Genomic DNA, 56,165 nt, shown 5'->3' with positions numbered 1-56,165 from the left:
GCTTCGTCGCTTCGCACGGTAAGGATTACGAGAAGCGCGCGACTTTGCGCGATCTCATTCGCGAGCAGACCGATCTGAAGAACGCGATCATCTTCTGCAATCGCAAGAAGGACGTGTCCGACCTCTTCCGTTCGTTGGACCGCCACGGCTTCTCCGCCGGCGCGCTGCACGGCGACATGGATCAGCGCTCGCGCATGGCCATGCTGCAGAACTTCAAGGACGGCAATCTGCAGCTGCTCGTCGCCTCTGACGTTGCAGCACGCGGCCTCGACATCCCCGATGTCAGCCACGTCTTCAATTTCGATGTTCCGATTCACTCGGAAGACTATGTCCACCGCATCGGCCGCACCGGACGTGCCGGCCGTTCGGGCGCTGCCTTCACCATCGTGACGAAGCGCGACACCAAGCATGTCGACGCGATCGAAAAGCTCATTGGCGAAGATGTTCAGTGGCTTAACGGCGACCTCTCGTCGCTGCCGCCGGCCGACGAGAGCACGGACGACAATCGTTCTTCCCGCCGCCGCGACCAGAAGAACAAGGGCCGCGATCGAGATCGCAGCCGCGGAGGCCGGAGCGCCTCGAGTCATAAATCTGATATCGACGTCGAGGATAATGGCGTCGTGGCGATCGAAGCAGCACCAGCAAAGGCCGAGAGCGTGAGAAACGAGCGCAAGTCTGAGAACAATAACAAGTCCAACAACGGTTCTCGCAACAACAACCGGCCCTTCCCCGCTGCCAACGACGATCATCGCGAACGCCGCAACCGCTACCGTGACCACGATGACGGCCCGACGCCAGTCGGTTTTGGCGACGATATTCCGGCTTTCATGCTGATCGTTGCCAACGCCAAGGCCTGATCGCTCCCATCCAGCAGCACACCTCGGGATGTACGCATGGGCAAGCCCGGCATCGATTTCCCAGGTTTAGGAACCGGTCTCGCAATATTGCGGGACGGGAAACTGTTGCTGTATCGGCGCCTCAAGGCGCCGGAGGCCGGTTTCTGGAGCATCGTCGGCGGTAAGGTCGACCATATGGAGCCAGCCGCAAAAGCCGCTATCCGCGAGGCGGAAGAAGAAAGCGGCCTCTCGATCGGCAAGATCGACTATCTCTGCACCGAAGAAGTGATCGTAGAGGCAGATCGCCAGCACTGGATCTCCCTGATCTATGTATGCAAGGACTTCTCCGGCGAGCCTCGGCTGATGGAGCCGGACAAGCTCTCCGATTTCGGCTGGTTCGGCCGCGAAGACCTGCCCTTGCAACTTTCCGAATTCGCCAAGGCAACCATCTCGCATCTGAGCGAAGAAGACTTTCGCTAAGGCGCGGATCACCCGATCCCAGGCACTCGCTGCCAGCCCTCTAACTCTATGATTTTCATAGGCGATTACCGCGACGCCACCCTTGCGCCTGCGCGGCAAGATCCCTCGATTGCTATTTCCTGCACCAGCGAGCCGCGCAGCTGAACTTGCGTTTCCCGGCGTCACATATGCTTCACCGTTCCCGGATAGGCAGTGCGAAACTTGGAGATTGTCAATGGACCAGACCGCACAACCAAATCGCCCCAAAATCGCCGAGACCGTCATCCACCCATCGGCCAGCATCAAAGATTCGAGCATAGGCAAATGCTGCGAGATCCTGGCGGATACATCGCTACATGCGGTTGAACTCGGTGATTATTCCTATCTGGGGCAACGCTGCATGGTCGGGGATGCAACGATCGGAAAGTTCTGCGCCATCGCGGCGGAAGTGCGGATCGGCGCGCCCAATCACCCGATGGATCGCCCGTCGATGCACCGCTTCACTTACTGCCCGGAATATTACTCCGCCGAAGCCATGCGCGACCATGCCTTTTTCGATGAGCGCAAGCAGGATCGCGCCATCATCGGCAACGACGTGTGGATCGGTCACGGGGTCATTGTTCTTCCGGGCGTAACCGTCGGAGACGGTGCCGTTCTCGCTGCCGGAGCGGTCGTCACCAAGAACGTCGAGCCATATACCATTGTCGGCGGTGTTCCGGCGAAGTTCATTCGCGAGCGGTTCTCGCGAGCCATTGCGGAGAGACTGACATCCATCGCCTGGTGGAACTGGCCATTCGAAACTATCATGGCGCGGCTCGCAGACTTTCAGTCAAGCGACATCGAAGCCTTTTGCGAACGTTGGGCATAAAACAGCACCGGTAAAAATGCGCGGCGGATTTGCTTCCTAGATTGCATCGTAGCAGAGAGGTAAAGCATTTCCGCAACGTCATTGAAGGCAGAAATGCTCCAGTACATTTGCTCAACCGCTTCTTTGAAAGAGCTGCCGCTGGATCAGCCGGCGTCACGGCCATTCATCCCAACGCAGCGCTGCCTATCTATTTATCCGCGCGCAATGCCGCCTCATAGGCGAGCCTCACCCAACGCGACATCACATCCGGATCGTCGAAGGCGTCCTCGGGAATAGACCAATAGGGCATATTGACGGCCTTGCCCTTCTTGCTCTCAAAGGCCCAGCGTCGCGCGCCGGCAGCTTCGAATTCGGAAGCACTAGCGTCGTCGGCCTTCAGTAGAATTTCATCGTCCACTTCCAGCGCCAATATCCGGCCCATATGATAGATGCCCTTGCCGCCGAACATCCGCTTGATGGTCACAGGCCCGAGCGACTGAAACATTTCCTCGATATCTGTATTGTCCATTCCCTATCCCTTCAGCACTCCTCCGGCTGCGACCACAGCTTCGGGCGTATCGACATCGAGATGTGCCGCATCGCCGATGTCAACGTCAATCACCGATAACCCCGATGTTTCGATAATATGCCGGGCGCCGACATCACCCTCGAGCCGCATGACGGCATTCAACACAGATCTGGGCAGAATGACGGGATTGCCGCGCTTGCCGCTCGATACCGCCCGTACGATCGCCTGGCCGTTCGTCCTGCGAAATGCCGTGATCAGTGTCCTCAGATCGTCGCTGGTGATGCCCGGCATGTCCGCGAGCATGACAAGCACACCGTCCGCCCGCTGAGCAGCTTGCGTGCCGACACCTGCAACCAGGGAACTCGCCATGCCGGATGCGTAATCCGGATTATACACCCGCGTGATATCGAGGCCTTCGAGTGCCCGCTCGATGTCGTCCCGACGATGTCCCGTCACGGTGACCACAGCAGAGGCTCCACCGGCCATCGCGGTCGACGCCGATCGGCGAACCAGCGAAATGCCGTCGAACTCGGCCAGAAGCTTGTGAGCACCGCCCTCGCCCATGCGGCTGGCCCTGCCGGCAGCCAACAGGACAATAGCAACCTCGATCGCTGCCACTGGCTTTGCGGCGATATCGCGTGGCCGTGGCCGCGACTGAATTTCCATGAGCAGCCCTCCCACGCCCAAGCCGCTTATATCTCGCGAGGTCGGTTGTTCGCCGGCTAATATGCGATCAAGAACCCAGTCAAAGCCGTTTTCCTTTGGGCTGCGCGCGCATCCGGGTGCCCCGACGATGTGCACGTTGCCTACTCTTCCGAGCACCAGCAGATTGCCAGGATCGACGGGCATTCCGACCTGCACAACCTCACCCCCCGCAAGCCGGATGGCAGCCGGGATGACGTCGTCGGCATCGATGACGGCAGACGCGCCAAAAACGATCACCAGCTTCGGCAAGCGATCCGTCGCTTTGAGTGCACGAGTGATCGCGTCTGCAACCACACCGTCCCGATGAGCGACGCGTTCTTCCCGCTGAAGGATGCTGCCTGCCGCTTGCAGCCGCTGCGAGAGGATGCGGGCCGTCTTGTCCATGACTGTTGTCTTCAAGGACGGCAGCTCCGTCGCCACGAGCGACACCGCATGTGGCTGGAACGGCTTGACCTCGAAGACGGTGGTGCGTCGTAGGATCTCGACGCCTGCCGCCACCTTGCTTCCCGAGACAGCCAGCGGAATGATCTTGAAGGTGGCAACCATGTCGCCCGAACGGACCGGCACATGATCGGCCAGACAGGCAAGGGTGATTGCGGGATCCACGCTGTTCAGCCCGTCGACGGCCGCTCGGTCTGCAACGAAGAGCCCGTCGACAGTGCTGTGAACGTTGACGCGCCCCGTTGCCGCCTCCGAGAAAGTCAGGTGATCTGGAGCAATTGCTCGCGCCAGTTGTTCGGCGGCCTCGTCCTCCATGAGATCGCCCGGCTCGATACGAGCGGCGATGACGCGGTTGATGCCGTCAGTCGCCAGACGTTCGATATCTCCCCGATCAAGCTTGTGCCCCTTGGCGAAACTACCGTCGGACAGCCGGACGGAATGCGCGAGAACAGCACCTTCGGCTTCCACCGTCGGAAACTCTCCAAAGATCATGATCTGCCACCTTTCGGCAACGACACATCGCGCCCACGCAGCGAAGCGATGATCTCAGCCAGGATGGCGACGGCAATCTCCGCCGGACTGGCGGCGCCAATGGCAAGACCGATAGGCGCACGGATGCGGGCCAAATCCGCTTCCGTCAATCCCTCACGCCTCAAGCGCTCCATGCGCCCGGCATGCGTCTTGCGGCTGCCAAGGGCGCCGACATAAAAACAGCCGGCCCTCAGCGCCTGCGCGATCGGCTCATCATCGATCTTCGGATCGTGGGTGACGGCGACCAGCGCCATGTAACCGTCGAGCGGACGCTCCTTCAGCGCATCTACGGGCCAGTCGGCGACAAGATCAATGCCTTCGAAGCGTTCCGGCGTCGCAAAGGCGGTGCGCGGATCGATGATCGTGATGTCGAAGCCTGCAAGTGCTGCCATGCGAGCCAGGACCTGGCTGATATGGACAGCGCCGATAACGACGATGCGCGGCGGCGGCAGGTGCACATTCAGGAACAGGCTCTGTCCTTCAATCTCTACCGCCGACGACTTGCCTGAGCGGAATGCCGAAGCCGCTACCTCCGCGAGAGCACCATCGAGCACATCGCCTTCGACAATAAGTCTGTCCGAGCCGCCGTCGAGATCCGTCACAAGGATCGCGGCCTGCCGTTTGCGGCGCATTTCATTCAGTCGCGCCAGTATCTGACGATCCATCAGCCCAGCCTTTCCACATAGACGCGGATGCGGCCGCCACAGGAAAGGCCGACACGCCAGGCCGTCTCATCGGCAACGCCGAATTCCAGCATGCGGGACTTGCCGGTTTCGATGACGTCAAGCGCCTCTGTAATCACGGCGCCTTCAACGCAGCCGCCGGAAACAGAACCGTGAAAATTGCCCTCGCCGTCGATCACCAGATGGCTGCCCGACGGGCGCGGCGCCGAGCCCCAGGTATCGACGACCGTCGCCATGGCCACGTTGCGGCCTGCCGACACCCATTCCTCCGCAATGACAAGCGGATCCAGACTTTCGGATATATCTGACATCGAAGCCTCATGACTTGCCGAGAAACCGGCGCGGATCGTAAGCGCCCGCGCGGCCGGCGGTGAGAGCCGATACGAGATCGGCCAGAGATAATAGATTGTGAACGGGACGGAATTCGTCAACATGCGGCAGCATCGCTTTTACGCCGCGAGCCCGCGCCTCGAAGCCTTCGAAGCGCAGCAGCGGATTGAGCCAGATCAGCCGCCGGCAGGAGCGATGAAGGCGATCCATCTCCTCGGCAAGCAGTTCCACTCCCTCGCGCTCCAGCCCATCGGTGATCAAAAGCACGATCGCGCCCTGCCCCAGCACCCGGCGCGCCCATAGCCGATTGAATTCCTTCAGCGTCTCGCCGATCCTCGTTCCTCCCGACCAGTCGCGCACCGCTGCGGCGCATTCGTCAAGCGCCTGGTCCGGATCCTTGTGGCGCATGGCCCTGGTGACATTGGTAAGGCGCGTACCGAACAGGAAGGTATGAACGCGCCGGCGCCGCTCGGTCAGCACATGGAGGAAATGCAGAAAGATGCGTGTGTACTGGCTCATCGAGCCCGAGATATCGGCAAGCACCACGAGCGGCGGCTGTATCTCTCTGGGCTGCCGAAAGCGCGGCAGGATCAGAGCACCGCCGGTACGCAAGGCGGACCGCATCGTCGCACGAGGATCGACCTTGACTGAAGCATGCGACGGCGCGAAGCGGCGCGTCCGCACCCGGTCCAACGGCAATTGCAGCTTGGCGAGCTCCTTCTTGGCAACGGCGATCTCGGCTGCCGACATCTGGGCAAAATCCAACCGGCGCAGAACTTCGCTTCCTGATGTGGTGAAGCGGGCATCGATTTCGATGTCGGGCGTCTCACGCTGCGGTCGACGGTCGTCACGATCACCGAGCAAGGCATCGCCGGCTCTTGTTTCGCCGGGTTTCGGTTTTTCCTTCTCGCGATTGTCAGGTGCGACCGGCGACATCATGGCGATCATCTTCGAAACAAGATCGCGAGAGCGCCAGAACAGCCGGAATGCCTCATCGAAAACGGCGAGATCCTCATGGCGCTTCACGAAGACCGAACAAAGAGCGGCGTGGAATTCCTCGCGGGAGCCGATACCGATTGCCTCGACTGCCTCAATGGCATCGGCAATCGCACCAGGCCCGATCTTCGGCCCGGCCTTGCGAAGGGCACGGCCGAACAGCACGATATTGTCGGCCAAGCGACCATCACCGGGCGGTGACGGCGCAAGAATAATGCCATCTTGCGCACCCGGTTCCATGGCTCATCCCGCCGCAAGCAGTTCGGATTTCACGTCGTCGAGCACACGTTTACCCTCGCCGCCTTGAATGCGGGCTATATCGTCCTGGTATTTCAGGAGCGTCCCCAGCGTGTCTGAGATCGTCTCCGGGTCGAGCGCGAGCCGGTCGAGTTCGGTCAAGGCCGTCGCCCAGTCGATCGTCTCGGCAACACCGGGATTCTTGTAAAGATCGAGCGTGCGGAGCTTCTGCACATAGGCGACGATCTGGCGAGACAAGACTTCGTTGCAGCCCGGCACCTTGCGGCGGATGATCTCCAGCTCCTGCTCGGCTTGCGGATAGTCGACCCAATGATAGAGGCATCGTCGCTTGAGAGCGTCGTGCACCTCACGCGTCCGGTTCGTGGTGATAATGACGATGGGCGGCTCAGCCGCACGGATCGTCCCAAGCTCCGGCAGCGTGACCTGAAAATCGGACAGCACTTCCAACAGGAATGCCTCAAAGGCCTCGTCCGTGCGGTCAAGTTCATCGATCAGAAACACCGGTGCGCGTCCGCCAAGACCGGAAAGCGCCTGCAGCACCGGTCGGCGGATCAGATAGCGTTCGGAGAAGATATCGGCTTCGATGCGATCGCGATCGGTCAGACCGGATGCTTCGGCAAGCCGGATTTCCAGCATCTGTGCCGGATAGTTCCATTCATAGACGGCGGATGAAACATCGAGCCCTTCATAGCATTGCAGCCGGATGAGCGGTCGGTCGAGCGCCTTGGATAGAACCTTGGCAATCTCGGTCTTGCCGACACCGGCTTCGCCCTCCAGAAAGAGCGGCCGCTTCATTTTCAATGCCAGGAAGAGGACCGTGCCAAGCGCGCGCCCGGCCAGATAGTCGTGCTCCGCAAGCAGAGCCATCGTCTCCTCGATCGATCCCGGCAACGCATTAGATGATTTTTGATCCGCCATGATAACTCCCTTGCAGGGGTTATAGCGCGTGATAGCCCCGGTTCATATAGAGCAATGCCGGCTTCGGCTCGCTATAGCGGACGCCCATGACTTCACCGAAGATGATGTTGTGCGTCGATGCCTGCTTGATCTCGATAACGCGGCAATCGAAAGCAGCGAGTGCATCCGATAGCACCGGCGCCCCGGTCACCAGTGTCTCGAATTTACCGGAAGCGAAACGCTCATCCGTCGTCAGCTGCGTCTTGCCGGAAAAGGCATCCGCGAGCGATTGGTGGTCAGCACCAAGCGTATTCAAGGCGAAAATACCGCTATTGAAGAAGATATCGTTCTTCTCATTGCTGTTGTTGAGGCAGATCAGAACGGTGGCCGGGCTGTCCGACACCGAGCATGCAGCCGTGATCGTGACACCGCGCCGCTCTTTGCCGAGCGCCGTCGTCACCAATTGCACATGCCCCGCATAGCGGCTCATGGCATCGCGATAAAGCGCCGGATCCATACGCTGCCTATCTAGCACCATCATCTCCATTTCTCTGTGACACCCCGTCTTTCTTTCAATATGGCGGTCAGATGTTAGCTTTTCTACAATGACTCCATTGAAAACAGAGGGATTTTGCTGCTTTTTCTTTGACGAGCCTCTTCATGCGGATAAATAGAGCAGAAAAATTGCCCGGGATAATCGATCGATGAACGTTCTGCGTCGCCTTCCGCTTCTGTTCGCGCTGCTTTCTGCGGCCGGCAGCAGCTACGCGGCAGGAATTCACATCGGTGTCGTCGCGCCACAGGACGGTAATTTCGCCACGCTCGGAGCCGAGATCACCGCAGGCGCCAATTTCCAGATCCAGGGGCAGAAGGACGCGGCGACTGTCGTCAACGAGCCCTGCACCGAAGATGGCGGTCGCGTCGCCGCCGAGGCGCTGATCGCCGCGAAAGCGCAGGTCGCGATCGGTTTCCTATGCACGGAAACGCTCGAAGGCGCATTGCCCCGCCTCAAGGATGCCGGCATTCCCGCCATCACTGTTTCGGTGCGCTCCCGTATCCTGATGGAAGACGCTTTGAAGAACGGCTGGCCGCTGTTCCGTCTTGCCTCGGTGGACAGCGCCGAATCTGCCATGGCCATCAGCACCATCCTGAAGAACTGGGCGGCCGAGCCGATGGCCCTGATCGATGACGGCACGATTCACGGACGCGAACTGGTCGGCGCGATCCGCAGTGCGCTTGAGGAAAAGGGGCTGAAGCCCGTCTTCACCGACACCTACCGACCGGGCCAGGAACAGCAGATCGCCCTCGTCCGCCGCCTGAAGAAGGCCGGCGCCACACGCGTCTTCGTCGGCGGCGACCGCAGCGATGTCGCCGTGATTGCGCGCGACGCCAAGAGCGAAAACATTCCGCTGACCCTCATGGGAGGTGACGCGATGCGCGCCGCCGATCAACCGGTGCCCCTGCTCGAAGGCGTACAGGCAATCGCGCTTCCCGATTTTGCCAGCCTGCCCGCGGCGCAATCGGCAGCACAGGCCATGCGTGCTGCCGGCATAGAACCGGACGGCTATACACTGCCCGCCGCCGCGGCCGCACAGATCGCCAGTCAGGCCGCCGAAAGCGCCAAGACGGAAAACAAGCCCGTCGCGGACAAGCTTGTCGGTACGGCTTTCCAGACGGCGATGGGTCCGATCACATTCGGTCAGAACCACGAACTCACCGAAAATTTCTATCAGCGGCTGGAATGGCGCGGCAACACTTTCGTGCCGGTAACGACGCCATCAAATTGAGAGGATCCCCGCGGGCGGTTGTTTGCCTGCGACGTCGGTGCTAATCCAAGCCGAAAATTCAGTTGGAGCTCAGCTACACCATGACCTTGCCGATCCGCATTGCCCCTTCCATTCTTGCCGCCGATTTCGCCAGACTCGGCCAGGAAGTGAAGGATGTGACCGAAGCCGGAGCCGACTGGATCCATCTGGATGTCATGGACGGTCATTTCGTGCCGAACATCTCCTTCGGCCCCGATGTCATCAAGGCGCTGCGCCCCTATACGACCGCCACCTTCGACTGCCATCTGATGATCTCGCCGGCCGATCCCTATCTCGAAGCCTTCGCTAAGGCCGGCTGCGACCGCATTACGGTCCATGCGGAAGCAGGCGTGCATCTGCATCGCTCGCTGCAGACTATCCGTCATCTCGGCAAGAAGGTCGGCGTCACCCTCAATCCGGCCACGCCGCTATCGATCTTGGAAAACGTGCTCGACGATATCGACCTGATCCTGATCATGTCGGTCAACCCGGGCTTCGGCGGCCAGAAATTTATCCCGGCCATGGCCGACAAGATCCGCAACGCCAAGTCTCTGATCGGTGACAGACCAATCGAACTGGAAGTCGACGGCGGCGTTTCCACCGACACGGCCGAGCTCATCATCGCGGCAGGCGCCAACGTTCTGGTTGCCGGTTCAGCAATCTTCAAGGGCGAATCGGTCGACGCCTACAAGCAGACGATCGGCGACCTCAGAGCCGCGGCGGAAAGAGGTCGCGTTGGATCCAAGTAATCCAGCCAGAATTATCGAGGCGGCGGACCGGACCCGGACCCGGACCGCCGTTTCCTATTGCCTTGGATATCTGCGCGACGCAGCCTGCTGGGGGATGGCAATGACCGCCTCGGCTCTTGCCGCGCTTTATCTACGCAACGACCTGCTCACGAGCCACTTGACCGCGCTTGCCCTTATCTATTTCCTCGGCGGCGCCGTCTCCTGGCTCGTCGTAGTGCCGTTCACCAGGCGCTTTGCAGACCATCGGCCGCCAACGACGCGCTTCGCAGCCTTCTTCCTGGCGCTATCCATCGGCACCCTAGCCATGACGGCATTCCTCTTTGCCATGGACTATCGCTGGTTCTACGCACGCTGGCATGCACCGTTCGGCTCGCTCATCTGGATATTCCAATTCCTGTTCACCAGCGCCAGCGCCGTTTATCAGTTCGCCGTTCTCGGCTCTACGCTGTTTTTGCCCCTCGGTTTGCTTTGCCTGATAGCTGCGTCAGCCTATCTTGTCCGGCATATGCGCTAATGCGGATGAAAGATTGATCCGCCAAACATTGTGAATGCCGCCCGTCTTTGTTATGGGGGCGCAAGTTCTCCTTTCCCGTTAGCCAAGAAAGCTCTGAGCCAATGATCCCGCGCTACTCCCGACCGGAAATGGTCGCCATCTGGTCGCCCGAAACCAAGTTTCGTATCTGGTTCGAGATCGAGGCCCATGCCTGCGATGCACTGGCCGCCCTCGGTGTCATCCCGAAGTCCGCAGCCGACACCATCTGGGAAAAGGGTGGCAAGGCGACCTTCGACGTCGCCCGCATCGATGAGATCGAAGCCGTTACCAAGCATGATGTCATCGCCTTCCTGACGCATCTGGCCGAAATCGTTGGCCCGGACGCCCGCTTCGTGCATCAGGGCATGACCTCCTCCGACGTGCTCGACACCTGCTTCAACGTTCAGCTCGTACGCGCTAGCGACCTGCTGCTTGCCGATATCGACAAGCTGCTTGAAGCCCTGAAGCGCCGCGCCTTCGAACACAAGGACACCGTCACGATCGGCCGTTCGCACGGCATTCACGCCGAGCCCACCACCTTCGGCGTCAAGCTGGCGCTTGCTTATGCCGAATTCGAGCGCTGCAAGCAGCGCCTGATCGCAGCACGCGAGGAAGTCGCCACTTGCGCCATCTCGGGTGCCGTCGGCACCTTCGCCAATATCGACCCGCGCGTTGAAGAACATGTCGCTGCTGCCCTTGGCCTGAAGCCGGAGCCGGTCTCCACACAGGTCATCCCGCGCGATCGCCATGCCATGTTCTTCGCCACCCTCGGCGTCGTCGCTTCCTCGATCGAGCGCCTTTCCACCGAAATCCGCCACCTGCAGCGCACCGAAGTCCTGGAAGCCGAGGAATATTTCTCGCCGGGCCAGAAAGGCTCGTCGGCCATGCCGCACAAGCGTAACCCGGTGCTGACGGAAAACCTCACCGGTCTCGCCCGCATGGTCCGTTCCTACGCGATTCCGGCTATGGAAAACGTCGCACTCTGGCACGAACGCGATATCTCGCACTCCTCGGTCGAACGCATGATCGGCCCGGATGCGACGGTTACGCTGGACTTCGCGCTGGCCCGCATAACGAGCGTCATCGACAAGCTTCTCGTCTACCCGGACAATATGATGAAGAATATGAACAAGTTCCGCGGACTTGTTCATTCGCAGCGCGTCCTGCTGGCACTCACCCAGGCCGGCGTCTCCCGCGAGGATTCCTACCGCCTCGTGCAGCGCAACGCGATGAAGGTCTGGGAACAGGGCAAGGACTTCCTCGAGGAGCTTCTGGCCGACCAGGAAGTGCGTGCCGCGTTGTCCGAAGAGGATATCCGCGAAAAGTTCGACCTCGGCTATCACACCAAGCATGTCGACACGATCTTCAAGCGGGTCTTCGGCTAAGTCTTGGTATGATTGGTCTGATTTGACGGTGAGGCGGTGCGGTTGACGCGCCGCCTTTTCCTTTTGTTCGCGGGCTTGGCAACGATCACGGTATCGAGCTCGACGCTTTCGCCGGCCTTGCCTTTGTGTCGTTCCTGGTGCCGCTTTGCTGCCTTCTCGACGAGCCTGTCGAGGTGCTTCAGATCCTCTTCATCGAGATTTTCGATCCCAACGAAGCGATTCTCTGCCCCGCTGGTCAGGATCAACTCGTTGAGTTTCGCCTGAATAGCCCGCGTGTCGCGCGTCTGCGCGCTCTGCAGCAGAAAAACCATCAGAAAGGTGACGATCGTCGTGCTGGTATTGATGACCAGCTGCCAGGTGTCCGAATAATCGAAGATCGGCCCTGTCGTGCCCCACACAATGACGCAGAGCAGCGCCAGCACGAAGATGGCCGGCTTGCCGGTCCAATCCGAGACCGTCATCGCGAAACGGGTGAAAATATGCGTAAGCGAAGGCATGATCCGCATCTCCATGATGATGCGGATCAACGTGGAAATCCCGTTGCGGTTCCAACGATGGCTGAAAACCGCTGAAAGCTTGAAGGCCTATTCCTGAGCTACGACCAGCTTGCGGTAGAGATGCCAGGACGCGTGACCGAGGATGGGCATGATGACCGCAAGACCGGCAAAGATCGGGATCGTGCCGACAGCGAGCAGTGCTGCCACCATCAGGCCCCAGACCGCGACCGGAACCGGATTGATGAGCGTCGCCCTGATGCTGGCGTCGATCGCCGCAACGACACCGACGTCACGGTCCAATAGCAGCGGAAACGTCACGACCGTGGTCGCGAGCACGACGAGCGCAAAGAGGAAACCTGCCAGATTGCCCCAGAACATCATCGCCATGCCTTGCCGTGTTGTCAGAATTTTCGACACGAAGGATGAAAGCGTGGGCGGCACGCCGTCACCGAAGAAGATGAAGTAAATGTTCTGCGCCACGATAAGCCAGACGATGAAGAGGCCGAACAGCATCAGGCCCGCAACGATAATCGACGGCAAGGCCGGCGAATGGCGAACCTCGAATGCATGGCTCCAGGATGTATCCATCCCCTTTTCCCGGCGCCGGCTGATCTCGTAGAGACCGATTGCCGCTATCGGGCCGAGCAGGGCAAAGCCTGACATCAGCGGGAATAGCAGCGGCAGCAGGTTCTGGTCTGTGCTCCAGATTGCAAGCGCGATGCCTGCAATCGGATACATCAGGCACAGGAAGACATAATGCGAAGGCTTCTCGCTGAAGTCGTCGAGCCCCAATTTGAGGGCGTCGACAAGGTCTGCAATACCTATCTTGCGGATGGCGGGACGGGAAAATGTATGGTCCGCTCCGGCCATGACATGAAAGGCCGTCATAATGCTCTCCTCCTCAACCGTGGCGCTCGGCTGCGGTGAAAGATGGCGGCAAATTGCTCGCCGACATCGTCATTCGCTACCGGCAGGAGCAATCCTAGCAAATTTTGCCGCAATTGTCGCCCTTTTCCCTTGACACTTGGGGCCACCTTTTCCACATCGGCGCTATCATGAAAGCTTCCGACGCAAACATCCTCATCATTCCCGGCTATACGAACTCCGGCCCCGACCACTGGCAGACGCGGTGGGAGCAGAAGCTCTCGACTGCGCGGCGCGTGGAACAGGCCGAATGGTCTAAGCCCGTGCGCGACGATTGGGTGGCTCGTATCGCCGAAGAGGTGAACGCCTCGGATAAACCTGTTGTGCTCGTGGCGCATTCGCTCGGCGTGCCGTCGGTGATCCATGCGATCCCGCATTTCCGCAACAAGGTCGCAGGCGCCTTCCTCGTGGCACCACCCGATGTTGCTAATCCAGGCATCCGGCCGAAGCATCTGATGACGTTCGGCCCCTACCCGCGCGAGCCGCTGCCGTTTCCGTCGATCACGATCGCGAGCCGCAACGACCCTTTCGGCAGCTACGAGCATGCAGACGACGTTGCCAACAGCTGGGGCTCGCAGCTGATCGACGCCGGCGAGTCCGGCCATATCAACAGCGAATCCGGCCACGGCCCCTGGCCCGAAGGCACGATGGTCTTCGCCAAGTTCCTGAGCCAATTGAAGCCATGATGGCCCGGAAATAACAATGGGATGGAGAGGGCCGGGCTCACTAGCCTGTGAAGTATAGGCCGCCTTCATTCCATCGTCAGATAAAAGCCTGTAAAACAGGGTGTGACAGGATCTCGATTCAGAGCCTTGGCACCCCGCCCAGGCCGGAATTCCTAGGAAGGAGGCGCAGGCGGATTGTGAATTCGCTTCTTATCCGTTATGGGGACGCCCACACACGATCCACTTGCGCTGTCCCATGAGCGCCAAAGACAGAGAACAATACCAATGAACCGTCGCCGCCGTATCTACGAAGGCAAGGCCAAGATCCTTTATGAAGGACCTGAGCCGGGCACGCTGATCCAGTTCTTCAAGGACGACGCTACTGCCTTCAACAAGAAGAAGCACGAAGTCATCGATGGCAAGGGTGTTCTGAACAATCGCATCTGCGAATATATCTTCAGCCATCTGAACAAGATCGGCATTCCCACCCATTTCATCCGCCGCCTCAACATGCGCGAGCAGCTGATCAGGGAAGTGGAGATGATTCCCCTCGAGATCGTCGTGCGCAACGTCGCCGCTGGCTCGCTCTCCAAGCGCCTCGGCATCGAGGAAGGCGTGGTGCTGCCGCGGTCGATCATCGAATTCTATTACAAGTCCGATGCCCTCGAAGACCCGATGGTCTCTGAAGAGCACATCACGGCTTTCGGCTGGGCCAACCCGGCGGAACTCGATGACATCATGGCGCTCGCCATACGCGTCAACGACTTCATGACCGGCCTTTTCCTCGGCGTCGGCATCCAGCTCGTCGATTTCAAGATCGAATGCGGCCGTCTCTTCGAAGGCGACATGATGCGTATCATCCTCGCCGACGAAATCTCGCCGGACAGCTGCCGTCTCTGGGATATCGCAACCCATGAGAAGATGGACAAGGATCGCTTCCGTCGCGATATGGGCGGTCTGCTCGAAGCCTATTCCGAAGTCGCTCGCCGCCTCGGCATCATCAATGAAAACGAACCCGTGCGCGGCACGGGCCCGGTTCTCGTCAAGTAAGTTCAGGAAGGACAATCGTGATCAAGGCTCGTGTAACCGTCACGCTGAAAAACGGCGTTCTCGATCCTCAGGGCAAGGCAATCGAAGGCGCACTCGGCGCACTTGGCTTTGACGGCGTCCATCAGGTTCGCCAGGGTAAGGTCTTCGACCTTGAGCTTGAAGGCACCGACAAGGCCAAGGCCGAAGCCGAGCTGAAAGCCATGTGCGAAAAGCTCCTCGCCAATACGGTGATCGAGAACTTCGCCATTTCGATCGACTGATATCGTTGATGGCAACCACCAAACTCCAGACCGAAATTTCGAAGTTCATGAGCTACGCGCTAAGGCATGCACCGCATGAGGCTGGCCTGGCTCTGGACTCTGAAGGGTGGGTGCCTTTTGACGATTTGAAAAAGACGGTTCTTGACCGCTTCGATGTCACCGAAGCCGATATCCTCGAAGTGATCGAGTCCAATCCAAAGAAGCGCTTCACGCTGCTGGGTGATCGTATCCGCGCAGCGCAGGGCCACAGTGTCACGGTGGATCTGGCGCTGAATTCGGCGACGCCACCATCGAAGCTGTTTCACGGAACATCGCTCGAAAGCTGGTCGGCAATCCAAAGTTCAGAACTGAATAAGATGCAGCGCCATCATGTTCACCTGTCTCCGGATATAGAAACGGCCAAAATCGTCGCGACGAGACGCAAGGGTGACTACATCATCCTTGAAATCGACGCGGCGCGCATGCATGCGGACGGTCATTCTTTCTTTGTCAGCGACAATGGAGTATGGCTCACCGATCACGTTCCAAGCCAGTATCTTTCGCCTCTTGCGGGACCAGCATCATGAAATCAGCAGTCGTCCAACTCCCCGGCCTCAATCGTGATCGCGACATGATCGCGGCTCTGACCAAGATTTCCGGCCATGCGCCCGTGACTGTCTGGCAGACCGAAACCGAGATCCCGGATGTTGACCTGATCGTTATTCCCGGCGGCTTCTCTTACGGCGATTACCTGCGCTGCGGCGCGATCGCAGCGCGCATGCCGATCATGCAGGCGATCAGGGACAAGGCCGACAAGGGCGTCAAGGTTCTCGGCGTCTGCAACGGTTTCCAGATCCTGCTGGAAGCCGGCATGCTGCCCGGCGCGCTGATGCGCAACGCCTCGCTGAAATTCGTCTGCCGCGAAGTGAAGCTCGAAGTGGTGAACGCCGATACGGAATTCACCAGCGCCTATGCCAAGGGTCAGGTCATCCGCAGCCCGGTCGCGCATCATGACGGCAACTATTTCGCCGATGCCGACACGCTGAAGGCGATCGAAGACAACGGCCAGGTGGTCTTCCGCTATGCCGAAGGCACCAATCCCAACGGCTCTGTCAATGATATTGCCGGCGTCATCAACGCCAAGGGCAATGTCCTCGGCATGATGCCGCATCCGGAAAACCTGATCGAAGCGGCACATGGTGGCAATGACGGCCGCGGCTTGTTCGCCTCGGCACTCGGCGTCATCGCCGCCTGATAAATCGCCGAGCCGGGCGTCAACATCATAAAATCGGCGTCGTTGCGCAAAGCAGCAGAGCGCCGACGAATGGTCAGTTGGTGACTGTGGCAAAGCCAGACCTAACCGCTTCACTGGAAAGAAATTGATGCGCCCTCGCCTCCCGACAGGACTTTACTCCGCCGCTGCCATCGCGATGCTTGGGCCTCTCGTCACCTCTTGCGCCGGTCCGCGCACTCCGAGCATCGTCGCGACCGATCGCAGCGCACTGTCGACGATGGAACGCGTCATGCTCAATGCCAGCGCCTGCTGGTTCAAATCGTCGGACCCGGCCTTTGCGGGTTACCAGCTTTCTCCGGAACTCAATTCCTTTACCGGTCGCCCGCGCATTCTCGTGGTCGACAAGAAGCATCCGACCGGCCGGCCGTCACTTGTTGTCCAGGCGGAAGGCAATCCGGCCCAATTGCAGGCCTTCGGTCCGATGATGGGTGGCGCTTCCGGCGGCCGTATCACGGGCGACGTCAATCGTTGGGCTGCGGGTTCGAAAAACTGCACCTAAGGCCATCGGCCTGAACTCATCCCGCATTCTGCGACACCGCAGCCGACGCATGACGGCCCTCAACTTCAGGGATCATTGTCATGGATAGATTTGTCATTCTTTCAGGCTGCTCGGGTGGGGGCAAATCGACCTTGCTCGAAGCGCTCCGGCTTCGCGGACACCATGTTGTCGAAGAACCGGGCCGGCGCATCGTTACGCAAGAACTGGAGAGCGGCGGCTCGGCGCTGCCCTGGGAGGATTTGACCGCCTTCCTGCGCCGGGCGATCGATATGTCACTCGCCGATCGTGACGCGGCAACCAAGCGCGCCGGTATCGTTTTCTTCGACAGAGGATTGATCGATGCTGCGTCGGCGCTTCAGCACATCACCGGCGAACCGGCGCTGGCCTCCTATGGCCAAAAGCATCGCTATAACAGCCATGTCTTCCTCACGCCGCCCTGGCCGGAAATATATGTCGGTGACCATGAGCGCCGACACGATCTATCCGCCGGCATTGCCGAGTATGACCGGCTGTGCGCAGACTATCCCAAGCTCGGCTACGGGCTGCATATTTTGCCGAAGATCGACGTCGACGCACGCGCCGACTATGTGCTCTCAGCGCTGGGCCTGCTTTGATAACGGCAGCTCCGATGACAGCGGACATTCCGCGACGACCGATCAATCCCAGAAGAACGATTTGTTGGCTTCGGTATTCGCTTCGCGGCGCGTGAGACCGATGTCCCGCAGCTGATCATCGGTCAGCTCCCGCAGAACCCAGCGGCCCTCCCGCTTCTGCATCCACAGAAGAAGGGTCACCCAAAGCCGGCACATGGGGTGCGACTTTGGCCGTGTCGCTCCACTCTCCGCATTCGCCGCGCAAATTGTATCAATTGTACTCATCTCAAGGCCTATAAGGTTGAATCAATGTTCATGCGCCTAGCCAAACGACACAATTGACTCATAGTATTGACTCCCATCTCGAGACAATCTAGGAAATTGTCATTATGACAAATTGGCTCCCTGACATTTCCAGTGGCAATGGACCGGTCTATATCCGCGTTGCCGACAGCATCGAAAACGCGATCACGCATGGTGTCCTGCCTCCCGGCACCAAGCTGCCGCCACAGCGCAACCTTGCCTATGACATCGGCGTAACGATCGGTACGGTGAGCCGCGCTTACGCACTGGTGCATGAGCGCGGCCTCGTCGCAGGCGAAGTCGGTCGCGGCACCTATGTGCTGGAGCGCTCGAACGGCAAGCAGATCGAGCAGGTGGATCCGATCACGCAGGCGCTGGCCGGCACACGCGGGCTGAACACGCCCGATGCCAAGATACGCTTCGACACGACGGCCGCTCCCGATATCGGCCAGGGCGAGATTATCGGAAAGCTGTTTGCCGACATCAGCTTGGATCATCGCTCGGAGATCTCATCCTATTCGCGGAACTTCCCCGGGAGCTGGTTCGATGCGGGCCAGATCTGGCTTGCTCGCAATGGCTGGAAGCCTGCAATCGAAACGGTCGTGCCGACGCTGGGCGCCCATGCCGGCGCCATCGCCGTCATTTCGGCCGTGACGTCGCCGGGCGACAAGATCGTCTTTGAGAATCTCACCTATACGCAGATCAGCCGCGCAACGCGCCTTCTCGGTCGCCGCTCGATATTGGTCGATTCCGACGAACACGGCATGATCCCGGACGATTTCGAACGACTGTGCCAGCAGCAGCACCCTCGCCTCGCGTTCCTGATGCCGACGGGCCACAATCCCACGCTGGTGACGATGCCCGAGGCGAGGCGGCGCGCAATCGCTGCCATTGCCCGCCGCCACAGCGTCTGGCTGATCGAGGACGATCTCTATGGCGGCATGACCGGCGACCAGAACCCGCTAATGGCCACCATCGCACCGGAGCGAACCTTTGTTGTCAGCAGCCTGGCGAAAGCGGTGACGGCCGGCGTGCGCGGCGGCTGGGTCGCCTGCCCGCCGCATTTCGCGCAGCGCATCAAGGTCACCCATAAGATGACCACTGGCGGCCTACCTTTCATTCTGGCGGAAACCTGCGCGCGTCTCGTGCTGGAAGGTCACGCACTCGAATTACGCCGCAAGTCGATCGAGGAAATCAAGGCACGCGAGCGGATCGCACGGGAGGCATTGGCTGGCTTCGAATTCAATTCGCATCCACACCTGCCATTCCTTTGGCTGAAGCTGCCTGAGCCTTGGCTTTCCGGCACCTTCAAGAATGCTGCCATTGCCGACGGCGTGCTCATTGATGACGAGGACGAGTTCAAGGCCGCCAGGATGGAGAAAGTCTATCACCGCGTTCGAGTCGCCTTTTCCTCGCCACGGCAACGTGAAGATGTCGAGGCCGGCTTCATGACTTTACGCCGGTTGCTGGAAAATGGCTCATCGGGTTATGATAGTCACATTTAAGCAAGACTTTTAGTTTATCGACAGAGATCTTGCCGAATCCAAGTTCAGCCGTCTCGACTCCTAGCTCCCTACCATTCTATGAATATTGCGGGATTCGCCCGCCATTCAGGGGGAGTGCATGGCTATTGACAGCGTTTCAGCATGCAGTTCGCGTAAGCGTTTAGCCGCGAGTTTTCTAGCAATCAGCACGGTATTCGCCACAGGTGCATTCGCAGCGACCGCGGCAGATCAGGTAACGGTCGCCGCCGGCCCGAAGGTCTTCGACGAATTGCGTTTCGGCGCAAGCGGCTCGATCCAGACCGGATACGATCACGAAAAGGGCATATTTCCGGACGTCCAGGTGCTTTTCAATCCGTTCGGCTACAATCCGACGGCCGATTGGAAAGACCAGCTGATGTATCCGCGCATCCACTTGGGGACATCGATCGGCACAGCGGGATCGGCGACCCAGGTTTATAGCGGTCTCTCCTGGACGCTCACTCACAGCAACGGTATCTTCACAGAACTTGGCTTCGGCGGGGCGGTGCACACCGGCAATCTCGACGATTGGCAGGATCATGGCCCGATGCTCGGCTGTCGGCTGCTGTTCCACGAATATGCCGGCCTCGGATACAATTTCGACAACCACTGGAACGTGATGGCGCAGATCGCGCATTCGTCGCACGCCAATCTTTGCGACGGCCCGAACGGCGGCATGACGCGTGTCGGCCTCATGGTCGGCTACAAATTCTGATTGATAGGAGCGGCCGCGAATGGCCGCCCCCTTCATTCGGCGATGACAAGTGCCGGCGTCCTGTGAACGCCGGTGATTTTCCTGTCGCACGACGGGGAGACTTGCGCTAAAGAGACCCCGATCCCCTGACCGGCCTTCAAACCCTTTACAGGCAAGGACACTCGAGCGCCCATGACCATTTCCAATACGATCCAGATCACCCCCGAACTGATTGCCGCCCATGGCCTGAAGCCGGATGAGTATCAGCGCATTCTGGATCTGATCGGCCGCGAACCTTCCTTCACCGAACTTGGCATCTTCTCGGCGATGTGGAACGAGCACTGCTCGTACAAATCCTCGAAGAAGTGGCTCCGCACGCTGCCGACGAAAGGTCCGCGCGTTATCCAGGGCCCGGGCGAAAATGCCGGCGTCGTCGATATCGATGACGGCGACTGCGTCGTCTTCAAGATGGAGAGCCACAACCACCCGTCCTATATCGAGCCCTATCAGGGCGCTGCGACCGGCGTCGGCGGCATCTTGCGCGACGTCTTCACCATGGGCGCCCGCCCTGTCGCTGCCATGAACGCACTGCGCTTCGGCGAGCCCGATCACCCGAAGACCCGCCACCTCGTCTCCGGCGTCGTCGCCGGTGTCGGTGGTTATGGTAACTCCTTCGGCGTTCCCACAGTCGGCGGCGAAGTCGAGTTCGACGCGCGCTACAACGGCAACATTCTGGTCAACGCTTTTGCGGCCGGCCTTGCCAAATCCAATGCCATCTTCCTGTCTGAAGCCAAGGGCGTCGGCCTCCCCGTCGTCTATCTCGGCGCCAAGACCGGCCGCGACGGTGTCGGCGGTGCGACCATGGCGTCGGCCGAATTCGACGAATCGATTGAGGAAAAGCGTCCGACCGTTCAGGTCGGCGACCCCTTCACCGAAAAATGCCTGCTGGAAGCCTGCCTGGAACTGATGCAGACCGGCGCCGTCATTGCCATTCAGGACATGGGTGCCGCCGGCCTCACCTGCTCGGCCGTCGAAATGGGCGCCAAGGGCGACCTCGGCATCGAACTCGAGCTCGACAAAGTGCCGGTGCGCGAAGAGCGGATGACGGCCTACGAAATGATGCTGTCGGAAAGCCAGGAGCGCATGCTCATGGTGCTGCAGCCGGAAAAAGAAGCTATCGCCAAGGCGATCTTCGTCAAGTGGGGACTGGATTTCGCGATCGTCGGCAAGACGACGGACGATCTGCGCTTCCGCGTCATTCATCAGGGCGAAGAAGTCGCCAACCTGCCGATCAAGGATCTCGGCGACCAGGCTCCGGAATATGACCGCCCATGGCGGGAATCCGACAAGCGCGCCGCCCTGCCCGCTGACCTCGTGGCGCCTCCGGAAGATTACGGCCAGGCGCTGCTGAAGCTCGTTGGTTCCGCCAATCAGTCCAGCCGCCGCTGGGTCTACGAGCAGTACGACACGCTGATCCAGGGCAATTCGCTGCAGCTTCCCGGCGGCGATGCCGGCGTCGTGCGTGTCGAAGGCCATCCGAGCAAGGCTCTGGCCTTCTCCTCCGACGTCACGCCGCGCTATGTCGAAGCGGATCCGTTCGAAGGCGGCAAGCAGGCGGTCGCCGAATGCTGGCGCAACATCACGGCAACCGGCGCCGAGCCGCTGGCTGCCACCGACAACCTGAATTTCGGCAATCCCGAAAAGCCGGAGATTATGGGCCAGTTCGTCGGCGCCATTAAGGGTATCGGCGAAGCCTGCCGGGCGCTCGATTTCCCGATCGTCTCCGGCAACGTCTCGCTTTACAACGAAACCAACGGCGTCGCGATTCTGCCGACTCCGACGATTGCCGGCGTCGGCCTGCTGCCGGACTGGAAGACGATGGCTCGCATCGGTTCCGCGTCGGAAGGCGATCACGTCGTCATGATCGGTCTCGACGGCAGCCATCTCGGCTCGTCTATCTATCTGCGCGATATCATCGGCTCGACCGACGGCCCCGCGCCGGAAGTCGATCTCTTCGCCGAGCGCCGCAACGGTGATTTCGTGCGCTCCGCCATTCGCAACGGCCAGGTCACGGCTTGCCACGACATTTCCTCCGGTGGTCTGGCACTCGCCCTTGCCGAAATAGCGATGGCATCGCGTAAGGGCCTGCGCATCGATCTCAGCGAAGGCCGGACGCAGCCGCATGCGGCACTGTTCGGTGAAGATCAGGCGCGTTACGTCATCGCGGTTCCGGCCGATGTCGCCGATTTCGTCTGCATCAATGCAGAAAGCGCCGGCGTGCCCTTCCGTCGTCTCGGCACGGTCGGTGGCGACGCGCTGGTTGTCGATGGTCTGTTGTCACTTCCGGTTGAACAGTTGCGCGAAGCGCATGAATCGTGGTTTCCTGCCTTCATGGATGGCAGCGCCCTCGCTGCCGCTGAATAGATTGAGGTACCACTTATGCCCATGAACCCCGGCGATATCGAAGACATGATCAAGGCCGGCATTCCCGGCGCCAAGGTAACGATTCGCGACCTGGCCGGGGATGGCGATCACTATGCTGCAGAAGTTGTCGCGGAAGCCTTCCGCGGCAAGAGCCGCGTGCAGCAGCACCAGATGGTCTATGATGCCCTGAAGGGCAATATGGGCGGCGTGCTGCACGCCCTTGCGCTACAGACCTCAGCGCCCGATTGAGAGCGCCTGCGCCTCGTCGCCGGAGTTGAATGTCAGCTCCGGCATTTTCCTCAGGGAAAACTCAGCGAAATGCGAGGTCGGCAGCGGGCCGGCCGTCGTCAACGTGAAATCGAAGAACGCTTTCACATCCGGGCCGAGCACATATTGCCGGTGAACCCGCAGAAAATCGCGCTTGATCTTGGCATAGTGTTGCGCTGTCAGCATCTGCTTGAAACGCACGAAAAGGATCGACGCCTGCTCGGCATCCGGATGCCCGCAAACGGCGGCAACCTTCGCTTTGTAGAAATGGATCGCATCGGTCAGACAGTGAATGTCGAGCCAGAAGATCTCCCTGCAGCGCGCGATCAATCCGACGCGTGCGCGCAGCACCGAGGCCGGACGCATGAGGGCACATTGCAGGATGGCGCTGCCAAGTGTCATGAACACCACTTGTTTGCCCTGCAGCAGTCCCGGCTCCCGCTCCAACAGCAGACCGATCACGTGTGTCGCAACGGATGAGCCCATGCTGTGCGAGGAGATGACGAATTCGTCGACGTCGGGTTCTTCCAACGCCTGCCGCACACTAAGCGCGCTCGCCTCCAGCCATTGCTCGGCAGCGAGCCTGTTCAATCCAGCCATTGCCACCGCCATCTCCCAGTCGGAGAACAGGTGCAGCGTATGCAGCTTCTCCGCCTGCGGCAGAAAAACGTAGACGAAGAACGCAACCGCCAAGGCAATGCTGCCGATATGGCTCCAGGATGGCAAGCCGAACAGGAATGGTGCCAAGGCGATGGAGAGGCTAATCGCCAACCCGCAAAGCATCAGCAGAAACGGAAAAATAAAGAACAGGCCGAAACGCCACGCATGGCGAAAATAGCCGACCATGCCGCCGCTAAGGGCGACCCTCGCCGCCGCAAGATAGCCATTCAGCAATCGTATGAAGAATGGCCGGCCGTTCAGCGCGGCAACCAAATCATTGTGATCGACGATATGGACGCGGCTTTGCGTCTGCCAATCCGCCGCCGCCGCAACGACGTCGAAATAGGGCGCGCGTCCGAATTTTTTCAATTCGTCGACAGAGGCGGAAAAGTTCCATACGGCCGCGCTCTGGCGAGCCGAACGCTCGTAACGAGCCCGATGCGCGGCAGCATCCAACGGCTCGAAGCCAGGGAAGTGGAGAACCACCCTCTTCTTGATCCTGTTCATATTTTAGTCTGTCCCCGGGGTGCGCCAGTACATCGATGAATGCTGGACGTCAGCCAAGACCACGGGCTGCCGGCTTTTTCATGGCAACACAAGACAAATCGTCTAAAAACAAAAAGATAAGATCAAGTACTCGGCGGCAAGGTGCCTCGCCCCGCGAATGGACATAGCTCGGCCTTGCGCCCTCTCTGGATCACCATGCGGTGACGATATTGAGCTATATGAATATTAGCATTCCCGGCGTGGATACGGAGAAACCTCAGCACAAGAGTCCAAAGCCGGTTCGGTCATAATCTTCTGTACGATCGACGCGACGGCCGGTTGCTGCGTTGGGGTGATCGAGGCTCGGTAGCCGAAGACGACACTCAGAATGAGCACGATTGCGCTCACGGTTACCGTGCTGTTCAGCACCGAGGCTCTTGGCGTACGGACATGCTCATAATATTCCCGTTCGCCTTCGCTCGTATCGTCAGAACTATAGAATTCCCGTTCCTCACCAACCTGCCCGTCAGAATAGTGATGGTGGCTCATGGTGTTCGCTCCCTCAAAAAATGCGAATGCCGTGCTCATAAGGGACCGATACGTGCCAAATCGCATCAATCGACGAACTCTAACAAACAAACCGGCCGCATGTAAATTCAGTAGCAGCCTAATCTTATTCGTCCCTTATGTTTTCCCCATATGCGTTGTTCGCCTATCGAGTTGAAGAGCCGTTTTCAAAACGCACTGTTCAGAAAAAAATGCCAATGAACCATTTTCGCCGTCTTCCTTAACAGCGCCACCCGGAATCATTCATGCGATGAAAAAGAAGACGACGACGTTTTGCCGCTGGAAATCACGTCGGTCGCTTGCTATTTAGAGAACGGATTTTAACGCTGCGGACCTTGACTCCGCATGTGAAAGGAACTGGACATGAGCGGCATTCAGGAATTCATCGCCAACGAAGTAAAGAACAACGACGTCGTTCTCTTCATGAAAGGCACGCCCCAGTTCCCGCAATGTGGTTTCTCGGGCCAGGTCGTGCAGATTCTTGATTATATCGGTGTGGACTATAAGGGCATCAACGTCCTTGCCGACGCCGAGATCCGCCAGGGCATCAAGGACTACTCCAATTGGCCGACCATCCCGCAGCTCTATGTGAAGGGCGAGTTCATCGGCGGTTGCGATATCGTCCGTGAGATGTTCCAGGCAGGCGAGTTGCAGCAGCATTTTCAGGAAAACGGCATCAGCGTTCGCGGCGCCGCCTGACCGGTCACCGGGCTCTTCGTCCGGTTTCCATAGTCCAGTTCGATCGATCAGGCGCTGCTGCCGAGCAGCGCCTTGATATGTTTATGGGAATAATACCGTGACGACTTCATCCCAGGCTCTGTCCCATGGGCAACTGCCCATGGGCAAGCGCGAGTTTATCGCACTTGCGGCCTTCCTGATGGCAACCAATTCGCTTGCAATCGACATCATGCTCCCTGCCCTTCAGCAGATCGGCTCCAGCCTTGGTGTGCTGAACGAAAATCATCGCCAGTTCGTGGTGACGGCCTACCTGATCGGCTTCGGTGGTGCACAGCTCATCTACGGTCCGCTGTCGGATCGTTTCGGCCGTCGCTTGCCGCTGCTGATCGGCCTTGCAATCTACGTTGTCTCCGCTTTCGGCATCGCGCTCATACCGTCCTTCGGCGGTCTGCTCGCCCTTCGCTTTATCCAGGGCCTGGGCTCGGCAGCAACCCGCGTCATTACCATTTCCATCGTCCGTGACGTCTTCGGCGGCCGCCTCATGGCCGAAGTGATGTCCCTGATCATGATGGTGTTCATGATCGTTCCGGTCATCGCGCCGGGAAGCGGCCAGATCATCCTGCTGGTCAGCACCTGGCACATGATCTTCGTCTTTATCGGCGTCATGGCGATGCTCGTGGGCGCATGGATGTATTTCCGGCTTCCCGAGACACTGAAGCCGGAAAACGTGCGTCCGCTGACGATCAAGTCCGTCGCATCGGGCTTCAAGATCGTTCTGACGAACCGTGTTGCGCTCTGTTACACCATCGCCAGCACGTTCCTTTTCGGCGCGCTGTTCGGCTTCATCAATTCCGCGCAGCAGATCTACAACAATATCTACGGCCTCGGCGCCTATACACCGCTGGCGTTCGGCGGCGTGGCGGCTTTCATGGCACTCTCGTCCTTCGTCAACTCCCAGTTCGTCGGTAGGTTCGGCATGCGAAGGCTGTCGCACACGGCGCTGCTCGGCTTTGTCGGCATCACCTTCTGTTGGCTGCTGGTGCAGCTATACGGACCGTCACCGATGCCATTCCCGCTGTTCATGATCTTTTTCGCGCTGGCCATGTTCCAGTTCGGCTGGATCGGCTCCAATTTCAACTCTCTCGCGATGGAACCCCTCGGCCACGTCGCCGGCACGGCATCCTCCGTACTCGGCTTCATGAGCACGGTTGGCGGCGCGTCGATCGGCGCATGCATAGGGCAATTTTACAACGGCACGGCAACACCGATGGTCATCGGCTATTTCACCGTTTCCCTCATCGGCGTCGTCTTCGTGCTGATCGCCGAAAAGGGAAAGCTGTTCCGCCCGCACAATGCGCCGCCGCCGGCTGACCAGTCCCTCGCTTTGCATTGATAGGCAAATTCATATGACCCCGCCTCAAGAACAGAAAACATCGGCGCCAACTGGCGCCAACCGCATCGGCCTCGGCATCGTCGAGTTCATCATCACGATTGCCCTGATGACGGCGAGCATCTCCATGGGCATAGACAGCATGTTGCCGGCACTGCCGAACATCGGCCAGTCGCTCCATGTCGCCAATCCCAATGACACCCAGCTCGTCATCGGCGTCTATTTCCTCGGCTTCGGCATTTGCCAGCTCTTCTTCGGCAGCCTGTCGGACACCTATGGCCGGCGGCGCATCCTGCTCGGCGGCCTGGCCTTCTATACGGTGACGCTATTTGCTGCGGCCTGGAGCGGCAGCCTTTTCGCACTGCTCGCGATGCGCTTTGCACAGGGCGTCGGCGCCGCGGCCGTGCGCATCACGACACTGGCGATTGTCCGCGATTGCTTCGGCGGCCGCGAAATGGCGCGCGTCATGTCCTATGTCATGATCGTCTTCATGATCATGCCGATGGTAGCGCCTTTCGTCGGCCAGGTGATTGTTGCCTATTCCAATTGGCAGTGGATCTTCATCCTGCTCGGCATCGTCAGCGCCGGCCTCGTTCTGGTGGCCTTCTTCCGCATGAAGGAAACGCTGCCGAAGGAAGAGCGCCTGCCGCTCTCCGTCGCCTCCGTTCTTTCCGGCTTCAAGACGGTTCTGACGAACCGCATCACCTGCGGTTACATGATCGGACTTACGCTCTATACCGGCGTGATCTGCTCTTACATCGTCTCGGTGCAGCAGGTATTCGGCGAAGTCTACGGTCTCGGAGATTCGTTCCCGATCGCCTTTGCGGCGACGGCTGCCGGCACGGCCGTCGCGCAGTTCGCAAACGGCTATTTCGTCCGCAGCTTCGGCATGAGACGCATATCGCATGCCGCGATGATCATCTTCACCGTTCTGGGCGCCATCGGCTACGTCGCAGGCATGTTCGGCCAGCCGAGCTTCACGTTCATCTATGTGCTGATCTCGGTCATGCTGATGATGTTTGCGGTCATCACCACCAACTTCATGGCCATCAGCCTGGAGCCGATGGGACACCTGGCGGGCACGGCGGCTGCGATCACCAGCTCGGTCTCAACCACGGTGGGCGTTCTCCTGGGCGGCATCGTCGGCCAGATGTTCGATGGGACCGCCCAGCCGATGATCGCCGGTTTCACCATATTCGGTGCACTAACGATCCTGGCAACGCTATGGGCCGAACGGGGCAAGCTCTTCACCCATCCCGGCGATACGCCGGCGCTGGAGCCGGGCATGGGTCACGTCTAGTCCGACGGGCCGCCAATATTGGACGCGTAATCCTAGACGCGGCTGCGTGGGCGGCTTACCCAGCGCAGCGCAGCTGCGATACCGAGCCCGAGCAATGGCAGGATTGCCCATGGCGTTCCATGCCATGTGAAGAGATTGATCATGACGATGCCGACACCGGTAACGGCAAGAGCGGCAATGGCCGTATCGATCTGCTTATTGCTACGAACAAAGCGAAGCGCAGCCACCCATGCAATGGCGAGGATTGGCCATTTGGCCCAGAACTCTCCGTGCCAGCTCAGCCCATTGAGCATGGCAAGACCGATGCAGATGACTAGCGGCACGCCAAAGCTCCGCCGCCAATCTTGTATCACGGGCTCGCCGATAGAAGCCTCAGGCGCGCGGTAGGGTTCCGGTGCGGCCCGATAGTCCGAAGTGGTGTCGGCAACCTGCACACCGCCGACCCGCACCGCATAGCTCGGCACGCCACCGTCGATATTCTTGACATCCAGCTGGCCGAGAAAATCGAAGCCGACCGCAACCTTGTTGCGGACCTGATCGTAAACCGTGTTGGAAATGACAATGCCGCCGGCAACAGCGCGCGATTGCAATCGCGCAGCTATGTTGACGCCATCGCCATAGAGATCGTTGCCATCGGCAATCACGTCGCCCAAATTGAGGCCGATACGGAAAAGCATCTGCTTCTCAGCGTCCATGGCGGCGTTGTACCCGGCCAGCTCGTTCTGAACGTCGATCGCCGCCCGCACCGCTTCGACAACGCTTGGAAATTCTGCAAAAACGCCGTCACCCCAGGTATTGATGACCCGACCGCCACGCGCCTCGATCAGCCTTTTCATGGCGTCACGATAGCGGCGGAGGGTCGCAAGCGTACCCTCCTCGTCCCTTCCCATGAGGCGCGAATAATCCTGCACGTCGGCGCAGAAAATGGTGGTAAGCTTGCGGCTCGTTTCGGACATCTGCCTCATCCTTTGGCAAGGGCCGACCAGGCTGCTTGCCTATGCGGCAAGGATAGCCCGCCCGGCTCCAGTTTCCAAGTAGCCGCGTTGCGGGTCCGTCACACGGTGAAGACTTCGCGACGCAGCAATTCCCAGGATCCCTTGTCCACCGCGATCAGCAACCCACCGTCGAGATGATGCGGCAGATAGGGCGTGCCGTCGAAACGGCGCACATAGGCACCAGCTTCCTGCGAGATCAGCGAACCGGCCAGATGATCCCAGGGCATCAGCTTGTTATACATAAGATAGTGAACGTGGCCGCCGGCAAGCGTGCGATATTCATGCGCGGCGCATCGATAGTTAGTGGAGTAGCGGACCTTGGCGAGATTGCCCATGATCTCCGCCCGCTTCTCCTTCGGCAGGAAGCCTGTCGACGCCATGCCGACCATGTCCTCCAGTGCCACGGCCTGCGTGGTTTTCAGGCGTAGCATTTCGCCGTCTGGGCGGCGCAGCCATGCGCCGCCGCCGCGCTCGGCAAGCACCCAGTCGTCACCCATCGGATCGAAGATGATGCCGGCGACCGTCTCTCCCTTGGAGATGACCGAAGCCATCACACCGAAAGCGGGAATGCCGGAAGCAAAGTTGAAGGTGCCGTCGACGGGGTCGACGATGATGGCAAGATCGGCGTCCTTCAGCTTGTCGAGCAGCGCCGGGTCGGCCGCGACGGATTCCTCGCCGATGAACAAGGCTTCCGGCCAAAGTCGCGAAACCTCGGCCTTCACCATCCGTTCGGCACGCTCGTCAGCCTCGGTGACCAGATCGGTGGCTTCGCTCTTGGCGCGAACGTCGTCACTGCCGAGCCTGCGGAAACGTGGCAGGATCTCCGTCTGCGCCGCGCGGCGCAACACATGGGCAAGTGTGGTAACGTCAACCAGCGAAGTCATGATTGGTCCTTTCCTGTCAGTCGCCGATGATTTCGCGGCGAATTATGTGCCAGCTATGTTCATCCGGCGCAGAGATGATCCCGCCGGTCGTTTCGCCGGGCCGGTAGGGCGTGCCGTCGAATTTTGCCGTATAGCCGCCAGCCTCCTGGTGCACCAGTACCCCAGCAAGATGATCCCAGGGCATCAGCGTGGAATGACCGATAAAGTGCCATTTGCCTGACGCCACCATCCAATATTCGTAGGCGGAGCAATTCAGCGCGAAAGCCATGCGGGCCTTCCGCAGATTCCCACCGACGCGGGACCGATCGGGCTCCTTCATATGCCCCCAGGATATGGCCCCGGTCATCGCGCTCAAAGGTGCCGCCGGAGCAACGGAAAGTCGCCTCGCCTGCCCCGCCTGCCGGCGAAGAAAAGCACCGGCTCCGCGTATCGCGGTTATCGTATCGCCGAGAACGGGATCATAGATGACGCTTGCGATCGTCTGGCCTTTGGCGACCACGGCGACGATCGTGCCGAACACGGGAAGCCCGGCCGCGAAATTGAACGTGCCGTCGACCGGGTCGATCGTAAAGGCGAGATCCGCATGTGCGAGCGCCGGCACCACGGACTTGTTGGTCTCGTAAGCCTCTTCTCCAACGATAAGGGCGCCCGGGAAACGCGCCTTCAACGCTACGGTAATGTGCTTTTCCGCCAGCAAATCGGCTTCGGTCACCAGATCGATAGCCGAGGTCTTTTCCGATATGTCACCGGCGCCCAGATTGCGGAACCGCGGCATGATTTCCTGCGCCGCCGCTTCGGCGACGATTGTCATCAGGTAGTCGAGATCTGTATCGGAGAAAGTCATCGGAAGCCTTTGTTTTGGAAGGGCCTCCTCTTATGCCCGATTCGATGACAGTGGTGTGGCGAAACCACTTATCCGGCGTCAGATGGCTCCGCAGAGGATCCTGCGGCCATCAGGCCGGCGAAATCGAAGAGTTTCGGATCCAGCAGATGTGAAGGGTTCACATGCGCCAGCGCGCGCAACATCGTATCCTTGCGACCCGGCATGCGCCGCTCGATATCGGCAAGCATGTCCTTCATGGCGTTGCGCTGCAGGCCGTCCTGCGAACCGCAGAGATCGCAGGGAATGATCGGAAATTGCATGGCGGTCGCAAATTTGGCGAGATCGTCCTCGGCGGCATAGGCGAGCGGACGCAGCAGCATCAGATCGCCCTCGTCATTCAGAAGTTTCGCCGGCATGGAAGCCAGCCGTCCACCATGGAAGAAGTTCATGAAGAAGGTTTCGAGAATGTCTTCGCGATGATGGCCGAGCACCAGCGCGTCGCAACCTTCCTCGCGGGCGATGCGATAGAGATTGCCGCGACGCAGGCGCGAACAGAGCGAGCAATAGGTTGCACCCTCGGGCACCTTTTCCTTCACGATGGAATAGGTGTCGCGATACTCGATGCGATGCGTGACGCCGATCTTCGTCAGATATTCGGGCAGAATATGTTTCGGGAAATTCGGCTGGCCCTGGTCGAGATTGCAGGCAACCAATTCCACAGGCAGCAGACCACGCCATTTCAGGTCAAGCAGCAGCGCCAGCAAACCATAGGAATCCTTGCCGCCGGAAAGACCGATCAACCAGCGCTTCTGCCCCTTCAGCATCTGGAAGTCTTCCATAGCCTGGCGAACCTGCCGCAGCAGCCGCTTGCGAAGCTTGTTGAAGGAGACAGAACGCGGCGCATCGGAAAACATCGGATGAACGGCAGAGCCGCCATCTTCGGCCTCGATATCGATTTCATCCTTCACCGTCGTCGCGATATTCATTCCGTCATTCCTTGCAGGTCGTCACGCTGATAGCAGAAAGCAGCGCGAGAAGACACCGTATCAATCGCCGAACACCGACCAGCCCGTACGTGCCGCCAGCATTTCAAGCGCCACGGCCCCAAGCAGCGAATTGCCGACCTTGTTCAGCCCCGGCGACCAGGCGGCGATCGAGCCGATGCCCGGAGCAACCGCCAGGATGCCGCCACCGACGCCACTCTTGCCCGGCAGGCCGACGTGATAGGCAAAGTCGCCGGAGCCGTCATAATGGCCGCAGGTCAGCATCAGCGCATTGATCCGTCGCGCCCGTTTTGGCGAAACGACTGAATGGCCGGTGATCGGATTGCTGCCCCGCGCGGCGAGATAGAGCCCCGCCTTGGCAAGCTGCTGGCAGCTCATCGACAGCGCGCATTGATGAAAATAGACGCCGAGCACATGCTCGACCGGATGATGGATATTGCCGTAGGCGCGCATGAAATTGGCAAGCGCAAAATTGCGATAGCCCGTCTGCGTCTCCGAGCGCGCAACCCTGTCGTCGATGCTGATCGTTTCGTCGTCGGCCACATAACGCACAAAGCGTAAGAGCTCGCCGATCGCTTCACGCGGCTCGTGCCCGGCCAGCACGACATCGCTGACGGCAATCGCGCCGGCATTGACGAAGGGATTGCGGGGAATGCCTTCTTCCCGCTCGAGCTGCACGATCGAGTTGAAGGCCGTGCCGGAAGGCTCACGCCCCACCCGCTTCCAGAGGCTTTCCCCGACCTTGCCGAGCGCAAGGGTGAGCATGAAGACCTTGGAAATACTCTGAATGGAGAAAGGAATTGCAGCATCGCCGATGCTGTAGACATCACCATTGACCGTTGCGATCGCCATGCCGAACTGGTTCGGATCGACCTTCGCCAGTTCGGGAATGTAATCGGCAACCTTGCCTTCGCCAATGCGTGGCGAAAGCTCCGCATGAATGCCGTCGAGAATAGCCTGCAAATCCGTCATGAGGCGCTCCAAAGACAAAAAAGCCGCTCGAACCGAGCGGCTTTTCATTCATCAAGAAAGTTATCCGCTTATTAACGCGAATAGAATTCGACGACCAGATGCGGTTCCATGACGACAGCGTACGGTACGTCGCTGAGAGCCGGAACGCGGGCGAAGGTCGCAACCATCTTGTTGTGGTCGACTTCGACGTAGTCCGGAACGTCGCGTTCAGCCAGGGCAACCGACTCGAGGACGGTTACGAGCTGCTTGGACTTTTCGCGAACTTCGATAACGTCGCCAGCCTTGCAGCGGTACGAACCGATGTTGACGCGAACGCCGTTAACGGTGACGTGACCATGGTTTACGAACTGACGGGCAGCAAAGACGGTCGGAACGAACTTGGCGCGGTAGACGATCGCGTCAAGGCGCGATTCGAGCAGGCCGATCAGGTTTTCCGAGGTGTCACCCTTGCGGCGGTCAGCTTCAGCGAAGATGGCGCGGAACTGCTTCTCGCGCAGGTCGCCGTAGTAGCCCTTCAGCTTCTGCTTGGCGCGCAGCTGCACACCAAAGTCCGAAAGCTTGCCCTTGCGGCGCTGGCCGTGCTGGCCCGGGCCGTATTCGCGGCGGTTAACCGGGGACTTCGGACGGCCCCAGATGTTTTCGCCCATACGGCGGTCAATTTTGTACTTGGACGATTCGCGCTTGCTCATCGCATTTCCTTTCAAAGTGTTGTGGCGGCCCGTTGCCGAACCGCGAAGGAAACACGCCCTCCTCTGAACTCCGTTTTCGAGCTCTGACAGGCTTCTCACGTTCGCGAACGGACGAAGCCACGGGACATGTCAAATGAAACACCGGACATTTCTGCCCGGCGTTGGGCGGTCTCTAAGCGGTCGTCATGAAAATGTCAACAGCGCCAAGCGCTCTTCAACGAGAATAGGGCAGCTATTCCGCAGCTGCCTGCTCGCCGCCATCCAGATCAGGCGCATTGGCATCGCCCGGAGCGGTCTGGCATCCCATATCCGGGAAGGCGACGATACGCTTACCGGAGAAATCCGTGTGGACGACGACGCTGCCCTGCTCCTCGAAATAGCTGAGAAGACGCCGCGCGCGACGGGCCGAATGGGTGCCGTAGGCACGGGCGATGCGCGCGTCCGAGGGGCACGGCTCACCACTGATGGCGGCCTTGGCCAGCATCAGGAAAACGCCCTGCAGATCATCGGTGACGCTGGAAGAAAGCGAGAGCGCCGTCGCCCATTGCTCCGTCGCCATGATCTCTTCGTCGGCGCCGGAGCGCGTAATCGCCACGCGGCGGCGAAACTCCGACAAGCTCATCGGCGAGCCAGGGACGCGGCGCATGCGCAGCCGCACGAGAAATTCCTGATAGAGCACTGAATCCGTGCGGAAGCCTGACGCTGGATCGTCAAGGATCTCGGAGAGCACGGCGCTGACCCTCGCTTCACGATCCTCGCTCGATAATTCCGGCTGGCTGACCTTCGACTCCGAAGGTGCCGGTCCTGCGGCTGGCACCGAGCGGGAAAGCTCGGCCAGAATATCGGTCGTCGGACGCGGCGCCGGCGTGGCGCGGCGAACGGCGGGTCGTGTAAATTCTTCGGGATCCGGCGTGAAGATCAGATCTTCCACGTCCTGCGGCGCATCCGGCAGCGGCATCAGCTTCGGGCTGGAAGAACGCGCCGAGGTTTCCACCGTGCCGATCGCGATCGGCAGCGGGCGACGCGAAAGCGCCGGCCCAAGTGCGACGAAATTGCCGCGCTTCAGATCGCGGAACATTTCCGCCTGCCGGCGATCCATGCCAAGAAGGTCGGCGGCACGGGCCATGTCGATATCGAGGAAGGTGCGGCCCATCAGGAAGTTGGACGCTTCTGCCGCCACGTTCTTGGCAAGCTTTGCCAGGCGCTGCGTGGCGATGACGCCGGCAAGCCCGCGCTTTCGACCACGGCACATCAGGTTGGTCATCGCGCCGAGCGACATTTTGCGTGCATCTTCCGAGACGTCACCGCCGACCGACGGCGCAAACATCTGCGCCTCGTCGACGACGACAAGCACCGGATACCAGAACTCGCGATCGGCATCGAACATGCCGTTGAGGAAGGCGGCGGCGGCGCGCATTTGCTGCTCAATATCGAGCCCCTCCAGCGTCAGCACGCAGGAGACGCGATGCTGGCGGATGCGGTTGGCGATACCGGCAAGCTCAGCTTCCGTGCGCTCGCCATCGACAACCACATGGCCGAACTTGTCGGCCAGCGTGACGAAATCGCCTTCGGGATCGATGATGACCTGCTGCACCCATTGCGCGGATTGCTCAAGCAACCGCCGCAAAAGGTGCGATTTTCCGGAGCCGGAATTGCCTTGGACCAGGAGACGCGTCGCCAGCAGCTCCTCGATATCGAGCTGGGCGCTGGTCCCGCCGGACGCCGTTCCCATGTCGATGCCGACCTGCAATGCACTTCCCCTATATGATCAAGAATCAAATGCGGCTGCGTCCCATCATTCTGAAAGGACGAGCCTCCGTCTAGAGCACTTCCGCTTTTCTTCGAATCGCGAAAATGCTCTATCTCGTATTCTTTTAACGCAATTTCGGACGGAAAACCGCTGCGCACTTTTCCTGGAATTGCTCTAGCAAAGATTTCCAAGCTTCGCGCCCGTGGATTGAGGAAACCCACAGGCGATTGCGAGATCTACCTGAACCGCAGATTGGCCCGCGACAGCTGGCTGACGGAGGTGCAGCCCATCAGCTTCATGTCGCGCTCGACTTCGGTACGCAGATGCCGCAATGCGCGCTCCACGCCCGCCTGACCGGCGGCAGCCAGAGGATAAAGATAGAAACGGCCGAGGCCGACCGCCTTGGCGCCGAGCGACAGCGCTTTCAGGACATGCGTGCCGCGCTGAATGCCGCCGTCCATCATCACGTCGATGCGATGACCAACGGCGTCAACGATCTCGGCCAGCTGATCGAATGCGGAGCGAGAACCGTCCAGCTGTCGCCCACCATGGTTCGAGAGCACGATGCCGGTGCAGCCGATGTCGACGGCACGTTTGGCGTCTTCGACCGACATGATGCCCTTCAGGCAGAACTGCCCGTTCCAATGCTTCACCATTTCGGCGACGTCGTTCCAGTTCATCGACGGATCGAGCATCTCGGTAAAATACTTGCCGATCGACATGGCGCCGCCGCTCATATCCACATGCTCGTCGAGCTGCGGCAGCCGGAACTTCTCGTGCGTGACATAGTTCAGCGCCCAGGCAGGCTTGATAGCGAACTGGGTAAGGCCTGCGAGATTGAGCTTGAACGGAATGGAGAAACCGGTGCGCAGATCGCGCTCGCGGTTGCCGCCGGTGATGCTGTCAACGGTCAGCATCATCACATTGACGCCGGCGTCCTTCGCCCGCTCCATCATCGCCCGGTTCAGCCCGCGATCCTTATGGAAATAGAACTGATAGACCTGCGGGCCTTGATACTTCTTGCGTATTTCCTCAAGACTGACGGTGCCGAGCGAAGAGACCCCGAACATCGTTCCGAGAGAAGCCGCAGCGGCGGCAACTGCATTCTCGCCCTGATGGTGAAACAGCCGCTGCAGCGCCGTCGGCGAGCAGTAGAATGGCGTCGCGAGCTTTTGTCCCATGACGGTGACAGACATATCGATCTCACTCACCCCACGCAGGACGTTGGGAACGAGATCGCAGCTTTCGAAGCTCGATGTGTTTCGTCGCAGCGTCACCTCATCGTCGGCTGCGCCGTCGATATAGTTGAAGATCGGGCCGGGAAGACGCTTTTTCGCGAGCAGGCGAAAATCATGGAAGTTGTAGCATTCACGCAGGCGCATGGCTTGCCTCGGCATTCTCAAAAGACATCAACTATCGAACTCCCGCTAATCCCGTCGTTCATACCGGTCTTGCATTACATCCGGTGCAGACGTGCTTCCCATTTGTAGAGCACATCCGGTTCCTTTTCCTCATTGCCTGCCCCGTCCGACTCGTCAACCACGAAGAAGCCGTGCTTCTCGTAAAAGCGGCGTGCCGGCGCATTTCTCTGGAAGGTCCAGAGCGAGAGCACCGGATAGCTGGATTTCGCCACATCAAGCAGGCGGCTGCCGATGCCGCGCCCTTGGGCCTCGGGCAAAACATAGAGCTGGTCGATCCAATCCTCGAGAAAGGCGATGACGCCCACCAATCGGCCGTCCTCTTCTGCGCCCCAGATCTGGCAATCCTTGTAGACGACGGCGCTCCAGAAACCGACATCCTCTTCGGGCGTATGAAGGCCGCTAAGCGTCGGCAACCGCTCGTCGAAGGAAGCACGGTGGACCGCCGCAGCGGCCGGCATGTCGGCAAATTCGAGTTTACGCAACGAAATCTTGTCGGTCATCATCAAGCCTTCAGTCCAAAACCCTGCATCAGCCGGCGGGTGGGAAAATCCGGCGCACCTGACGTGAACACCACAAAGTCGAAATTGCCGGGATGGACCGCATCGGCCGCTTGTGGCACCAGGCTGCGGGCGCGCCTCGCGATCGCCTCAGCGGGATCCAGCCAATCGACCGGCCACGGCGCCAGCCGACGAAAAATATTGGCCATGAACGGATAATGTGTGCAGGCGAGCACGACGATATCGGTCTTGCGGCCATCCATCTCGACGAAGCACTGGTCGATCTCCGTCATGACAGCCTCGTCGGCAATCGCATCGCCGCGAATATAGCTCTCCGCGAGGCGCGCCAGATTTTCCGATCCGACAAGCCGGACATGACATTGGGTGGCGAAAGACTGGATCAGATCGCGCGTATAGGCTCGTTTGACCGTGCCTGGCGTCGCCAGCACCGAAACTAGGCCTGAACGCGTCCGCTCCGCAGCCGGCTTGATCGCCGGCACCGTGCCAATAAAGGTCATCTGCGGAAAAGCCGCGCGCAAATCAGCCCCGACAAGCGTGAAGGCCGTATTGCAGGCGATGATGCAGACTTCCGGATCATATTGCGCAAGCAGCTTTGCAAAGAGATCGACGACGCGTTGCTTCAGCGCCGGCTCTTCCCAGCCGCCATAAGGAAAACCGGCATCGTCGGCGACATAGATGAAACCGCGTTCCGGCATCAGAACCCGCGCTTCGCGCAACACGGTCAAACCGCCGATCCCTGAATCGAAGACAAGGACCGGTTTCAGCTCATTCGCCGCTGCTGTCATCACTGGTGGTTTCCTTGGGCGCTTTGGAGGACGTCTTGCTGGGCCGGGGATGCGAGCCGCTGCCGCGCGGAGACTTCCGCGTGAAGCGGTCGAGAGACGAGATCACCCCGCGAAGGACGCTGATTTCCTGCTCGGTAAACGCCCTGCGCGAGAGGACTGCGCGAAGATTGTCGACCATTTTCGGCTTTTTCCCGGCGGGATGGAAATAATTGCGCGCATCGAGCGCTTCCTCCAACTGGTCAAAAAGGCCGAAAAGCTGATCCTTCGTCGAGGGTCGCTGTTCCAGCGCCTGGAACGGCACCGCACCAAGATCCTCCATGCCCGATTTCATCCACTCATAGGACATCAGCAGCACGGCTTGCGCGATGTTAAGCGAAGCGAAGGCAGGGTTGACCGGGAAGGTGACGATTTCGTCGGCCAGCGCCACTTCCTCATTCGTCAGGCCCCAGCGCTCGCGCCCGAAGAGAATACCGGTGCCCTCGCCCGCCTTGAACTTCGCGCGAAGGGTTTCGGCCGCAACGACTGGCGAGCGAACCGGCTTGTAGCCGTCCCGTTCCCGCGCGGTCGTCGCATAGACGAAGTTGAGATCCGATATCGCCTGTTCCAGCGTGTCGTAGACCTTCGTCGCTTCAATGATGTGATCCGCCTTGGAAGCGGTGGCCTGCGCCCTCTCGTTCGGCCAGCCATCGCGCGGATTGACGAGCCGCAACTCGGCAAGGCCGAAATTCGCCATGGCGCGAGCCACCATGCCGATATTCTCGCCCATCTGCGGCTCGACCAGAATGACGGCCGGCCCTTCGGCCAGAAGTTGACGCTCGCTGTTCGTACCTGCCATGGTGCTCAAATCTCCGCACGCGAACCCAGCCGCGCCATTTACGGGTCGCAATAGCGGCACACCAACCGATCGGCAAGGTTTTTGCGCGCAGGCTCGGTAATGCTGTCTGCCCGATTATTGCGGATTGGCCGGCTTCGCCTGATCCGTGGGCTGCTGTTGCCGATCGCCAGGCTGTTGTTGCTGCTGTTTGACGAGATCCTGCATCACGTTTTTCAGTGAGCTCGGATTACCATTGTCATCGTTCGTGACGATATCGTCGACGACGGGCTTTCCGCCCTCTTCGATCACCTCGAAGCGCACCGTCGTCATCTTCTGATAGTCGGCATCCGAGCCCATGCAGGTGGATTTCTTGAAGGTCGCCAACACTTCCGTTGTATTGTTCTTGGGTGGCTGCGCGACGATCTTCATCTCCTCAAGCGGACACGCATCTTGCGCATTGACGATCACATCGTAATCGAAAGGCGAAATCCCATCTTCGTCCGCGGCAGGAAATTGCGCTGCCGCCTGATACTTTGCTGCGAAATCCTTGCTGTAGACATTCTTGAGCTTGTCCTCGCCGAAAATATCCTGCCAGTCGCTGTCGCCGCCCGCCCAGTTCGAGACGGTCGCATCCATAATGACCTTGACCGGCGTCGTCGCATCGGCGGCGAGCGCCACATGCGCACCGAGCGAAAACTGAAAGAGCGTGAGGGCAAGCGCGGATACGGCAAATTTCTGCATGATATGATTCCGTTGCGATCGGCAAAACATGCGCGACATTAGACCCATCGACCGCTTTGGCAATGCCCGATCGCAAAATGCCAATGATGTCACGAATGATCAAAAACGCGACGCGGGAGGCTCTAGCGGCTTTGCGTTCGCTGCTTGCAGTGTTATAGCGCTCGGGACTTCACATTACCCACAGGGCCATCCGGTCCCACCAGCTTAAACGAGGCAGAAGTATGAAGAAGATCAAGGTCGCTAACCCCGTTGCCGATCTCGATGGCGATGAAATGACTCGCATCATCTGGCAGTTTATCAAAGACAAATTGATCTACCCCTACCTCGATATCGATATCGACTATTACGATCTCTCGGTCCAGAACCGCGACGCGACCAACGACCAGGTCACCGTCGATGCCGCCAACGCCATCAAGAAGCACGGCGTCGGCATCAAGTGCGCGACGATCACCCCGGACGAAGATCGCGTCAAGGAATTCAACCTGAAGCAGATGTGGAAGAGCCCGAACGGCACGATCCGCAATATCCTCGGCGGCGTCATCTTCCGCGAGCCGATCATCTGCAACAACGTACCGCGCCTCGTTCCCGGCTGGACCAAGCCGATCGTTGTCGGCCGTCACGCCTTCGGCGACCAGTATCGCGCCACCGATTTCAAGTTCCCCGGCAAGGGCAAGCTGACCATCAAATTCGTCGGCGAAGACGGCACGGTCATTGAAAAGGACGTATTCGACGCCCCCGGCGCCGGCGTTGCCATGGCCATGTACAACCTCGACGAGTCGATCCGCGAATTCGCCCGCGCCTCGATGATGTACGGCCTGATGCGCAAGTGGCCGGTCTACCTGTCGACCAAGAACACCATCCTCAAGGCCTATGACGGCCGCTTCAAGGACATCTTCGAAGAAGTCTACCAGAACGAGTTCAAGGCGCAGTTCGACGAAGTCGGCATCACCTACGAACACCGCCTGATCGACGACATGGTCGCTTCCGCGCTGAAGTGGTCCGGTGGTTACGTCTGGGCTTGCAAGAACTACGACGGCGACGTCCAGTCCGACACGGTCGCTCAGGGCTTCGGCTCGCTCGGCCTGATGACCTCGGTTCTCCTCACGCCGGATGGCAAGACGGTCGAAGCTGAAGCCGCACACGGCACGGTCACCCGTCACTATCGTCAGCACCAGAAGGGCCAGGAAACCTCGACGAACTCGATCGCTTCGATCTTCGCCTGGACCCGTGGTCTTGCTCATCGCGCCAAGCTCGACGATAACGCCGAACTCGCGAAGTTCGCCGCCACGCTCGAAAAGGTCTGCGTAGACACCGTCGAAGCCGGCTTCATGACCAAGGACCTGGCGCTGCTCATCGGCCCGGATCAGCCGTGGCTCTCGACCACCGCATTCCTCGACAAGATCGACGAAAACCTCCAGAAGGCCATGGCTGCCTAAGCCTCGTCGACAATGAGCCCCTTGAAGACCCGGCCCTAGCGCCGGGTTTTCTTTTGTCCGGAAGCTTGCTGTCGCAGTCGGCCGGTGGCAACAATGCGCGCGTCAAAAATGGGAGAGACAAATGGCCGAAGAACTCGTTTTCTATACAAACCCCATGTCACGCGGACGCATCGCTCGCTGGATGCTTGAGGAAATCGGCCAGCCTTATCGCACCGAATATCTCGATTACGGTACGACGATGAAGTCACCCGAATATCTCTCCGTGAACCCCATGGGCAAAGTGCCGGCGATCAAGCATGGCGATACCGTCGTCACCGAGGGTGCTGCCATCTGCGCCTATCTGGCCGAAACTTTTCCGGATGTTGGCCTTGCGCCGACCGCGGCCGAACGCGGTCGCTATTTCCGCTGGATGTTCTTTACTGCCGGCCCTTTGGAAGCGGCAGTTACCATCCGCGCGCTTGGCTTCGAAATTCCGCCGGAACGTCAGCGCATGGCGGGCTGCGGCAGCATCCAAAGCGTGCTCGATACGATCGAATATGCAGTCTCAAGCTCGCCATTCATCGCCGGCGACCGCTTCACGGCCGCCGACGTCTATGTCGGTTCGCATATCGGCTGGGGTCTCAACTTCGGCACGATCGAGAAGCGCCAGGCCTTCGTCGATTATTGGGCTCGGGTCAGCGACCGCGACGCATACCGCCGCGGTAACGAGATCGACAACGCTGCCATGCCGAAAAAGGAAAACAGCTGAATATACAATGCGCTGAAGAGAAATCCTCAGCCAAAATTCCTATGTGCAGTTATTTCAGCGGCATATAGATATCGGTCAGAAGCTCCGTCGGCGGCACGTCGCGCGGATTGTTGATGTATTCCTCAAACATGACGGTATCGCGCAACTGTCGCCCGGAAGCCGGCAGCCATTGCGCATAGAGCCATTGATAGGCCTTGTGCATGTTTGCGTAAGGTCCCTTGTGGCGCAGCACGGCATATTCGCCGCCTTCGAGTGAGCGCCGCTCCAGGGGAGCATCGGCAGCGACAGATTCTGCCGCGCTGACGCAAGCGTAAGAGCGTAACTTATCGACAGCAACGACATCTGGATCGTCGAGATAAATGCCGATCATGCGCATATTTGGCCCGGCAAGTCCGCGAGTGAAGATCGTGCCGAAAAGCGTCTCGAAAGCCTGACCGATCTGCATGTAGGAACCGCTATGAGCGACACCGACGAGCGAAATCGGAGAAATGGTGCGAAGCGTAACGTCGAACAAGAGAGTAATCCTTCCTTGGATATTGGGTTCGAAGATCGTGTGGCTTCCCTCATTCCGATATCGCGCCGGCGGCATGCCGTAGACGGATCCAAAGATGCGGTTGAACGACTGGAGGTTGGGATAGCCCGACCGCTTTGCAATGTTGCTGACGGATAGACGGGTGTTGACGAGATCGCCGGCGGCGCGATGCAGCCGAAGCCGCTTGACCGTTGCCGCCGCCGTCTCGCCATAGATCGCCCGATAGATCCTGTGCCAGTGATAGCTGGACATACAGGCGATCTCGGCGAGCTTTTCCATATCGAGTTCATCGTCTAGATGCTCATGGATATAGGCCGAAACCCGCCGCAACCGGGTCTCGTAAAGCGTCCACGCCGTTCCACCACTCATGTCAACTCCCTTGCAAATCGATCGGCCCGACAAGACCATAACCCGATTTGACAAATCCTGCTGACTTGTATGCACCAAAGAAAATGGCGGATACCGAAGTATCCGCCATCGTCATTATGACCGGGAAATCAGCCTGTTAGCCGGCAAGTGCCGCAGCAATCGCCTCAAGCGCTTCGTCCGCCTTGGCGCCATCCGGGCCGCCGGCCTGCGCCATGTCGGGACGACCGCCGCCACCCTTGCCGCCAAGAGCGGCCGAGGCGATGCGAACGAGGTCGACCGCACTTGCCCGGCCAACTAGATCTTCGGTGACCGCAACGACCGCACTAGCCTTGCCATCTTCCGAGACGCCGATCAGAGCTACGACGCCCGAGCTGAGGCCTGCCTTGGCCTCATCCGCCAGACCTTTCAGATCCTTCGGATCGACGCCGGAAATAGCCTTGCCAAGGAACTTGACGCCGTTGACCTCACGAACCGCATCGGCGGAGCCGCCCTGGCCGCCGCCCATGGCAAGCTTGCGCTTGGCATCGGCCAATTCACGCTCAAGCTTGCGGCGCTCGTCCATCAGAGCTTCAACACGCGAAACGACGTCGGCCGGCTGGACCTTCAGCGTCGAGGCTAGGCTCTTCACGCGATCATCCTGCTCGGCGAGATAATCGCGCGCGGATTCGCCGGTGACCGCTTCGATACGGCGCACACCGGCGCCGACGGCGCTGTCGCCGAGGATGCGCACGAGGCCGATCTGGCCGGTGGCGGACACATGCGTGCCGCCGCAAAGCTCGATGGAATAGGCTTTGCCTGCCTTGGTGCCGCGCATGCCCTGCCCCATGGAAACAACGCGGACTTCGTCGCCGTACTTTTCGCCGAACAGCGCCATCGCGCCTTCTGCGATCGCATCGTCGACGCTCATCAGGCGGGTCGTGACCGGCGAGTTCTGCAGGACGATCTCGTTCGCCATCTCCTCGACGACCTTCAACTCCTCGGCCGTCATCGGCTTCGGATGCGAAACGTCGAAGCGGAGGCGCTCCGGCGCAACCAGCGAGCCCTTCTGGGCGACATGGGTGCCGAGCACTTCGCGAAGAGCTTCGTGCAGCAGGTGGGTGGCGGAGTGATTGGCGCGCAGGCGCGAGCGTCTTGCGTGATCCACCGTCAGCACGACAGCGTCGCCGACCTTGATCTTGCCTTCCGAAACTTCCGAGCTGTGAACGAAGAGGCCCTCGCCCTTTTTCTGGGTATCGCCGACAGCAAGCTTGCCGTGGTCGCTCGCGATGACGCCCGTATCGCCCATCTGACCACCGGACTCACCGTAGAACGGCGTCTGGTTGACGATGACCTGCACCTTCTCGCCGGCAGACGCGCTGTCAACTGCGACGCCGTCCTTGACGATCGCCTGGATCACGCCCTCGGCCGTTTCCGTGTCGTAGCCCAGGAATTCGGTCGCGCCGAGCTTCTCCTTGAGCTCGAACCAGATGGTTTCGGTCGCCTTGTCGCCGGAGCCGGCCCAATGCGAACGTGCCTCGGCCTTCTGGCGCTCCATGGCGTCGGTAAAGCTGGAGATATCGACGCCGATGCCGCGAGCGCGCAGTGCATCCTGCGTCAGATCGAGCGGGAAGCCATAGGTGTCGTAGAGCTTGAAAGCGGTTTCGCCGTCCAGGCTGTCGCCCTTGTGCAAGTCCGAGGTGGCATCGTTGAGCAGTGACAGGCCGCGCTCCAGCGTCTTGCGGAAACGGGTTTCTTCGAGCTTCAACGTCTCGGAGGTCAGCGCCTCGGCGCGCACCAGCTCGGGATAGGCACGGCCCATCTGCTGGATCAGCGCAGGCAGCAGCGTCCACATCAGTGGCTCCTTGGCACCAAGCAGCTGCGCATGACGCATGGCACGGCGCATGATACGGCGAAGCACGTAGCCGCGGCCTTCGTTCGACGGCAGCACGCCATCGGCAATCAGGAAGGCGGAAGAGCGCAGATGGTCGGCGATGACGCGGTGGCTGGCGCGATGCTCACCCTCGGCCTTGACGCCGGTCGCCTCTTCCGAGGCTTCGATCAGCGCACGGAAGAGATCGATATCGTAATTGTCATGCTTGCCCTGCAGCACCGCGGCAACGCGCTCGAGGCCCATGCCGGTGTCGATCGACGGACGCGGCAGGTCGACACGCTGTTCCTTGGTGATCTGCTCGAACTGCATGAAGACGAGGTTCCAGATCTCGATGAAACGGTCGCCGTCTTCCTCCGGAGAGCCGGGAGGGCCACCCCAGATATGATCGCCGTGATCGTAGAAGATTTCCGAACAGGGCCCGCACGGACCGGTATCGCCCATCGCCCAGAAATTGTCATTGGTGGCGATGCGAATGATCTTGTCGTCGGAAAGACCGGCGATCTTCTTCCAGAGGTTAAAGGCGTCATCGTCCGTGTGGTAGACCGTGACCAGCAGGCGCTTGGCGTCGAGGCCAAATTCCTTGGTGATCAGGTTCCAGGCAAGCTCGATGGCGCGCTCCTTGAAATAGTCGCCAAAGGAGAAGTTGCCGAGCATCTCAAAGAAGGTGTGATGGCGCGCGGTGTAGCCGACATTGTCGAGGTCGTTGTGCTTGCCGCCGGCGCGCACGCATTTCTGCGCGGTCGAAGCAGTTGTGTAAGGGCGCTGTTCCAAGCCGGTGAAGACGTTCTTGAACTGCACCATGCCGGCATTGGTGAACATCAATGTCGGATCGTTGCGCGGTACGAGCGGGCTCGACGGCACGATCTCGTGGCCGTTTTTCTTAAAATAGTCGAGGAAGGTCGACCGGATTTCATTCACACCGCTCATAGGGGGCCCTTCAGTACTGCCGTCAACAACTTGCTTCAAAGTCAGTGGCTTTTATCGTTCGCTCCGGGCGCTGTCCAGCCGCACAAACAAAACCGGCCGCACATCCCTTGGACAATACGGCCGGTTTCAGCATTTAATCTTGTCTTACGCCGGGAATTGCTCCCGAAATTCCTTATTCGCCGCCGGCATCGCCATCGTCGCCGGCATCCGGACCGCCGTTCTGCAGGAAGCGGTCGGCAATCAGGCCGGCGTTCTGGCGCAGAGACAGTTCGATCTCGCGAGCCAGATCCGGATTGTCGCGCAGGAAGATTTTCGCATTTTCTCGGCCCTGACCGAGGCGCTGGCTGTTGTAAGAGAACCAGGCGCCCGACTTCTCGACGATGCCGGCCTTGACGCCGAGATCGACCAGCTCGCCGGTCTTGGAAACGCCTTCGCCATACATGATGTCGAATTCGACCTGCTTGAAAGGAGGCGCCATCTTGTTCTTGACGACCTTCACGCGGGTCTGGTTGCCGATCACCTCTTCGCGCTCCTTGACCGCGCCGATACGGCGGATATCGAGGCGAACCGAGGCGTAGAACTTCAGCGCATTACCGCCGGTCGTCGTTTCTGGCGAGCCGAACATGACGCCGATCTTCATGCGGATCTGGTTGATGAAGATCACCATGGTATTGGACTTCGAGATCGAAGCCGTCAGTTTGCGCAGCGCCTGGCTCATCAGACGGGCCTGCAGGCCCGGCAGGCTGTCGCCCATTTCGCCTTCGATTTCGGCGCGCGGCGTCAATGCCGCAACGGAGTCGACGACGAGAACGTCGATGGCGCCAGAGCGCACCAGCGTGTCGGTGATTTCAAGCGCCTGCTCGCCGGTATCCGGCTGCGAGATCAGCAGGTTCTGAAGATCGACGCCGAGCTTGCGGGCATAGACCGGATCAAGCGCATGTTCAGCGTCCACGAAGGCGCAGATACCGCCCTTCTTCTGGGCCTCTGCAATGGTCTGCAGCGCCAGCGTCGTCTTACCGGAGCTTTCCGGTCCATAGATTTCGATGATACGACCCTTCGGCAAGCCGCCGATGCCGAGGGCAATATCCAGGCTCAGAGAGCCGGTGGAAACCGTTTCGATTTCAACCACGTTCTCGTTTGAGCCGAGCTTCATGATCGAGCCCTTGCCGAACGACCGCTCAATTTGAGAGAGTGCCGCTTCAAGTGCCTTGCTTTTATCCACCGATTTGTCCTCTACAAGCCGCAAAGAATTCTGAGACATTCGATCCACCTTTAGGTTATTGAAGCCGCTCAAGCAATGTCGCCGCTGATGAGAATTCTGTACTCTATTTGTTCTCTTGTCGCAAGAGCACAACAAGCAATTGAAAGAAAAAGGTAAAATGAATTCCGTTCTACTTTTGTTTTCTCCTTTCTTACCAGATACTTACATATCTGGGACGATCGGTTCCGCCATGTCGGCAGACGGCACGATTCGCTTTTTTTGATTGCTGAGGAAAACCATATGGCGAAGAAGATTCTCGTTCTCGGCGGCGCTCATGTCGATCGTCGCGGCCGCATTTTCGGCGAGACGGCGCCCGGAGCCAGCAACCCCGGAGCATGGTTCGAGGAGCCCGGCGGCGGCGGCTTCAATGCGGCCCGCAATCTCGCCCGCCTCGGCTTCGATGTGCGGATGATTTCGCCACGCGGCGGCGATCCCGCCGGCGAGATGGTGGCTGAAGCCGCAAGCCACGCCGGCGTCGATGATACGCCCTTCGTCTTCCTCGATCGCAAGACGCCGAGCTACACCGCGATCCTCGAGCGTGACGGCAATCTGGTCATCGCGCTTGCTGATATGGAACTCTACCAGCTGTTCTCACCGCGGCGCCTGGCGATTCGCGCCGTTCGCGATGCGTTCGAGGCAGCCGATCTCGTTCTCTGCGACGCTAATCTGCCAGTCGAGACTCTCGCCGCAATTGCTATAAAAGCGGCGACAGGCGGCAAGCCCGTTGCAGCCATCGCAATCTCGCCCGCCAAGGTCATGCGACTGAAACCTTGCCTTGCCGGCATCGATCATCTCTTTCTCAATGAAGCCGAAGCCGCAGCACTGACTGGCCATCGGCCGGAAGACCCGCGTGAGTGGGTGAGCGGCCTGCGGGCGCTCGGTTTGCGCAACGGCGTCATCACCCGCGGCAAGCGGGAGCTGATCGCATTCTCGCGCGATACTATCGTCAGCCTGCAGCCTCCCATCGTCGACAACGTTGCTGATGTCACCGGGGCAGGAGATTCGCTTGCTTCGGGCGTTTTGGCGGCGTTATTGGCCGGTCACGATCTCGCCGAAGCCGTTCGTCACGGCACGGCAGCAGCGGCGATTACCGTGCAATCCCCATTCGCGACGGCCGAAAATCTTTCACCCGAACTGCTAAACTCGATGTTGGCCCTTGTTCCCAAGGCCGAAATTCTGTCATGAAGCCTCTTCAAAACGCCTAAATAGTTTCAGTGAATTGGAAACGAAAATGACCCAGCCTATCTCGCCCCTGCTTCCGATCGCCTATTCGAAGGAAGTTGCTGCCGCCAAGCTGCGCGGCGCACCGATCGTCGCTCTCGAATCCACCATCATCACCCACGGAATGCCCTATCCGGGCAATATCGAGATGGCCCGCAGCGTCGAAGCGATCATCCGGCAGAAGGGCGCCGTACCGGCAACCATCGCCGTCATTCACGGCACCTTGCATATCGGCCTCGAGCCGGAGGAACTGGAAGCGCTCGCCAAGACGGAAGGCGCCATGAAGGTCTCGCGTGCCGACATCGCCTTTGCGATCGCCGAACGCCGCACGGGCGCAACCACCGTTGCCGCCACGATGATCGCCGCTGCCCGCGCCGGCATCAAGGTTTTCGCAACCGGCGGCATCGGCGGCGTGCACCGCGGCGCAGAAGAGAGCTTCGACATCTCGGCGGATCTTGAAGAGCTCGCCCGCACCGGCGTGATCGTCGTCTGCGCCGGCGCCAAGGCCATCCTCGACATTCCGAAGACGCTCGAAGTGCTCGAAACCCGCGGCGTTCCGGTGGTCACCTATGACAGCGCCGAATTCCCGGCCTTCTGGTCGCGCTCTTCCGGCCTGCCGAGCCCGCTGACCCTGAACAGCCCCGCGGCGATCGCCAACTTCCAGACCACCCGCGAACAGCTCGGCATCGACGGCGGCATGCTGATCGCCAACCCGGTTCCGGAAGCCGACGAAATCCCGCGCGAGGAGATGGAAATCTACATCGAGCGCGCCCTCGACAGCGCTGCCCGCGACGAGATTGCCGGCAAGGCAGTCACGCCCTATCTGCTAAGCACCATCTTCGACATCACCGAAGGCCGCAGCCTCAAGACCAACATCGCTCTGGTCGAAAACAATGCGCGTCTCGGCGCGGAAATCGCGGTTGCTCTCGCGGAATAACTAGTACTGCCATCACGACAAAGGGCCGGGCGTTTCGCACGATCGCCCGGCCCTTTGCATTTCGGGATTCCTTCAGGCCAGCGTGAACAGGCCCAGGGCGTTTCGCAGCTCGGCGAGCGTCGCCTCCGTCCTTTCCCTCGCCTTCCGCGTACCATCGCGCATGACACCCATCACATAATCCGGCGCGGCCGCATAACGAGCACGGCGCTCCCGAATGGGAGCAAGCAGCGCCTGCAGAATGTCCTCAAATTGTCTCTTCAGAGTGATATCCCCGAGGCCACCTCGGCGATAATGCGCCTTCATCTCCTCGACCAGCTGCCGGTCGTCACAGAAAGCATCCAGATAGGTGAAGACGACGTTTCCCTCTACTTTGCCGGGATCAACGACCTTGAGATGATCAGGGTCGGTATACATGCGCCGCACCGCAGCGCTGATATCATCCGGCGATGCCGAAAGCGCGATAGCGTTGCCCTGCGATTTGCTCATCTTCGCCTTGCCATCAACGCCAGGCAATCTTCCGACGCTCGGCACCATGGCCGTAGCTTCCACGAGGATCTCGCGTCCGATCTGCCGGTTGAGGCGGCGAACGATTTCGTTGGTCTGCTCGATCAGGGGCGCCTGATCCTCGCCGACCGGCACAACGGACGCCTTGAAGGCGGTGATATCAGCCGCCTGCGCCACCGGATAGCAGAGGAAACCCGCGGGCACATCTCTCTCGAAGCCACGCAGCTGGATTTCCGTCTTGATCGTCGGATTGCGCTCGAGGCGGCTGACGGTGACGAAATTCATATAGAGCAGCGTCAATTCCGCCAGCGCCGGTAGTGCGGATTGCACGCAGATCGTCGTCAGCGCCGGGTCGATGCCGACGGCAAGATAGTCGATGGCAACCTCCAGAACGTTGCGGCGAACCTTTTCGGGGTCGTCGGCATTGTCGGTCAATGCCTGCGTATCAGCCAAAAGCAGGAATTGTTGGTGGCTGCGCTGAAGCGCAACCCGGCTCTTCAGCGAGCCGACATAGTGGCCGAGATGGAGTGGACCGGTGGTCCGATCGCCCGTCAGGATGACGGGACGGGTATCGATGGGGGAAGACATTCTTTGCTCCGCAAAAGGAGCCGCCGCAATCGGGAAGGGAATTGAAATGAACATGCCTGCCGAATCACGGCGGCAGGGTCGATTTCATGATATGACGACTGCCGCTCCTAAAAGGAGCGCCACCACATTTGGCAAATTGGCTTGGCAAGGTCGGTCATGCGCGGTTGATTACACCTTTGCGCTGCAATCGGCAACAGCAAGGCACGAGAAACGCCTCTCACCTGAGGCGCGTCGCGATCTCCAAGACTAGCTTCGCGCGCTTTATCTCTTTGATTGTACATATGTCGTAGCCGCAAAACCGCTGCACACTTCTGCGCGAGATGCGTTAGTTCTTGTCCAGTGTCTCGCGCACGACCACGGCAAGCTGCTTCAGAGAGAACGGTTTCGGCAGGAAGCCGAACTGCGCATCGGCAGGCAGGTTGCGGGCGAATGCATCCTCGGCATAGCCGGAGACGAAGATGAACTTCAGATCCGGATATTTCTTGCGCAGCTCGCGGAGCAGCGACGGGCCGTCCATTTCAGGCATGACGACATCGGACACAACGACGTCGACCTGGCCGTCTAGTTCGTCCATGATATCCAGCGCCTCGACACCGGAGCCGGCCTCGTGGACCGTATATCCGCGCGTCTCAAGCATACGCTTGCCGCCGCGGCGAACCGCCTCCTCGTCTTCGACCAGAAGAACGACGGCGGATTTTCCGGTCAGATCGGCCGGTTCTTCCACAGGCGCGACAACTGCAACGCTCTGATCCATCGCGGCAACATCGCGGCTTTCCGGCGCCTTCGCTTCGGTGACGGCAGGCATTTCGACGATGTGGCGCGGCAGGAAGATGCGGAAGGTCGTTCCCTTACCTACTTCGGATTCCGGCTGGATATAGCCGCCGGACTGCTTGACGATACCGTAGACCATCGCCAGCCCGAGACCGGTACCCTTACCGACTTCCTTGGTGGTGAAGAAGGGCTCGAAGATCTTGTCCATGATCTCGGGCGCGATGCCGGTGCCGGTATCGCTGACCTCGATGAGAACCATGTCTTCATGCGGCAGATAGGGGTAATTGAAGGCGCTGACATCGGTCGCGAGCAAATTGCGGGTGCGCAGCGTCAGCATGCCGCCGCCCGGCATCGCATCGCGAGCGTTGACGCAGAGATTGATAATTACCTGCTCGAACTGAGACAGGTCGGTTTTCACCGGCCAGAGATCGCGGCCATAATCGACGTCGAGCTTGACATGCGTACCCGACAGCAGCCGGTCCACCAGCATGCGCAGATCGCCGATCACATCGGTCAAGTTGAGCACGGTCGGCCGCATCGTCTGCTTGCGCGAGAAGGCCAGCAGCTGGCGAACCAGCACCGCCGCACGATTGGCGTTGCGCTTGATTTCCATTAGATCCGCAAAGCTGGCATCGGAGGGTCGTGCCTGCAGCAGCAGATGATCGGAAGACAACAGGATCGCGGTCAACACGTTGTTGAAGTCATGCGCGATGCCGCCAGCGAGCGTGCCGACAGCGTTCAGCTTCTGCGTCTGCGCCATCTGCGTCTCGAGCGCCTTCTGCTCAGTCACCTCGACCGCATAGACGATCGCAGCCTCCTCCGGCGCCTCGTCGGTCTGGTCGATAACGGCGTTGACATAGAAGCGGAAATGCCGCGTATCGTCCTTCGGATTTCGGGAGTCGATGGGCGGGATATCGCCCTGCCGATCTTTGGCGGCGGCCAGTGCCTGATGCAGTCGCGACCGGTCGCTCTCGTTGACGATGGTCTCCAGCGCCGCACCGCGTTCGATATCGTCGCGTGAAACGAGATCAGAGAAAAGTTTCAGGAATGGCGCGTTGGTACGCAGAATGCGGCCGCCGCCATCGACGGACGCGATCGCCATCGGCGTATTGTTGAAGAAGCGGCTGAAGCGCATGGCTGCCGCCGAAGCCGAGTGTTCCGTATCGCCGCCATTCTGCCGGGTCAGCACAATGGTCCGGCTTTCGCCCGGAGCGCCATCGCGCATCGACGTGACGCTGTGGACGATCTGCACCGGCAGGCTCTGGCCGTTGGAACGCCGCAGATCGAGATCGAGCGTCACCGTCTTCTTGAAGCCGGGTTCGGCCTGCACGGACTGGATGAGCGCCAGCCCCTCACCGGCCACGAGATCGCCGATGGTCATGGATCCCGGCACGAATTTCGTAAGATCGAAACCAAGCCACTCTGCCAGCGTCGCGTTAAGATAGAAAATCTCACCCTTGCGACCGGCAGAGAAGAAGCCGGCCGGCGCGTGATCGAGGTAATCGATCGCGTTCTGAAGCTCTTTGAAGAAGCGCTCCTGATCGTCGCGTTCTGAGGTGATGTCGGTGATCTGCCAGATGTGCAGCGCGTTGTTGCCACCCTGCTCCGGCTGCAGCACCCGCGCCTTCAATCGATACCAATGCGCACCCTGGCCTATTCCATTGAAAGGACCGAGCGGCTTCAGCAGCCGAAACTCCTCCGATCCCTCCTTGCCGTCACGCAAGCCGTTGGCGAGGCGGTAGAGAGCCTCGTTCGACTCGCGATTGCGGGAGAGCAGCGTCTCGAGAGACTGCACCTCTGTCGCCTTGTTAGCGCCCGTCAGCCGTCCGTAGGCGGCATTGGCGTAGACGATACGGCCCTTCTCATCCGTGATCAGCGTGCCGTCCGGATGGCTGTTCAGGAACGAGCGCGCCAAGCTATCGGACTGAGGCTGCGGCATGACCTCGACGAAGCCGATGATCGAGGAAACCAGAAAGAAAATGCCGACCATGGCAAGAATGCCGAGGCCGCCGAGCACGGCTTCATTGTCGAGCTGGCTCTTGAACAGCACGAAGGCAGCCGCGGCAGCCATGAGAACGAGTGCAAGCAGGATGATACGCAGCACGGTTCCGGAACGACCCCCGCGATCCACCAGCGGCACGCTATACTCGTCGGACGGACGCTGCTTCGTCATAAACCCCTCGTCTGCGCCGTTCTCCTCGCGACATGTCTAAACACTACGGATCGCCGGAGTCGGACCTTTCGAATCTTCTTTACCAATTTGCATGACAGGCAAAAAGCTTTGCAGGGCCAGAAAGGCTTGAATTCACAAGCAAGAGAGCCCAAGAGGCTATAATCTCATCTTGTATCCCGCTAGATCCTGTCCTTATGATCGCCGCATAGGAAGACCAAAGTCAAAGCATCTACTTTGCAGTGGTTGCGCCTCGGCCGCGACATCGGGGACAAATACGGAGTATCTCGACATGTGGGACGACATTGCCGGAGCCTATGGCAGCCGCTTTTTCCTCGCAGCCGGTGGGGTTGCCCTCGCCCTTATCTTACTCGTTGGCGTTCTATGGATCTTGCGAAATCGGGCGCCATCGCCCTTCGTGCGCGGCGGCAAGAACCGTCAGCCGCGCCTGCAGGTGCTGGATGCCGCCGCCGTCGACGCCCGCCGACGACTTGTGCTGGTACGGCGTGACGGCATCGAACATCTGATCATGATCGGCGGCCCGACCGATATCGTCATCGAATCCGGCATCTCAGATCCGACGAAGGCAGGTGCTGCGGCATCGCTCGACATTTCCGCCGCCACGTCCGAGAACCGGCCGCAACTGCAACAGAGGGTCGCCGAGCCGAATAGTCCGCCGGTCGCACTTCCCGCGCAGCGTCAGCAGCCCGCGGAAGACTCGCTCGAAGCCTATCTGCGCTCCGAGTCTGTCGCTGCCGCAACACCAAAGCCGGCGCCGCAACCGGTCGAACGCGCGCCGCAGCCGCTCGCAGCGCCGCCGCAGCGCGCCCCTCAGCCGGCACCCGTCATCACCGAGGCGGAGGCTGCCGACATATTGGATGCGGCCCGCCATGCCGTGCTGCCGCCTCAGGCCCAACCTCAACCGCAGCCTGTACGGGCCGCACCGGTCGAGCCGACTGTCACTCCGCCGGTCGCGCAGCCTGCCTCCAATGATGCCGCCAACGATTTCCAGAAGATCTTGGAAGCAGAAATGTCGAAGAACTTGACGGCCGAGCGGATCATTCCAAGCGCTCCGCCTCAGCGCCAGGTTCAGCAACAACCCGCGGCTGTTGCCAGCCAGTCTCCTGCGCAACGCATCGAGCCGGAACTTGCGCCGATGACCGGAGCAGATAGTGCCCTTCAGAAGGAAGTGGCGCGCATCTTCGGCGAAATGAGCGTCAGCCGCGACAAATAAAACGAAGCAGGTGACATCCTGGAATCAAAAAGGCACGGCGGATATTCCGCCGTGCCTTTGTTTTTGTTTCGGTCGAAACCGGCCGTCTCTTTATTCGTCGCGATATACCTTCTCGCGGCGCTCATGGCGTTCCTGCGCTTCGATCGACAAGGTGGCGATCGGACGTGCATCGAGACGCTTGAGGCCTATTGGCTCGCCTGTTTCTTCACAGTAGCCGTAAGTGCCGTCTTCAATGCGCTGCAAGGCGGCATCGATTTTCGAGATAAGTTTACGCTGGCGGTCTCGAGCCCGAAGTTCGATGGCTCTATCCGTTTCTGAGGAGGCCCGATCGGCGAGATCGGGATGATTTGCGCTTTCTTCTGCCAGGTGATCCAGGGTTTCGCGCGCTTCTCTTAGGATATCGTTTTTCCAGGCTATCAGCTTCGCTCTGAAGTAGGCTCGCTGATTAAGGTTCATGAACTCCTCGTCTTCCGAGGGCACGTAGTTACTAAGATCGATCTTCTCACTCAACGCGATTCTCCTGAAGAACATCTCATATGGCGGGGTGTATATCCCAACCGCTAGTGCCGATTCAAGCCAAATAGACGCTGTCAACTGATTTTTAAATTTGTCATAAATTTCAGCTAAGTGTATATTTTTTCATCATATATTGGCTTCGCCGGAAAATCGGCATCTTTAAAACCTTGGCGAGACTATGCGCTGGATCGCGATTCGGACGGTCTCGCGGCGGTTGACGGCATAGGCGAAGAGACGCTACCTGATTGTCGAAATCGAGCTCCGGAATTTCATCATGACCCGCATCTTGCCGCCGCCATCGAGGATCTATCTCCTGCGTCATGCCGAGGCCCAGCGCGCCGCACCCGGACAAAAGGATTTCGATCGCCCGCTGAACGACAATGGCTACGCTGCCGCCGAAATCGTCGCCGATGAAGCTGCAGAAAAAGGTTACAAGCCGGAGCTGATCATTTCGTCGACTGCGCTGCGTTGCCGCCAGACTACGGAGGCCATACGGCGGATCGTCAGCCCCTCCACCGAATTCCGTTTCGTCGATGCGATCTACAATGGAACGCTCGATATCTACCTCTCGCTCATCGCATCGCAGAACGACCGCCAATCCGTGATGCTGGTGGCGCATAATCCGACTATCGAACAAACGCTGGAGGCCCTGATCGGCCATGAGGCGCTGGGACGAACGCTTCCGCATGGCTTTCCGACAGCAGGCCTTGCTGTGGTCGATGCAACGACATCTAGCTGGTCGCTAACGGATTTCATCACCGAATAGAGATAGCGCCGGGCGCAGAAACGCCGTCCTGCACCGAGCAGGTGCAGCATTGCCGGTCGCTCATCTTTTCTGCGCAAGCTTTACTTCCTATATTCCCGGTCACGCTGCCACCCAGGGATCCCGCCTTGTCGCCAAGCCTGACCTCCTTCACAGACGACGCTCTCATCGCCTTCGACAATCTTGCGGATCGTGCCGCCGGGCTCGTCAACCCGACAATTCGGCTGGGAGTGACCGGCCTGTCGCGTTCCGGCAAGACCGTATTCATCTCGTCGCTCGTGCACAATCTGCTGAATGGCGGCCGCCTGCCGCTGTTCGAACCGGTGCAGTCCGGCCGTGTTTCGGCTGTTCGGCTTGAGCCCCAACCTGATGATGCCGTGCCGCGCTTTCAATACGAGGATCATATCCGCGCGCTGGTCAAGGAGCGCATATGGCCGGATTCGACCCGCGCGATCTCCGAACTGCGCATCACACTCGACTATCAAAGCGCCAGTGGCTGGAACCGGCTGTTTTCCCCCGGCCGACTTTCCATTGACATCGTCGACTATCCGGGTGAATGGCTGCTCGACCTGCCGCTGCTAGGCAAGGATTTCCGCACGTTCAGCGAGGAAACCCTCGCTCTGGCGAATACCGGCATCCGCGCCGAACTATCGCGTCACTGGCTGGAGACAACTATAAGGGCCGATATCCTCGCGCCGGCCGATGAAATGGCTGCACGGGACCTTGCCACTGCCTTTGCCGATTATCTGAAGGCCTGCAAATCCGACGAGCGCTCGTTGTCGACGCTGCCGCCCGGTCGCTTCCTTTTGCCCGGCGATCTCGATGGTTCGCCCGCCCTCACCTTCGCACCGCTGAAACTTCCGGCAGAAGGCGCCGCGCCAAAGGG

58 protein-coding genes (2 of these 58 only partly in view) are annotated in these 56,165 nt (G+C 59.8%); 28 read left to right on the top strand and 30 right to left on the bottom strand.

From position 1 onward, the window contains the following. The 3 genes from GGD46_RS12520 to GGD46_RS12510 all read left to right on the top strand — a co-directional run. On the top strand, positions 1-857 hold the 3' portion of the coding sequence (locus GGD46_RS12520) for a DEAD/DEAH box helicase (RefSeq protein WP_184704184.1). Its footprint begins 661 nt before the window's first position; 857 of the gene's 1,518 nt are visible here — the last part of the coding sequence; its start codon lies beyond the left edge, outside the window; it ends in the stop codon at positions 855-857. Positions 858-893: 36 nt separating this feature from the next. Continuing rightward, positions 894-1,316, top strand: a complete 423-nt coding sequence (locus tag GGD46_RS12515; RefSeq protein ID WP_184704182.1) for an NUDIX domain-containing protein — start codon at positions 894-896, stop codon at positions 1,314-1,316. Positions 1,317-1,530: 214 nt separating this feature from the next. Further along, positions 1,531-2,163: a DapH/DapD/GlmU-related protein gene (locus GGD46_RS12510; protein ID WP_184704180.1), complete on the top strand. Its 633-nt coding sequence runs from the start codon at positions 1,531-1,533 to the stop codon at positions 2,161-2,163. 187 nt (positions 2,164-2,350) lie between these two features. Here GGD46_RS12510 and GGD46_RS12505 read toward each other — a convergent pair whose 3' ends face one another. Genes GGD46_RS12505 through GGD46_RS12475 form a run of 7 tightly spaced genes read right to left on the bottom strand, consistent with a single transcriptional unit; the run spans position 2,351 to position 8,047 of the window. Then, positions 2,351-2,671: a TfoX/Sxy family protein gene (locus GGD46_RS12505; RefSeq protein ID WP_184704179.1), complete on the bottom strand. Its 321-nt coding sequence runs from the start codon at positions 2,669-2,671 to the stop codon at positions 2,351-2,353. 3 nt (positions 2,672-2,674) lie between these two features. Next, entirely contained in the window at positions 2,675-4,309 is a 1,635-nt protein-coding gene (locus tag GGD46_RS12500) for an NTP transferase domain-containing protein (RefSeq protein WP_184704177.1), read from the bottom strand. Further along, positions 4,306-5,013: an XdhC family protein gene (locus tag GGD46_RS12495; protein ID WP_184704175.1), complete on the bottom strand. Its 708-nt coding sequence runs from the start codon at positions 5,011-5,013 to the stop codon at positions 4,306-4,308. Before GGD46_RS12495 ends, GGD46_RS12500 begins: the two co-directional genes overlap by 4 nt. Further along, positions 5,013-5,342: an XdhC family protein gene (locus tag GGD46_RS12490; protein ID WP_015340028.1), complete on the bottom strand. Its 330-nt coding sequence runs from the start codon at positions 5,340-5,342 to the stop codon at positions 5,013-5,015. The genes GGD46_RS12495 and GGD46_RS12490 overlap by 1 nt, the downstream gene beginning before the upstream one ends. 7 nt (positions 5,343-5,349) lie before the next feature. After that, positions 5,350-6,597 carry a vWA domain-containing protein gene (locus tag GGD46_RS12485; RefSeq protein ID WP_184704173.1) on the bottom strand — a complete coding sequence of 416 codons (1,248 nt, stop codon included), beginning with the start codon at positions 6,595-6,597 and terminating at the stop codon, positions 5,350-5,352. A 3-nt stretch (positions 6,598-6,600) separates the two neighbouring features. Beyond that, entirely contained in the window at positions 6,601-7,533 is a 933-nt protein-coding gene (locus GGD46_RS12480; protein ID WP_184704171.1) for an AAA family ATPase, read from the bottom strand. A gap of 19 nt (positions 7,534-7,552) precedes the next feature. Next, positions 7,553-8,047 carry a flavin reductase gene (locus GGD46_RS12475; RefSeq protein ID WP_184704281.1) on the bottom strand — a complete coding sequence of 165 codons (495 nt, stop codon included), beginning with the start codon at positions 8,045-8,047 and terminating at the stop codon, positions 7,553-7,555. A gap of 169 nt (positions 8,048-8,216) precedes the next feature. On the opposite strand from GGD46_RS12475, the gene GGD46_RS12470 reads away from it, so the two are divergent. The 4 genes from GGD46_RS12470 (at position 8,217) to purB (ending at position 11,983) form a co-directional block, all read left to right on the top strand. Then, positions 8,217-9,299, top strand: a complete 1,083-nt coding sequence (locus tag GGD46_RS12470) for an ABC transporter substrate-binding protein (RefSeq protein WP_184704169.1) — start codon at positions 8,217-8,219, stop codon at positions 9,297-9,299. Positions 9,300-9,379: 80 nt separating this feature from the next. Beyond that, positions 9,380-10,066, top strand: a complete 687-nt coding sequence (gene rpe / locus GGD46_RS12465; protein WP_184704166.1) for a ribulose-phosphate 3-epimerase — start codon at positions 9,380-9,382, stop codon at positions 10,064-10,066. 100 nt (positions 10,067-10,166) lie between these two features. Continuing rightward, positions 10,167-10,580, top strand: coding sequence for a hypothetical protein (locus tag GGD46_RS12460; protein WP_184704164.1), 414 nt, complete (start codon positions 10,167-10,169; stop codon positions 10,578-10,580). A gap of 101 nt (positions 10,581-10,681) precedes the next feature. Further along, on the top strand, positions 10,682-11,983 hold the full coding sequence (purB, locus tag GGD46_RS12455) for an adenylosuccinate lyase (RefSeq protein WP_184704162.1): 1,302 nt from the start codon (positions 10,682-10,684) through the stop codon (positions 11,981-11,983). On the opposite strand, the gene GGD46_RS12450 is transcribed toward purB, so the two are convergent. Both GGD46_RS12450 and GGD46_RS12445 read right to left on the bottom strand, forming a co-directional pair. Beyond that, complete coding sequence (locus tag GGD46_RS12450) at positions 11,980-12,480, bottom strand: low affinity iron permease family protein (protein ID WP_184704160.1); 501 nt, start codon at positions 12,478-12,480, stop codon at positions 11,980-11,982. The genes purB and GGD46_RS12450 overlap by 4 nt on opposite strands. A gap of 87 nt (positions 12,481-12,567) precedes the next feature. Continuing rightward, positions 12,568-13,368 (bottom strand): DUF2189 domain-containing protein, encoded by an 801-nt coding sequence (locus GGD46_RS12445; RefSeq protein ID WP_184704158.1) that lies wholly within the window; start codon positions 13,366-13,368, stop codon positions 12,568-12,570. A gap of 167 nt (positions 13,369-13,535) precedes the next feature. Between GGD46_RS12445 and GGD46_RS12440 the strand changes: the two genes are divergently transcribed. From GGD46_RS12440 to GGD46_RS12410, 7 genes are all read left to right on the top strand, one after another. Further along, positions 13,536-14,090: an RBBP9/YdeN family alpha/beta hydrolase gene (locus GGD46_RS12440; RefSeq protein ID WP_184704156.1), complete on the top strand. Its 555-nt coding sequence runs from the start codon at positions 13,536-13,538 to the stop codon at positions 14,088-14,090. A 264-nt stretch (positions 14,091-14,354) separates the two neighbouring features. Further along, positions 14,355-15,119: a phosphoribosylaminoimidazolesuccinocarboxamide synthase gene (gene purC / locus GGD46_RS12435; protein ID WP_184704154.1), complete on the top strand. Its 765-nt coding sequence runs from the start codon at positions 14,355-14,357 to the stop codon at positions 15,117-15,119. Positions 15,120-15,136: 17 nt separating this feature from the next. Beyond that, positions 15,137-15,379: a phosphoribosylformylglycinamidine synthase subunit PurS gene (gene purS / locus GGD46_RS12430; protein WP_184704152.1), complete on the top strand. Its 243-nt coding sequence runs from the start codon at positions 15,137-15,139 to the stop codon at positions 15,377-15,379. 8 nt (positions 15,380-15,387) lie between these two features. Then, positions 15,388-15,945: an RNA 2'-phosphotransferase gene (locus GGD46_RS12425; protein ID WP_184704150.1), complete on the top strand. Its 558-nt coding sequence runs from the start codon at positions 15,388-15,390 to the stop codon at positions 15,943-15,945. Further along, positions 15,942-16,613: a phosphoribosylformylglycinamidine synthase subunit PurQ gene (gene purQ, locus GGD46_RS12420; RefSeq protein WP_184704148.1), complete on the top strand. Its 672-nt coding sequence runs from the start codon at positions 15,942-15,944 to the stop codon at positions 16,611-16,613. Before GGD46_RS12425 ends, purQ begins: the two co-directional genes overlap by 4 nt. Before the next feature lie 127 nt (positions 16,614-16,740). Next, on the top strand, positions 16,741-17,151 hold the full coding sequence (locus GGD46_RS12415; RefSeq protein WP_184704146.1) for a hypothetical protein: 411 nt from the start codon (positions 16,741-16,743) through the stop codon (positions 17,149-17,151). Positions 17,152-17,231: 80 nt separating this feature from the next. Next, a complete protein-coding gene (locus GGD46_RS12410; protein WP_184704144.1) occupies positions 17,232-17,765 on the top strand; it encodes an AAA family ATPase in 534 nt (177 codons plus the stop codon). 42 nt (positions 17,766-17,807) lie between these two features. On the opposite strand, the gene GGD46_RS34485 is transcribed toward GGD46_RS12410, so the two are convergent. Then, the gene (locus tag GGD46_RS34485) at positions 17,808-17,945 is read right to left on the bottom strand and encodes a DUF1127 domain-containing protein (protein WP_409527679.1); all 138 of its coding nucleotides are present in this window, start codon (positions 17,943-17,945) and stop codon (positions 17,808-17,810) included. Between the two features lie 188 nt (positions 17,946-18,133). On the opposite strand from GGD46_RS34485, the gene GGD46_RS12400 reads away from it, so the two are divergent. From GGD46_RS12400 to GGD46_RS12385, 4 genes are all read left to right on the top strand, one after another. Next, positions 18,134-19,552 carry a PLP-dependent aminotransferase family protein gene (locus GGD46_RS12400; RefSeq protein WP_184704141.1) on the top strand — a complete coding sequence of 473 codons (1,419 nt, stop codon included), beginning with the start codon at positions 18,134-18,136 and terminating at the stop codon, positions 19,550-19,552. Between the two features lie 118 nt (positions 19,553-19,670). After that, entirely contained in the window at positions 19,671-20,285 is a 615-nt protein-coding gene (locus GGD46_RS12395) for an acyloxyacyl hydrolase (protein ID WP_184704139.1), read from the top strand. A gap of 171 nt (positions 20,286-20,456) precedes the next feature. Next, on the top strand, positions 20,457-22,688 hold the full coding sequence (gene purL / locus GGD46_RS12390) for a phosphoribosylformylglycinamidine synthase subunit PurL (protein ID WP_184704137.1): 2,232 nt from the start codon (positions 20,457-20,459) through the stop codon (positions 22,686-22,688). A 15-nt stretch (positions 22,689-22,703) separates the two neighbouring features. Continuing rightward, the gene (locus GGD46_RS12385; RefSeq protein ID WP_004108912.1) at positions 22,704-22,937 is read left to right on the top strand and encodes a BolA family protein; all 234 of its coding nucleotides are present in this window, start codon (positions 22,704-22,706) and stop codon (positions 22,935-22,937) included. Here GGD46_RS12385 and GGD46_RS12380 read toward each other — a convergent pair. After that, positions 22,923-24,122, bottom strand: coding sequence for a hypothetical protein (locus GGD46_RS12380; protein WP_184704135.1), 1,200 nt, complete (start codon positions 24,120-24,122; stop codon positions 22,923-22,925). The two genes, GGD46_RS12385 and GGD46_RS12380, sit on opposite strands and share 15 nt — an antisense overlap. A gap of 225 nt (positions 24,123-24,347) precedes the next feature. Then, entirely contained in the window at positions 24,348-24,650 is a 303-nt protein-coding gene (locus GGD46_RS12375) for a hypothetical protein (RefSeq protein ID WP_184704134.1), read from the bottom strand. Between the two features lie 381 nt (positions 24,651-25,031). On the opposite strand from GGD46_RS12375, the gene grxD reads away from it, so the two are divergent. The 3 genes from grxD (at position 25,032) to GGD46_RS12360 (ending at position 28,036) form a co-directional block, all read left to right on the top strand. Continuing rightward, positions 25,032-25,367, top strand: coding sequence for a Grx4 family monothiol glutaredoxin (gene grxD, locus GGD46_RS12370; RefSeq protein WP_184704132.1), 336 nt, complete (start codon positions 25,032-25,034; stop codon positions 25,365-25,367). A gap of 139 nt (positions 25,368-25,506) precedes the next feature. Next, on the top strand, positions 25,507-26,739 hold the full coding sequence (locus GGD46_RS12365) for a multidrug effflux MFS transporter (protein WP_184704280.1): 1,233 nt from the start codon (positions 25,507-25,509) through the stop codon (positions 26,737-26,739). A 13-nt stretch (positions 26,740-26,752) separates the two neighbouring features. Beyond that, complete coding sequence (locus GGD46_RS12360) at positions 26,753-28,036, top strand: multidrug effflux MFS transporter (protein WP_184704130.1); 1,284 nt, start codon at positions 26,753-26,755, stop codon at positions 28,034-28,036. 32 nt (positions 28,037-28,068) lie between these two features. Here the strand turns inward: GGD46_RS12360 and GGD46_RS12355 are convergent, their stop codons facing one another. The 12 genes from GGD46_RS12355 to GGD46_RS12300 all read right to left on the bottom strand — a co-directional run bounded on the left by GGD46_RS12355 (position 28,069) and on the right by GGD46_RS12300 (position 39,432). Further along, a complete protein-coding gene (locus GGD46_RS12355) occupies positions 28,069-28,992 on the bottom strand; it encodes an adenylate/guanylate cyclase domain-containing protein (RefSeq protein ID WP_184704127.1) in 924 nt (307 codons plus the stop codon). A gap of 98 nt (positions 28,993-29,090) precedes the next feature. Next, on the bottom strand, positions 29,091-29,915 hold the full coding sequence (locus tag GGD46_RS12350; protein WP_184704125.1) for an inositol monophosphatase family protein: 825 nt from the start codon (positions 29,913-29,915) through the stop codon (positions 29,091-29,093). Between the two features lie 16 nt (positions 29,916-29,931). Further along, entirely contained in the window at positions 29,932-30,759 is an 828-nt protein-coding gene (locus GGD46_RS12345; protein ID WP_184704123.1) for an inositol monophosphatase family protein, read from the bottom strand. A gap of 68 nt (positions 30,760-30,827) precedes the next feature. Then, on the bottom strand, positions 30,828-31,724 hold the full coding sequence (gene ttcA, locus GGD46_RS12340) for a tRNA 2-thiocytidine(32) synthetase TtcA (RefSeq protein ID WP_184704121.1): 897 nt from the start codon (positions 31,722-31,724) through the stop codon (positions 30,828-30,830). A gap of 60 nt (positions 31,725-31,784) precedes the next feature. Continuing rightward, positions 31,785-32,714: a glutaminase gene (locus tag GGD46_RS12335; RefSeq protein WP_184704119.1), complete on the bottom strand. Its 930-nt coding sequence runs from the start codon at positions 32,712-32,714 to the stop codon at positions 31,785-31,787. A 71-nt stretch (positions 32,715-32,785) separates the two neighbouring features. Beyond that, positions 32,786-33,403 (bottom strand): 30S ribosomal protein S4, encoded by a 618-nt coding sequence (gene rpsD, locus GGD46_RS12330; protein ID WP_004108946.1) that lies wholly within the window; start codon positions 33,401-33,403, stop codon positions 32,786-32,788. 232 nt (positions 33,404-33,635) lie between these two features. Next, entirely contained in the window at positions 33,636-35,153 is a 1,518-nt protein-coding gene (locus GGD46_RS12325; RefSeq protein ID WP_184704118.1) for an ATP-binding protein, read from the bottom strand. A gap of 236 nt (positions 35,154-35,389) precedes the next feature. Further along, entirely contained in the window at positions 35,390-36,535 is a 1,146-nt protein-coding gene (locus GGD46_RS12320) for an alpha-hydroxy acid oxidase (RefSeq protein ID WP_184704116.1), read from the bottom strand. Positions 36,536-36,609: 74 nt separating this feature from the next. Further along, on the bottom strand, positions 36,610-37,074 hold the full coding sequence (locus GGD46_RS12315; protein WP_184704278.1) for a GNAT family N-acetyltransferase: 465 nt from the start codon (positions 37,072-37,074) through the stop codon (positions 36,610-36,612). A 2-nt stretch (positions 37,075-37,076) separates the two neighbouring features. After that, positions 37,077-37,877 carry a glutamate racemase gene (murI, locus tag GGD46_RS12310; RefSeq protein ID WP_184704276.1) on the bottom strand — a complete coding sequence of 267 codons (801 nt, stop codon included), beginning with the start codon at positions 37,875-37,877 and terminating at the stop codon, positions 37,077-37,079. Further along, entirely contained in the window at positions 37,858-38,712 is an 855-nt protein-coding gene (locus tag GGD46_RS12305) for an RNA methyltransferase (RefSeq protein WP_184704114.1), read from the bottom strand. The genes murI and GGD46_RS12305 overlap by 20 nt, the downstream gene beginning before the upstream one ends. Before the next feature lie 114 nt (positions 38,713-38,826). Then, the gene (locus GGD46_RS12300) at positions 38,827-39,432 is read right to left on the bottom strand and encodes a hypothetical protein (RefSeq protein ID WP_184704112.1); all 606 of its coding nucleotides are present in this window, start codon (positions 39,430-39,432) and stop codon (positions 38,827-38,829) included. Positions 39,433-39,653: 221 nt separating this feature from the next. On the opposite strand from GGD46_RS12300, the gene GGD46_RS12295 reads away from it, so the two are divergent. Beyond that, a complete protein-coding gene (locus GGD46_RS12295; RefSeq protein ID WP_184704110.1) occupies positions 39,654-40,868 on the top strand; it encodes an NADP-dependent isocitrate dehydrogenase in 1,215 nt (404 codons plus the stop codon). Positions 40,869-40,989: 121 nt separating this feature from the next. Next, positions 40,990-41,616: a glutathione S-transferase family protein gene (locus GGD46_RS12290; RefSeq protein ID WP_184704108.1), complete on the top strand. Its 627-nt coding sequence runs from the start codon at positions 40,990-40,992 to the stop codon at positions 41,614-41,616. A 49-nt stretch (positions 41,617-41,665) separates the two neighbouring features. Here the strand turns inward: GGD46_RS12290 and GGD46_RS12285 are convergent, their stop codons facing one another. The 3 genes from GGD46_RS12285 to recA all read right to left on the bottom strand — a co-directional run bounded on the left by GGD46_RS12285 (position 41,666) and on the right by recA (position 46,575). Next, positions 41,666-42,517 (bottom strand): GyrI-like domain-containing protein, encoded by an 852-nt coding sequence (locus tag GGD46_RS12285; protein WP_184704106.1) that lies wholly within the window; start codon positions 42,515-42,517, stop codon positions 41,666-41,668. A gap of 136 nt (positions 42,518-42,653) precedes the next feature. Further along, positions 42,654-45,314 (bottom strand): alanine--tRNA ligase, encoded by a 2,661-nt coding sequence (gene alaS, locus GGD46_RS12280; protein ID WP_184704104.1) that lies wholly within the window; start codon positions 45,312-45,314, stop codon positions 42,654-42,656. A gap of 172 nt (positions 45,315-45,486) precedes the next feature. Beyond that, a complete protein-coding gene (gene recA / locus GGD46_RS12275; protein WP_184704102.1) occupies positions 45,487-46,575 on the bottom strand; it encodes a recombinase RecA in 1,089 nt (362 codons plus the stop codon). Between the two features lie 240 nt (positions 46,576-46,815). Here recA and GGD46_RS12270 point away from each other — a divergent pair, with 240 nt between their 5' ends. Together GGD46_RS12270 and GGD46_RS12265 are read left to right on the top strand one after the other, a co-directional pair. Then, positions 46,816-47,760 carry a carbohydrate kinase family protein gene (locus GGD46_RS12270; protein WP_184704100.1) on the top strand — a complete coding sequence of 315 codons (945 nt, stop codon included), beginning with the start codon at positions 46,816-46,818 and terminating at the stop codon, positions 47,758-47,760. Between the two features lie 46 nt (positions 47,761-47,806). Further along, positions 47,807-48,733, top strand: coding sequence for a pseudouridine-5'-phosphate glycosidase (locus tag GGD46_RS12265; RefSeq protein ID WP_184704098.1), 927 nt, complete (start codon positions 47,807-47,809; stop codon positions 48,731-48,733). A 72-nt stretch (positions 48,734-48,805) separates the two neighbouring features. On the opposite strand, the gene trpS is transcribed toward GGD46_RS12265, so the two are convergent. Together trpS and cckA are read right to left on the bottom strand one after the other, a co-directional pair. Then, positions 48,806-49,825, bottom strand: coding sequence for a tryptophan--tRNA ligase (trpS, locus tag GGD46_RS12260; protein WP_184704096.1), 1,020 nt, complete (start codon positions 49,823-49,825; stop codon positions 48,806-48,808). Between the two features lie 325 nt (positions 49,826-50,150). Continuing rightward, positions 50,151-52,769 carry a cell cycle histidine kinase CckA gene (gene cckA, locus GGD46_RS12255; protein WP_184704094.1) on the bottom strand — a complete coding sequence of 873 codons (2,619 nt, stop codon included), beginning with the start codon at positions 52,767-52,769 and terminating at the stop codon, positions 50,151-50,153. Between the two features lie 289 nt (positions 52,770-53,058). Between cckA and GGD46_RS12250 the strand changes: the two genes are divergently transcribed. Then, entirely contained in the window at positions 53,059-54,000 is a 942-nt protein-coding gene (locus tag GGD46_RS12250; RefSeq protein WP_184704092.1) for a flagellar biosynthetic protein FliO, read from the top strand. Positions 54,001-54,090: 90 nt separating this feature from the next. On the opposite strand, the gene dksA is transcribed toward GGD46_RS12250, so the two are convergent. Next, positions 54,091-54,510 (bottom strand): RNA polymerase-binding protein DksA, encoded by a 420-nt coding sequence (gene dksA / locus GGD46_RS12245; protein ID WP_004109001.1) that lies wholly within the window; start codon positions 54,508-54,510, stop codon positions 54,091-54,093. 280 nt (positions 54,511-54,790) lie between these two features. Between dksA and GGD46_RS12240 the strand changes: the two genes are divergently transcribed. After that, positions 54,791-55,282 (top strand): histidine phosphatase family protein, encoded by a 492-nt coding sequence (locus GGD46_RS12240; RefSeq protein WP_184704090.1) that lies wholly within the window; start codon positions 54,791-54,793, stop codon positions 55,280-55,282. Positions 55,283-55,407: 125 nt separating this feature from the next. Further along, positions 55,408-56,165, top strand: partial view of a YcjX family protein gene (locus tag GGD46_RS12235; RefSeq protein WP_184704088.1) — the 5' portion only. The gene runs 718 nt beyond the window's last position; only the first 758 of its 1,476 coding nucleotides appear in the window; its start codon is at positions 55,408-55,410; the stop codon falls past the right edge of the window.

It is taken from the genome of Martinezella lusitana (genome assembly GCF_014207095.1).
In the GTDB taxonomy this organism is placed as follows: domain Bacteria; phylum Pseudomonadota; class Alphaproteobacteria; order Rhizobiales; family Rhizobiaceae; genus Rhizobium; species Rhizobium lusitanum_B.
The sequence above is the reverse complement of the archived record's forward strand: the minus strand, read 5'-3'. Positions and strand labels throughout refer to the sequence as shown.

Bases quoted from the DNA above. Each gene is read 5' to 3' on its own strand.
- grxD (WP_184704132.1), top strand. From the start codon at position 25,032: ATGAGCGGCATTCAGGAATTCATCGCCAACGAAGTAAAGAACAACGAC.
- GGD46_RS12365 (WP_184704280.1), top strand. From the start codon at position 25,507: ATGGGCAAGCGCGAGTTTATCGCACTTGCGGCCTTCCTGATGGCAACC.
- GGD46_RS12440 (WP_184704156.1), top strand. From the start codon at position 13,536: ATGAAAGCTTCCGACGCAAACATCCTCATCATTCCCGGCTATACGAAC.
- GGD46_RS12315 (WP_184704278.1), bottom strand. From the start codon at position 37,074: ATGACCGACAAGATTTCGTTGCGTAAACTCGAATTTGCCGACATGCCG.
- GGD46_RS12300 (WP_184704112.1), bottom strand. From the start codon at position 39,432: ATGCAGAAATTTGCCGTATCCGCGCTTGCCCTCACGCTCTTTCAGTTT.
- GGD46_RS12335 (WP_184704119.1), bottom strand. From the start codon at position 32,714: ATGACGGATTTGCAGGCTATTCTCGACGGCATTCATGCGGAGCTTTCG.
- GGD46_RS12345 (WP_184704123.1), bottom strand. From the start codon at position 30,759: ATGACTTTCTCCGATACAGATCTCGACTACCTGATGACAATCGTCGCC.
- GGD46_RS12355 (WP_184704127.1), bottom strand. From the start codon at position 28,992: ATGTCCGAAACGAGCCGCAAGCTTACCACCATTTTCTGCGCCGACGTG.
- purB (WP_184704162.1), top strand. From the start codon at position 10,682: ATGATCCCGCGCTACTCCCGACCGGAAATGGTCGCCATCTGGTCGCCC.
- GGD46_RS12320 (WP_184704116.1), bottom strand. From the start codon at position 36,535: ATGCGCCTGCGTGAATGCTACAACTTCCATGATTTTCGCCTGCTCGCG.
- GGD46_RS12495 (WP_184704175.1), bottom strand. From the start codon at position 5,013: ATGGATCGTCAGATACTGGCGCGACTGAATGAAATGCGCCGCAAACGG.
- GGD46_RS12410 (WP_184704144.1), top strand. From the start codon at position 17,232: ATGGATAGATTTGTCATTCTTTCAGGCTGCTCGGGTGGGGGCAAATCG.
- GGD46_RS12415 (WP_184704146.1), top strand. From the start codon at position 16,741: ATGCGCCCTCGCCTCCCGACAGGACTTTACTCCGCCGCTGCCATCGCG.
- GGD46_RS12265 (WP_184704098.1), top strand. From the start codon at position 47,807: ATGACCCAGCCTATCTCGCCCCTGCTTCCGATCGCCTATTCGAAGGAA.
- GGD46_RS12500 (WP_184704177.1), bottom strand. From the start codon at position 4,309: ATGATCTTTGGAGAGTTTCCGACGGTGGAAGCCGAAGGTGCTGTTCTC.
- GGD46_RS12240 (WP_184704090.1), top strand. From the start codon at position 54,791: ATGACCCGCATCTTGCCGCCGCCATCGAGGATCTATCTCCTGCGTCAT.
- GGD46_RS12485 (WP_184704173.1), bottom strand. From the start codon at position 6,597: ATGGAACCGGGTGCGCAAGATGGCATTATTCTTGCGCCGTCACCGCCC.
- GGD46_RS12380 (WP_184704135.1), bottom strand. From the start codon at position 24,122: ATGAACAGGATCAAGAAGAGGGTGGTTCTCCACTTCCCTGGCTTCGAG.
- trpS (WP_184704096.1), bottom strand. From the start codon at position 49,825: ATGTCTTCCCCCATCGATACCCGTCCCGTCATCCTGACGGGCGATCGG.
- purL (WP_184704137.1), top strand. From the start codon at position 20,457: ATGACCATTTCCAATACGATCCAGATCACCCCCGAACTGATTGCCGCC.
- GGD46_RS12505 (WP_184704179.1), bottom strand. From the start codon at position 2,671: ATGGACAATACAGATATCGAGGAAATGTTTCAGTCGCTCGGGCCTGTG.
- GGD46_RS12425 (WP_184704150.1), top strand. From the start codon at position 15,388: ATGGCAACCACCAAACTCCAGACCGAAATTTCGAAGTTCATGAGCTAC.
- GGD46_RS12305 (WP_184704114.1), bottom strand. From the start codon at position 38,712: ATGGCAGGTACGAACAGCGAGCGTCAACTTCTGGCCGAAGGGCCGGCC.
- GGD46_RS12510 (WP_184704180.1), top strand. From the start codon at position 1,531: ATGGACCAGACCGCACAACCAAATCGCCCCAAAATCGCCGAGACCGTC.
- GGD46_RS12350 (WP_184704125.1), bottom strand. From the start codon at position 29,915: ATGACTTCGCTGGTTGACGTTACCACACTTGCCCATGTGTTGCGCCGC.
- GGD46_RS12250 (WP_184704092.1), top strand. From the start codon at position 53,059: ATGTGGGACGACATTGCCGGAGCCTATGGCAGCCGCTTTTTCCTCGCA.
- GGD46_RS12290 (WP_184704108.1), top strand. From the start codon at position 40,990: ATGGCCGAAGAACTCGTTTTCTATACAAACCCCATGTCACGCGGACGC.
- ttcA (WP_184704121.1), bottom strand. From the start codon at position 31,724: ATGAATATCGCGACGACGGTGAAGGATGAAATCGATATCGAGGCCGAA.
- GGD46_RS12285 (WP_184704106.1), bottom strand. From the start codon at position 42,517: ATGAGTGGTGGAACGGCGTGGACGCTTTACGAGACCCGGTTGCGGCGG.
- GGD46_RS12515 (WP_184704182.1), top strand. From the start codon at position 894: ATGGGCAAGCCCGGCATCGATTTCCCAGGTTTAGGAACCGGTCTCGCA.
- GGD46_RS12295 (WP_184704110.1), top strand. From the start codon at position 39,654: ATGAAGAAGATCAAGGTCGCTAACCCCGTTGCCGATCTCGATGGCGAT.
- GGD46_RS12450 (WP_184704160.1), bottom strand. From the start codon at position 12,480: ATGCCTTCGCTTACGCATATTTTCACCCGTTTCGCGATGACGGTCTCG.
- alaS (WP_184704104.1), bottom strand. From the start codon at position 45,314: ATGAGCGGTGTGAATGAAATCCGGTCGACCTTCCTCGACTATTTTAAG.
- murI (WP_184704276.1), bottom strand. From the start codon at position 37,877: ATGACAGCAGCGGCGAATGAGCTGAAACCGGTCCTTGTCTTCGATTCA.
- GGD46_RS12460 (WP_184704164.1), top strand. From the start codon at position 10,167: ATGACCGCCTCGGCTCTTGCCGCGCTTTATCTACGCAACGACCTGCTC.
- GGD46_RS12480 (WP_184704171.1), bottom strand. From the start codon at position 7,533: ATGGCGGATCAAAAATCATCTAATGCGTTGCCGGGATCGATCGAGGAG.
- GGD46_RS12395 (WP_184704139.1), top strand. From the start codon at position 19,671: ATGGCTATTGACAGCGTTTCAGCATGCAGTTCGCGTAAGCGTTTAGCC.
- GGD46_RS12375 (WP_184704134.1), bottom strand. From the start codon at position 24,650: ATGAGCCACCATCACTATTCTGACGGGCAGGTTGGTGAGGAACGGGAA.
- GGD46_RS12385 (WP_004108912.1), top strand. From the start codon at position 22,704: ATGCCCATGAACCCCGGCGATATCGAAGACATGATCAAGGCCGGCATT.
- GGD46_RS12445 (WP_184704158.1), bottom strand. From the start codon at position 13,368: ATGACGGCCTTTCATGTCATGGCCGGAGCGGACCATACATTTTCCCGT.
- cckA (WP_184704094.1), bottom strand. From the start codon at position 52,769: ATGACGAAGCAGCGTCCGTCCGACGAGTATAGCGTGCCGCTGGTGGAT.
- GGD46_RS12490 (WP_015340028.1), bottom strand. From the start codon at position 5,342: ATGTCAGATATATCCGAAAGTCTGGATCCGCTTGTCATTGCGGAGGAA.
- rpe (WP_184704166.1), top strand. From the start codon at position 9,380: ATGACCTTGCCGATCCGCATTGCCCCTTCCATTCTTGCCGCCGATTTC.
- recA (WP_184704102.1), bottom strand. From the start codon at position 46,575: ATGTCTCAGAATTCTTTGCGGCTTGTAGAGGACAAATCGGTGGATAAA.
- GGD46_RS12400 (WP_184704141.1), top strand. From the start codon at position 18,134: ATGACAAATTGGCTCCCTGACATTTCCAGTGGCAATGGACCGGTCTAT.
- GGD46_RS12270 (WP_184704100.1), top strand. From the start codon at position 46,816: ATGGCGAAGAAGATTCTCGTTCTCGGCGGCGCTCATGTCGATCGTCGC.
- GGD46_RS12360 (WP_184704130.1), top strand. From the start codon at position 26,753: ATGACCCCGCCTCAAGAACAGAAAACATCGGCGCCAACTGGCGCCAAC.
- rpsD (WP_004108946.1), bottom strand. From the start codon at position 33,403: ATGAGCAAGCGCGAATCGTCCAAGTACAAAATTGACCGCCGTATGGGC.
- purC (WP_184704154.1), top strand. From the start codon at position 14,355: ATGAACCGTCGCCGCCGTATCTACGAAGGCAAGGCCAAGATCCTTTAT.
- purQ (WP_184704148.1), top strand. From the start codon at position 15,942: ATGAAATCAGCAGTCGTCCAACTCCCCGGCCTCAATCGTGATCGCGAC.
- GGD46_RS12470 (WP_184704169.1), top strand. From the start codon at position 8,217: ATGAACGTTCTGCGTCGCCTTCCGCTTCTGTTCGCGCTGCTTTCTGCG.